Genomic DNA, 57,671 nt, shown 5'->3' on the forward strand with positions numbered 1-57,671 from the left:
AGTTTTGTAGAAACACTTTATTGTTTCTAAATCCATTTTTTACAATTATAATAATCTTGAACAAATCTATTTAAAATCTAGGAGGAAACCATGAAGCGCATATTATGTCTATTATCTGCTGTTATGATTGGATTAAGTTTTTCACCTGCTGCAACTTTTGCAATCGAATCTGATGACAAAGATTTAGAACTATTTTTACAAGATATTGGCTGGGATAAACAAGATTACATAGATTATTTAAAAAGCAAAGATTGGAATTTAGAAGAGTTTGAATCTACTGATGACCTAGGCACCCCTATTACGGAAGAATCTATTCAACCTGTCCTCGAGTAGTTCGGATTAGACCGGGAAAAGTTAAATGCTCTTCTTGTTGAAAACGGGGATTTAGAAGAGGGAGAAGATGTATTAGAAGGTACATCCATCCTTTTTAGCGAAGAACTATCTGATTATGTCGACTTTTACTTAAACGGCTCAGAAGGTACTCCGATTGATGATAACAATCTGCAAAAACTTTTAGATACGTATGGCTACAAGTCCAAAGATGAGTTAGAGAAGTTTTTACAAGAACAAAGTGATTCGATAGAAAACTATCAATTCATCGAAGACCTTGAGTATACCGTGGATTATTATCAAAATGGCGGTGGTGACATCGACGAGGAGATGTCAAATCTATTAAATGCAGTCCAATTATCAAAAGAAGAGAAAGAGGAACTATCTGCACATTTTGAAAAGCTTGTTGGAGAAGATCCAGCTTTCATAGAGAAGTTGACAGCACTTGGCGATCGAATGATGGCCTTTGAAAACTTTGATTCTGCTAATGACCTATCCGCTGAACAAATTGCCGAACTTCTAGACATATCAAACAGCATGCTTCATCTTTTACAAGTAAATACAAAATACTATCTTGTACAAGATGGGGAGAAAAAGCCAGTATCTTTTGATTCGTTAATGACCATGACCACTACAAAAGGCGCTGACTTATTAATTGAAATATACAACAACCAAGGAGATTTCCTTGCTGATGTTTTGTTGACTGCCGATATGTTTAAATCCGAACTCATAAAAGAAACAGGAAATGACATAAAGGAAGTGGAGAAAGTAGTATCACATACTCCTGCAAAGGCGAAAACACTTGTTGTTAAAACAGTCAAAGGAGGCAAACTTCCAAATACAGCTTCCGATTACCTGCAAAACACTTTAGTTGGATTAGCATTTGTTTTCATTGGCATCGTTCTATTTCGCCGTATTCTGATTAAAGGAATGTAAAAATGAGAGCAAATAAAAAGAAGATTAGAAGCAAAAAAAGAAGACGTTTTCTGCTTCTTTCTCTATCTGCAGCAATCATTTTGTTTGGAATTTGGTTTAGCGGCACAAATGCTTATACTTTTTTAAAGGGCTACTTCCTTTTTAAAACAGGGCAAGTACACGCTGATGCTGACAAAAAACAACCGAATGAAAAGGTGGAGAAAAAACAGAAAGAAGAAAAAGAACAAGCTTCCCTTTATCCTGAAAGCCCTAAAAAAGGAGAAAACGTCGGGGAGCTGATTATTCCAAAGCTTAATGCTAACCTCCCTATTTTTCATGGAACAGATGAAGAGGAGCTGGAAAAAGGCGTCGGCCATTTTGCAGGAAGTGTTTTACCAGGGGAAAAAGACAATTCTGTGCTTTCAGGCCACCGAGATACCGTCTTTCGAAAACTTGGAGAAGTTGGCAAGGGAGACCTTTTAACGGTAAAAACCTCTGCTGGTGAATTTACGTATAAAGTGAAAAAAGTACGGATTGTCGATAAGGATGATCGAACAGTCATCGTGCCAAAACCAAAAGCGACGCTGACCGTTTCAACCTGCTATCCGTTTAACTTTATCGGAGATGCACCAAGGCGCTATATCCTTGTTGCCGATTTAGTTTCTTCGGAATTGGCTGAAGAGTAGCTGAGTATTATTAAAAAACGTGTCACTTCATTCCAATATGACACGTTTTTTTTTTATCGGAATGCATTCGTTTTAACAAACATTTATTTATTATCTCTACGATAAAGATCCCGACTTTTATATCCTTTCCCTAATATCATCTTCATTTCCTCGCGCCGTTTTTCTTTTGTCGCCTCTTGTTTAGCGCTGTACACATAACGAGCCCAATCTTTACGGTAACCTGGTGTAAGGGATTGATACAATGTCAGCAGCTCGGGAATATCTTGCAAATCTTTTTCTATATGCGGTATTAACTCTATATAATCATCTACACATTGACTTGGTGTTGTTGACTTTTTATGTCGATTTTTGCTATCTTCTTTCAAACCGACAACCGTAAAAACTTCATCCAGTCCTACCATTCGCGCAAATTTTATGTTGCTTGTCCCAACATACCCATCTTCATCTGCACCTAGACCAACTAATAATTCATCACGATGAATAAACGTTGGATATACTTTATTCCCCTTTTTTGGATACGCTGCGAATAAATAGCCATTTTTATTTAGATAGTTTTTTTCAATAACCTTGTTTACAAGCTCTTTTAAAGCATCCATCTCTAGTACAAAAGCAAAAATAAGATCATACTGCTCGTTACTGTTTAACTCAACCTCATAATTCGCTAACGTATCTAAATAATCTGCACCTTCTGGTAAATTGAGGACCGCTGCTTTTTCATATTTTTGCAAATTTAGTTTTTCTACTATTGTTTTCACTTCTACCCCCCCATTCCGTATCCTATCGTTTCTAGTATAAAATTCCTTCTTTTCATTCGCAATTATAAGGGTAAATAATATTAAGATCACTTTTTTATACATAAATTACAAAATACTTTGACATATTAATAAAAATAATGTACATTACCAAATGGACGAACAATTTTATATAAACAGTTTAAAATATTCGTGTTTAGGGAGTGTAAACCATGGAAAATGTGTTTGATTATGAAGATATTCAATTAATTCCTGCAAAATGTATTGTGAATAGCCGTTCTGAATGTGATACAACTGTAACATTAGGTAGACATACATTTAAACTGCCTGTCGTACCTGCAAATATGCAAACTATTATAGACGAAAAGATCGCTATTTATTTAGCGGAAAATGGCTACTTCTATATCATGCATCGTTTTCAGCCTGAAAAGCGTATTTCTTTTATTCAAGATATGCAGTCGCGTGGATTACTCGCTTCTATTAGTGTTGGTGTGAAAGAAGAAGAGTATGGTTTCATTCAACAATTAGCAGAAGAAAATCTTATTCCTGATTACATTACAATCGATATTGCACATGGTCATTCAAATGCTGTCATAAAGATGATTCAGCATATAAAACAATACTTGCCTGAAACCTTTGTTATTGCGGGAAATGTAGGAACGCCAGAAGCAGTAAGAGAGTTAGAACATGCAGGGGCAGATGCAACCAAAGTGGGCATTGGACCAGGTAAAGTATGTATTACAAAAATTAAAACAGGATTTGGAACTGGTGGATGGCAATTAGCAGCATTACGTTGGTGTGCAAAAGCAGCAAGCAAGCCGATTATTGCGGATGGAGGCATTCGTACAAATGGTGATATCGCTAAATCCGTTCGATTTGGTGCTTCTATGGTTATGATTGGTTCGTTATTTGCTGGACATGAAGAATCTCCAGGAGAAACATTTGACACAGATGGAAAGCTTTTTAAAGAATACTTTGGTTCTGCTTCGGAATTCCAAAAAGGCGAAAGAAAAAATGTAGAAGGCAAAAAAATGTTTGTCGAGCACAAAGGTTCCCTGCAAGATACGTTGACAGAAATGGAGCAAGATCTTCAATCCTCTATTTCCTATGCTGGAGGAAATAAATTAGAAGCAATCCGCAACGTTGATTATGTAATTGTTAAAAACTCTATCTTTAATGGAGATAAAGTATATTAAAAACACAAAAGAGGCGTAAAATACTATTTTTTAGTATTTTGCGCCTCTTTCAATCTAAAAAATTCACAAAATTTTCTAAATTTATCTCTTTTATATTAGTGAGATAACATGTATAATACGGATTAACTCCTAGTAACCCTCTTATTACCTCTCACTTAGTATTTTTCCTAATTAAAAAAATTGTATAGAAAGTTGGTTGATATTTCATGAAAGATTTTTCTTATTGTTTATGCGGCAGCGGAAAAGCAAAGGAAGATTGTTGTGAACGTACCCCTCAAACAAAAATCATGCTCCATCCTATTGAAAATTCTCAAGAACGCCAAAAATTTTTAAAGAAAATTCAAATTAGTTCTCATTTTAATATGAGGTTTCGTGCTCTCTTTGAATTTTATGGGGATGATTTAATCGAGTATAAACAAGATCATTTTTCAGATGACCATCGCAATGAATTTCTCCGGATATTCTCCAGTTATATGACCGATTATTTAGAAGATAAAATTCCTTCCTCTTGGAAAAAGTGCAAAACTCCCTTTTGGGAAAAACTAATTTTCCTCTATTTTCCTCTCTCTATCAAAATTACGCCAGAAAAAAAAGAAGCAGAAGCATTTATGTCAGAATTGCAGAAATTTAGCCAATGGCTTGATCATCGTGCCAATACAGGATTCTGTAAGGTAATAGGCAAGTATACAGAAGCATTTAATGATCTTAAAGCTTGTGAACAACTGCTAAACCACCTCTTTTTAAGTACTTTTCCGAACATTCACCAAAAAGATTGGGATTATAATCGTGATTTAGAAAAATTAGAAGAAGAGTTCTCCGAGTTTAAAGATACAAAAGACAGTTTATTTGAAGTAACTAGAATCTTTAGCGACACCATTGTATTAACAGATATACATTCTAAACGCATTTATAACATAAAAGGTTTGCCCCTTGATTTAGTCATACCAGGAATGATTTTACATGGCGTAATAGGTAAAAAGGCAAATAATTTATTTTGGAAATGGCATCACACAGACGGTGTTTATCCGCAAAAAGCGAAAAGATACTTTAGTTTTGTCAGCTGACAATTTATGAGAATCCCTGCAATTATTATGTTGAAAACATTTTTGCAATAATAATTCATAACCGATTAAGGATGTATGGAGTTTAAAAGCACATTTTTAGTATGTAAAAAGAGGCCACGATAAGTTGATCATACCAACTTATCGGACAACCTCTTATTCAACACGTTCAGATGAGTTTGCCGCTACTTGATCGATTGCATCAAATACGACATGTACTTTTATCTCTGGTACTTCTTGTCTAGCATGACCGTTTAACTGAATATAAATTTGCTCAATTTCCTCTCCCGTAAGATCGCCGCGCTTCAGTAATTCTTCGGCAATTTCGTGAACAAAGTTTGACTGTTCTTTTATTAACTTTTTGACTTGATTCATTTGGTCATCTAATAACTTATTAATCTTTGGTCGCAATTGCTTTAAGGCATCGGTATGAGATCCTGTTGTTAGCCAACTGAACAGCTCATCACCCATCCCAACCATACCAATATAAGCTCCAGCTAATTGTGTAGCTTGTTGTAGATCGGAAGTGACACCGTTTAATTTCTTCCCTAGGAATTCCTCTTCAGCGGCACGTGCTGCTAAACAAACTTGAATCTCTGCTAACATTTCACTGTCACTGCGGTTATAGCGCTCTTTCGTCGGTTTTGTTGCTGCAAGCCCGAGCGCACCGCCTCTTCGGATAATCGTCACCTTCCACACTCGTTCGTGAGGCTTTAGCAAGTATTGGGCTACCGCATGGCCAGCTTCATGGTAAGCGACATTTCTTTTCTCATCCTCACTCATGGAACGGAGAGGTTGTTTAAGCCCCCACTCATACGTCTCCATAGCATTACGGAAGTCCTCATAGCTGGCGTCTTGGGCACCTCGTTGATGAGCTATTACGATCGACTCATTAACGATATGTTTGATCTGTGCTGGACTATAGCCAATCGTGTCTAAAGCTACTCGATCCGCAGTAAGGGTAGCATCTCGCTTCACCTTTTTAAGATAATATTGGAAGACATCTACCCTTCCATCATAATCTGGTGTATCGACCCAAAGTTTCCGATCGAAACGACCTGGCCGAAGCAATGCTTGGTCTAGGACATCAGGCAGATTGGTTGCTGCAATGGTCAATACCGCTGGTCGATCTGCCTTTTTACGGCGCAGCCCAACTAAACGGAGCAATTTTGCAATCCTTGAGTTATCGATATTCGGCGGGTCCATTTGTAAAAGGAGCTCATTTAGTAGACCTGTGCCGCCGCCCATGCCGAACATTCCACCAGCTGCACCGCCGCCCGACTGACGCGACATTCCAATGGCGTCGACTTCATCGATAAAAATGATGCACGCACCATACACTTTTGCTAACTTTCTAGCTTTTTTATATAGTCCCATCACTTTTAAGTTTCCGACACCAAAAAACATATTTTGAAAACTTGGAGCTGAAGCATATGCAAATGGGACTTGAGCTTCATTGGCAATAACTTGTGCAAGATAAGACTTACCCGTTCCTGGAGGTCCACAAAGCAGCAATCCACGAATCGCTTCGCCACCCATTTGCTTAAATTCCTTCACACCCTTTAAAAGCGTCACGATCCGTTTTGCATTCTCAACGATTTCAGGATTGCCCCGATAATCATCCCAGGAAGAACCAGTCTCTCCCGGTAAAATCCAATACGTTCGTCCTCGAGCCAAAAACCAAAAGAGTGCTACAAATTGAATAATAATAAACACTACAGCAAAAAGTAATTGCAGCAAAACATTGAGAATGCTTAGTGCGACATTCCAGGCTTTTGGACCTCCCGCCCATAATAATATGCCTAAAGCGGCTAAAATGATGAATCTAATAAGGAAAGTACGCCACTTGATCCAATGAAATCTCTTCATGATCTCACTCCCATTCTGAAAATTTAGTTAATTTTTATGTTAGATCATGTCGAGTGGTGACACATATCTAATATAGTTCGTACATGGACACCCCTATATTAAAAGCACCCAATTTCCTTCCCCTTTTCTTCAAAAATCCCCAATATGAAAAAACCATACCTTCAAGTCATTTTTAAGATTCAGAGATTCAATAATTTCTATATTTTAAAAATAGACTTTCTATTCAGTGAAAAAACACTTACTCTTCATACGTGAATACTTATATTCATATGTATTTCATGCGTACTTTTATGCTAATATCGTCAACCATTCTAGTTTCATAATAAAAAGAATAGCCTCCCCATCATGGTTGTAAATAATTATAGTATACCTAAATTAAAAACGTAAGCGAATTGCTTGATAATGTCAGCATTTTTGTGATAAATCGTTTAATTCATTTTTGGCTCCATCTATGTTCTAAAATGAAGTTTCAAAAGATCCTAGAAACTATTCCAAAACATGTTAAAAAATAGCCACAATTTTCCGAAAAAAATTGTCGGTTTTAGAGTTACTATAATTATAGAAAAATCAGTTTGAAAGGAGAATAGATAATGGGGAAATTTACAATCGTTGAAAAAGATACTTGTATTGCTTGCGCAGCATGTGGGGCAATCGCTCCAGAAATCTTTGATTTTGATGAAGACGGCCTAGCTGAAGTTACCCTTGATAATAATACGGGTACCGCAACAGTAGAAGAAGAAATGTATGATGATTTAATGGAAGCGCAAGATAGCTGCCCAGCACAATCCATTAAAATAGAAGATCAGCCATTTTCATAGAACATTTATGTTGTCTGTTGAAAAAAGTGGGAGCTTGAAAATATGTTTCCTAAAAACTCCCACTCATTTACAAAAATCCGAACCTTCTCTAGTCCATTTCTAAAGTAACTGCTTCTTTTTCGCTGTTCTTCTTCTCTTTTGGTGTATATTGAACATCTGCTTTTAACAATTTTTTCAATAAATCTTTTACAAGAGTTGCTGATTTTACTTTTAACTGTAAATCTTGTGAAGTATTTACTTGATAGTTTCCAGAAGCAATACAAGCCTTTAAATCAGCAACATTATTGCATTCCTGCTCAAAATCATTATATACACTGCCATATTGTAAAAATTGATGTGTATCGCTTCCGCCAACAATCGAAAGACCAACCTTCTCTGCAAACGCGGTTAATTTTTCACGATATGGGTCTAGTCCTTGAGCATATAAATCTTTTCCGTTTAGATCAAAGGCATCTAAGCGGCGGAGCTGTTCTACTTTAAGATGATAGAGCGGCGTGCTTTCTCTAAACGGGTGTGCTCCAATCTTTAATACATGATACTGTTCCGCTATATCCATTAGCATATCAAAAGGGATAAAATTGTCTGCCTTTGTGTTGTTATCTAGTAGTTTTCTAATAGATAAAACATCTTCTCTGCTTCCTATAAGCAGAATATGACCAATCTCTTTCACATCTACTTCAATACCAGGAAAAAGCTTAAATCCTTCTATATCATAATATCCATTTTTATATGTGTAATGCTGTTCAAGATAATCATAAATATCAGTAAAACGTTTTGTATTAAAATGCTCAGTCAATGCCAGCGCTGTTAAGCCACTTGCCTTTGCCTCTTTCATCATCTCTTTGAAATATTCAGGCATAAAATTCGATTTTTTCGAAAATTTTACATGACTATGAAAATCTATTCTCATTATTTTAACTCCCTATAGTTTATTAATATAATTTAGCAAAAGTAAACAAGACCACGACATACAATATAGAAATAGCTAGAAAAAGGTAATCACGAGATTGAAGAGACAGATGTGCAAGCTTGATTTTCTTCACCTCAGGTCGGCTAAACGCATAAAAACTTCCCTTTGTTTCTAACGCTTCCACTGTTGTTCTCGCTCTTTTCGCTGTGCTTAAAAGCAACGGATAAAAGGATAATACGGCAATTTTCGAAAAATAAATAATCGAGCGCCAGTACAAAATACCGTTCTTCTTTGGAGCCTTTCCACGTAATCGAAAAGACAGAAATACATGGTGATACTCTTCTAATAAGCTAGGAAGCATGCGGTATCCGTAAGCGATGCTAAAAGATACTTGCCCCGGCACCCCTATCTTAAGAAGACCATTGCTTAATTTTTCAGGATCCATGGAGCAGAACACTGTAATACTTGCTAAAGAAATAATCGAAAGCTTTAAGGTAAGAATCATAAGCGGCAGAATCGCCTGTAAATTCCCTCCAAAAAACCAAGAGGCAATCAATAGATATCCTCCTTGCCCCAACAATCCTAAGCAGAGGATGATGATAATTAATAGTGATACTCTTGACATAAACGTTGTCACAATCATAAAAACAAACAAACCTACTAAGATAGTTTGATTATGAATAAACCAAGGAGCAACTCCGAAGAATAAATACCAGATAAATAGAGTTCGAGGATCTAACTTGGCTAAAAATGTTTCACTATTTCCATATGCTGTATTTAATAGTTCAATCTTTACCTGTTCTACTGATAGTTTTTCAGACAGTTTCCGAGTATACTCCACTTTCTCTTTCCTCCCTCCTCTTAATCGATTGAACAAAATCATCGACGGTATATGCTAGTGGTGACATATTCAGCCTTCTGCTTAACTCTAATATTTGCGGAGACTTAAGCCCTGCTTTCTCTAGTAACTCAACATTGCTGAATACCGTTTCACGGTTTCCATCATGAATAACCTCACCTTCATGTAAGACGATGATTCTATTCGCCCACTCTGCAACAAGCTGCATATCATGCGTAGCAATAATAACCGCACCTACTTGTTCTTTTAACGAGTCGATTAGTTTCGTGATATGCTTGCGTGTTGCAATATCAAGGTTCGCTGTCGGTTCATCTAACAAAATAACAGACGGATTCATTGCAACTCCTATAGCCAATGAGGCTCTTCTTTGTTGGCCGCCGCTCATTAAACGACTGTCCTTGTCTTGTAATTCTGTCAGTTCAAACTGCTCCAGAACTTTATCTACTGTCTTCTCATACCCAGGAATTTTCCGTGCTTTTAAAAAGAACTCCACATCTTTTCGAACACAATCTTCAATAAACATCTCTTCAGGGTTTTGGTAAATATACGTGACAATATCAGCCAACTTCTCAGGTGAAAAGTGGCGAGTATTCATCCCATGTACCATTACATCCCCTTGTTCTGGTTTAACAAGTCCAGTAAGCAGTCGCATTAATGTTGATTTTCCTGCACCATTATTGCCTACTAGTGCGATTAAGTCCCCTCGATGAATATCCAAGCTGTTTCCCTTTAATATCTTTCTTTTAGAACGGTCGATTATTTTATACGAGAAGCTGACATTTTTTATTTCAAGGATTTTCTCTTCCTTATCCTGAACACGGGTATGTTCACTAGGGAGCTCTTCTTGATGATTATTTACAGGCGACTTAAAAACCTCTTCCGCTTCTTCTAACGTCACCGGCAATTTAACTTTTTAAAAGGTTGTAATTGGTACGCTGCTTGTGTAACCTGCGGTGGATATATTTGGCTCATCATAAGCTCCTCTACCGCTGTTAAGGCATCCTTTGTCTGCCTTTTCCAAACAACTTGACCTTTATTCATTAATACGACTTGACTACAGTAATTAGCGATAAATTCCGTGTGATGCTCAATGACAATAATTGTTTTTCCAAAATCTTGATTGAGCTTTTTTAAAATTTTATATATTTCTTCTGCATGGACAGGATCAAGCTGTGCAATAGGCTCATCAATGATCAAGATTTCAGGATCAAGAGACAGTGCACCAGCTAAGGCAAGCTGATGCTTCTGCCCACCGCTTAGCTGCCAAACGAATTCATTATCATGACCATGAAGACCAACTATTTCTAGCGCACGTTTTCCTCTTTCTTTATAATCAGCATAACCAAAATTAAGTGGTGCAAAGCTAGCATCCTCCAACACACGTGGACTAACAAGCTGATTTTCAAAATCCTGATACACATACCCAACATGATGGGAGAGATCAGCCACCTTATGCTCTGTCGTTAATAACCCATTAACGACGACCTTTCCTGAGAAGTCACCTACATAATAATGAGGAATCAGTCCGTTTAGCAATTTACATAGTGTAGACTTCCCACTGCCATTACTGCCTATAATGGCCATAAAATCGCCTTTATTAATAGTCAAAGAGATATCATTTAAAACTGGTTGATCCTCTCCTGGATATCGAAAGGTAACTTGATCTAGTTCGATTTGTACCGTCATAAAGAAATCCTCTCATTAGAACTGTTTTTCTTTTTCATCTTCCGCATGATAACTACTGAGATCACAGCAACAATTGCAGCAGCACCAATACTTACCCAAATAAACCAATCTCCAATCGCTTCAACAAAATCTGCTTCCCACTCGACATTAAAACCAGCCTCAGATAAGTATTCAAATAAAAAGGCAGAGCATGCAAGCAGAATACCGATGATAAATAATTTTGGAGATACTACATCGCTAATTGAATATTTCATCTTGTTATCTCTTGGCTTCATTCCTAGCAACGGCTCAATTTTTCCATATAAACGCGGCACCAAATATACAGTTGGCAAAAGCGCAAAGAATATTCCAGAAAACAAAACATCATTTAAGAAGGAAAAGCCTTCAATAACGACCACACTCTCTGCTAATCCAGGAACAGCCTCTAACTCTTCCACTCCAATCCAAACCTTGCCAATGTCAATCATACCGTTTATTGCCTGATGGATAATAACCCCAGTAATTGCCGCAATACCAACTTGTCTTTTATTTTTAGGATTATTAACAAGAGAACCAGCGATAAACATAGCGAGTGAGAAAACAATAAATTTCTCTAATTCCCCGAATCCGCCAAACTGACCTAGCATAATTTCACCAAAAACTATCTCTCCTAGTGAAGCACCGATTGCCGCATATAACGGGTGGAATAACATACATAATGTCAAAGGAATAAAAGCGAAATACTCAATGGAAAACTCAACTGGGCCAAGATTTACGGACGGAATTAATTCTGTAATCATATTAGATAGCCCGTATAAGGACATAGATAGAATAAATACCATCATTTTTTGGGACTGAGTTAATACATACCTATCTTTTAATTGACTCATTCATCGTTCCTCCTTTAATTGGTTGCTCTTATCGTAAAACACGTACTTTAATAAAATATGGTAGGAACGTAAAACCATTGTAAATTTATTAACTTTTTATAACATTATGTAAAAAAATTATCATTTCTCTATTGAAGAAACTTCGAATCTGCTATGCTAATGTCAAAATCAACTAGTGAGGAGATTTCATTTGCTTACTTTTAATTGGAATACTAAATCGATGTCACCTAGCCAATATAAGATTGCTGATTATATCCAAAAAAATACGCAGCAAGTGCTGCTATCGACGGAGCAAGAAATTGCTGATGCTGTAAGGGTAAGTATTGCTTCTGTTTCCCGCTTTTGGCGCTCAGTCGGCTACAAAAACTTTAAAGATTTCAAAGCGAAAATGGCCTCCCAGCTCGAGGTTTCCCCAGCAGGAAAAATGAAACATGTCATGAGAATGGTAGAAAAAGAAGCGCTTCAATACCATACACTCAATTCATCTATCAATCATCTGTATAAAACGGTGGAGCAATTTAAAGAAAGCACATTTAAACAAGCGGTTAATACGTTAATTTCAGCGCGGACCATTTATTTGCATTGCCCAGGCCCTTCCCTAGGAATAGGAGAATTAATGAAGTATCGCATGTCTAGATACGGGATGGATCTTCGCATTATCCATAAAGGCGGAAGTGAATTGCTCGAAGATTTAATGCATGTTACAAAAGAGGATGTGATTGTCTTATTTGGATTTATCCGTTTGCTTCCTGAAGCACAGGTTATCTTGGATTATGCAAAGCAAACAGGGTACAATACAATAATCATTACAGATCAGCTCGTCTCTGAATTTGCCACTCATGCAGACATCGTATTATTTGCTAGCAGGGGAGATATAAGAGAGTTTCATTCTATGATTGCCCCTACCTTTTTAGTTGAGAATTTAATTATTGCCATTGGAATGGAACATAAAGAAGAGAATGTCAATCGACTAGAACAGCTAAGCAAGCTGAGAAATCGCTATTCAGTGGAGCTGCCAAGATGAATTTAAGATCTCTAACACTTGATTTTTTTAGCAACACAAAATTCAAACAAATACATGATCAAAGCGAAGATGTTTTATTAGGATAATATAAAAAACCATTTTATCTTCATTTAGTATAAATAACACTTTCCATAAAAATGAAATTTTTCAAAAAACATGTTAGAAAACCTAACAAAAAGATTGATTTATTGATAAGCTACTAGTAACATAATTACTTAATGATAGTGATAAAGGTGAAAACAAATGGATTATTCTTTTAAGAAAAAATTAGCTACTCTTTTTAATGACACAAATAAAGAAATTTTTCATGTTGGTGTGCATGAACAAAAGATTAATATAATAGACAATAAAATTCTTATTTTAGCAAAAACACAGCGTGTTCCAGCACTAGATGCTTTAGGTGATGAACATAGCGAGTTGGTGTTAGCACTCGATTCTGCTTTATCTTCTCGATATAAAAAGTTATTAAAAGCAAATTTTGAAGCTATGTTTGATCTAAAAATATCGTCCTTGTTTAGAGATTATGATCCTAATAAAGGAATTTCTTGTACAGTTATTTGTATTGAAAATCAATAACGATATAACATTATTGTAGAGAATGCGTTCAAATCGTTTTTTCTGCAATATTTAACATATTAGTGTGTGTTCAAAAAGGAGGACAATCGGAACGAAGAGGTTCGCAAGCTTATGTTCCCGGACTTTTTGAACAACCTAATATTAAATAGTAGCGGATGCTTAACCTCTGTTTACGGATGGAAAGAGCCGCGAAGACAAAAGAAAGATGTTTTCTGTTTCTTTTGTCTTCGCGGCTCTTTTTTATAACTACAGAGAAAAAATAAATATATTTCAGAAGGGATGAATTACTATGCAAAATAACACGACAGAAACAAAAAAGAGAGATTTACCTCCATTTCCTAGAGACTGTACATTTAGTAAAGAAGATTGGACTGTTTTAAGCAAGTATTGGTACCCTGTTGCACAAAGCTCGGAAGTAACAGAAAAACCACTAGCGGTTAAGCTGCTTGATGTAAACTTAGTTGTTTATCGAACAAAGACTAAAATCGTTGTTGCACGTGATCTCTGTGTTCACCGAGGTACTCCACTTAGCATGGGATGGGTAGAAGACGAGGAAATCGTTTGTCCTTATCATGGATTCCGATTCCATACAGACGGGAAATGCACCTCTATTCCAGCACATCCTGATGCAAAAATAAATCCACGTCTATGCATGGCTGTTTTTCCTGTTGTTGAACGTTTTGGTTTAGTTTGGACCTCTTTAACAGGAGAAGGAGATAATATCCCTTCCTTCGAGGCTTGGGATAATCCAGATTTTCAACAAATTGTTTGTCCGGAATTTGAAATCAAAGGATCTGCTGGAAGACAAATGGAAGGTTTCCTTGATGTAGCTCATTTTGCTTGGGTGCATACGGAATCTTTTGCTGATCGAGAAAATCCATTTGTCCCTCGATACCAAGTTGACAATACAGATTACGGTCTCCATGTAGAATATTTAAGCACCGTTAGCAATTACCCAAAAGCATTACAGCATCGTAATCCGGAAGACTTCAAATGGCTGCGTGTCTTTGATGTTTATCCACCTTTTACAGCTACATTAAAAGTGTACTTCCCTAATGATGGAGAACTATGGATTATGAACGCTGTCTGTCCAGTTTCTGCTAGAGAAACGAAATTATTTGTTCCACTTGCAAGAAACTTTGACAAAGATTCTTCTATCGAGGATGTTTATGCCTTTAATCTGCAAATATTTACAGAAGACAGAGATATGGTAGAAAATCAAAAACCTGAAGATTTACCGCTTGACTTACAAATGGAAACGCATATCATGGCTGATAAAACATCTGTCGCTTATCGAAAAATTCTTATTCAACTAGGTCTTGGAGCAAATTATACAAGTTAATTTGTGACTTAACTTAATTCAACAATAAATTGGCTTCACTTTGGAGGTTTTCAACTTGGAAAATGATAAAAAAATATATGATATTACAATAATTGGAGGAGGACCTATAGGCCTATTTGCTTCTTTTTATGGAGGAATGCGAAATTCATCTGTAAAAATCATTGAGAGCTTGCCTCAACTTGGCGGCCAGCTCTCCACTTTGTATCCTGAAAAATATATTTACGATATAGCAGGATTTCCAAAAATTAGAGCGCAAGAATTAGTCGACAATTTAAAGGAGCAAATGGGACAATTCAATCCGACCATTTGTTTAGAACAAGTCGCTAAAGATCTTGAGATAAAAGATAACGGCACAATAAAGCTCACCACTGATAAAGAAGAACATTTATCACGAACCATTATTATTACTGCTGGAAATGGTGCTTTCCATCCTCGCAAAATCGAGCTGGAAGATGCTGAACAATACGAGAGCGAAAACCTCCATTATTTCATCAACGACTTGGAAAAATTCCGCAACAAAAAAGTGATGATCTGTGGGGGAGGAGATTCCGCTGTTGATTGGGCGCTTATGCTTGAGCCGATCGCAGAAAAAGTCATTCTCGTTCATCGCAGGGAAAAATTCCGCGCGCATGAACACAGTGTAGAACAGCTGCACGCTTCAAACGTTAACATCATGACACCTTATGTACCAGTTGAATTTATCGGCGATGATAATCGCATCACGAAAGTTGTCTTAGAAAAAGTAAAAGAAAACGTGAAAGAAGTGATTGAAGTCGATGATGTCATTGTTAACTATGGCTTTGTATCATCATTAGGCTCTATTAAAGATTGGGGATTGGAAATTGAAAAAAATTCAATTGTTGTCAATTCCCGAATGGAAACGAATATACCAGGAGTCTATGCAGCTGGTGATGTATGTACATTTGATGGAAAAGTAAAGCTAATTGCGACTGGATTTGGTGAAGCACCTACAGCAATCAATAACGCCAAAGCTTACTTAGATCCAAAATCAAGAGTACAGCCGCTTCATAGTACATCCGTTTTTGCTTAATAAAAAAAGTGCAAGCGCCTTGCTCATCCCTGGAGAAAAATGTTCTTCTACCAGGTTTTAACGGGCAGTTTTTAATCCATTCTCCCAATTTTTCAGTATTAATATACTGCCCGTTAAAACCTGGTAATGGAAATACGATGAGCAATATGGCTAATCAATTGTTGACTCACGGAAGCGAGAAGATTTGAAGTACGGCCCTGACCGGCTAATGACGCAAAAGAGGTAAATCGACTAACTACGCACGTCCTGTACGTCGGAGCTAGACAGTTATTATAAATTCTAAATAAAGAAAGGAGTCTGTTATTTGACTAAATTTACAATTGTTGATAAAGATACTTGCATTGCTTGTGGAGCTTGTGGTGCTGCTGCTCCAGAAATTTTTGATTATGATGAGGAAGGGTTAGCGGAAGTTATTCTTGATAACAATATGGGAACTGCAGAAGTAGAAGATGACTTACATGATGATTTATTGGATGCACGAGACGGTTGTCCAACGGAATCTATTAAAGTTGCTGATGAACCATTTAACGGAAATCCAGAGTAAAAAAGGATACGGAGCTGCACCTATTTTAACAGTATTGATATAAATAGGGTGCTCCGCTGACTAAAAAAGAGCGAATTTTCTTTATATTCACTTTGTTAATGTTCAATATTTAGATATGGAGGTATATAGAATGTTTAAAGATCCAGTATTAGCAAAATTTTGGCAGCCCGCTGCTTATTCTCATGAACTAACAGATAAGCCGATGCAAGTATATGTTTTAGGTGAACGTATTGTCCTATTTCGAACAAGCAAAGGTGTTCAAGCTTTTAAAGATTTGTGCATCCACCGTGGAGCTGAATTATCATTAGGAAAAGTCGTACATGATTGCATTGTTTGTCCATATCATGGCTGGGAATACAATACGGATGGTAAATGTGTAAAGATTCCACAACAGCCGCCTACTCGTGTCATTCCACCGAAGGCAAAAGCCGTTGTCTATAGCTGTACTGAAAAATATGGACTCATATGGGTAAAACTAAGCGATGATGCATCTGATGGTGAATTTCCATTCCCAGAATACGTCGAGTATGATGATCCAACATTTAAGACCGTCTGTGCCAATCCACATACGATGAATGCTGCCGCTCCAAGAGTAGTAGAGAACTTTTTAGATGTTAGTCACCTGGCATTTGTTCATGAAGGCATTCTCGGAGACTCGAATTATGCGGAAATCCCTGACTACAAAGCTCATTGGCGCGAAGATCGAATTGTTACAGATGAGATTCCTGTATATGCAGATGCAGATGGAACAGGCAATTATGCGACCATCCATTATACGTTTGAAGTATTAAGCCCGACAGTAGCTCGATTAAAGAAAGTAAATTATGAATCAAAAGAAATTTTCGCTATGTTGTTTGCTGCTCGTCCTGAACAAGAACGAAAATCTACAGTACTTGCTTTGGTTTCAAGAAACTATTCATTTGATGCATCCGATCAATATTTCGTTGATTTTCAACAAACCATCATTGAACAAGATACGGCGGTCGTTGAAAGTCAAAAACCAGAGGAGCTGCCGCTTGACTTACAAGAAGAGCTGCATTTAACACCAGACAAACTTAGTATTGCGTATAGAAGATGGCTTGCGGAATTAGGCGTTACTTTCGGCAGCGATGTTGGCCGTAAAAAGGAACGTATTAACTGAATATTCATATAAACATGTGCTTTTATACAATGTTATCAACTTGGTTTTATTAGACAAAAGATTCAAACACGGATGTTATTTAGCACATTAAGTGTAATTAAGTCTACAATATTACTTTTTCCATTCTAAATGATTAAAGGAGAATAATAGATATCATGCCGTTGAATAGAAAATTGGAGACGAAAAATGTTGAAGTAATAAAACCATCCAATCCTTACTGGTTAGATAAGCTTTTTCAATTAACGAAACGGAAAACGAATGTAAAAACGGAAATTCTTGCAGGTATTACGACATTTATGACGATGAGTTATATCATTTTTGTCAACCCAACTATTTTATCTGATGCAGGAATACCAAAAGAAGCAGCAATTGCTGCCACCATTTTTGCTAGTGTATTTGCAACTCTTCTGATGGCCTTATGGGCTAATATGCCAATTGCAGTAGCACCAGGAATGGGACTTAATGCTTTTTTTGCTTATACTGTCGTACTAGGTCAAGGTTTAACTTGGCAAACAGGATTAGGCGCCGTTTTTATTTCAGGGATGGTATTTTTTATTCTTACGATAACCGGTTTACGCAAGAAAATAATTGACGGGATTCCTCCTGTCTTAAAAAGTGCTATTGCTGTCGGGATAGGATTATTTATCGCCTTTATCGGTTTTAAACAAGCTGGCATTATTGTAAGTAATGAGGCAACTTTTGTTTCACTTGGGCAAATTACAAAACCTGCACCTTTGCTTGCTTTAATTGGTTTTATTATCGTAACCGTTTTAACTGCTCGAAATATTAAGGGAGCAGCCATTATTAGCATCTTGCTAGTATCAATTTCTGGGATGATTTTAGGAATTGTAGAAACACCAAAAAATATTAATAGCATTATGTCATTTTCACTTCCAAGTATCTCTGAAACATTTTTACAAATGGATATTAAAGCTGCTGTCCAGTACGGTCTCTTTTCTATTATTTTTTCATTCACCCTCGTGGAACTATTTGATAATTTAGGCTCTATGATTGGATTATCCAAGAAAGCTGGATTGATGAATAAAGAAGGCGAGATTGAAGGGTTGGATAAAGCGCTTATGGCAGATTCTATCGCTACGATGGCAAGCGCTGCAATGGGTACTACAGCAATGAATGCATATGTAGAAAATGCAACTGGTATTGCTGAAGGAGGAAAAACAGGGCTTAAAGCGCTGGTAGTAGCATTCCTTTTCTTGTTGAGTATTTTGTTTACACCATTAATCAGCATTATTCCAGCGTTTGCAACAGCTCCTATTTTAATCATGGTTGGAGCATTTATGCTAACAGAAATAAAGAATATCTCCTTGGATGACTTAACTGATGCTGTACCTGCTTTTCTTACCATTATTCTTATGCCATTAACCTTTAGTATCGGAGAAGGGCTAGCATTCGGTTTCTTATCCTATACTTTCATTAAATTATTGACAGGGAAAGCGAAAGAGATTCACTGGATTATGTATGTTATCAGTGCCGCTTTTATTGTGAACTTCATTTTTCATGTTTGAAAAAACTTCTTTAAGGTAGACCTGAAGCTTGTAGAAAACGTCCATTATTAGAGGGCGAATCTACAAGCTTTTTAAAAGAAAGGCTCTGTTAAATTTCAGTGTTGATTTATAATGGTCAGGAAATTCACTCGCTTTCCGCGAACGAACTGGCAAGCCTTCCTCGTTCGTACCTCACTGCGGGGTCTTTCCATCCCGTTTTTCCGCAGGTGTCTCGCAAATTTCCTTCCAAAATCAACATTATCGTTTAACAGAGACACCCATACTAATAAAAATTCGCACCATGGGGATGAAAATAAGTAGTGTTCATTCAGCATGAAGATATAAGGAGTTAGAGCTAAGAATGATATTGGTTTGGAGAAGCGTTCGCTCGACTCCTGCGGGATTAGCGAGACAGGCGAGACCCCGCAGAGGAGGCTCGGCGCTCGCCCCGCGGAAAGCGAGTGATAAGCTTCGGAAAACCCCTTTTAACAGAGCTTATTTTCAGGGTAGCCAAAAGAAACTAAAAAATGGACACTAGATGAGTTTGTTAAATTTAAATTGATTCAGAAAACATTATTTTAAAAGGTGAAAACAGATGTATTCTATCTCTAAAAAGAAAATTGCTAGTATTTACAATGAAATTAATCAAGAAATTTTTAGTTTTGGTGTGCATGATCAAAAGATCGAAATAGTCGGCAACAGCATAATTATTTTGGCAAGAACAAAGCGTGTTCCAGCATTAAATGCTTTAAGTGGAAATCATCATGATGAACTAATCTTCGCTCTAGATTCTGCATTGTCAACAAGATACAAAAAACGATTAAAAGAAACATTCGAACAAATATTTGATATAAACGTAACCGACTTATTTAGAGATTATAATCCAAGCACTGAAAGTTCCTGTACCGTTATTTGTTTTGATAAACCACTAGGTAAGTAACATTGTTTGCAACGCACATAGACGGAAACTCCCACCTGCGCTTTATTTACAGGTGGGAGTTTATTAATCATATTCACTGGAATATCAATCTATCATTTTTGTCTTCTCACCCAAAAATTAAAGATATCATTCCTTAAGTAGTCTAATGAATACATCACTTGTTGATTTTTTTCATTATAGTTAAGATTCTTAAGTAATAAAACAGTTGTATCTGGCGTACACATCAATTTTTGTACATGTTTATTTGAAGATAGCGGCACAACAATTTCTGTATCAGCATGCAAAATCGAGATTCCACATTCCTTTTGCAAAAATTGCAACAAGGAGCCTGAAAATGGAATTCTCTCAAACACGTCGCCTACAATTGCCTTTGGTAATATATTAATAGATGATGCTACTGGCTCCTGATCTGCCGTTCGAATTCGTTTTAAGATGTATACAGGATCTCCCTCTTGAATTCCTAATTTTTCAGCCCAATCTTTTCGGCAGCTTTCTAAAACAATACTCTCCTTTCGTTCTCCCTCCGTCAAACCTGCATACTTAATCAAGTTTCCTATACTTTGCAATTTTTCCATGCTGCTAGGAATACTAGTAGGCGGTTTAATAACAAAAGTTCCAACGCCATGCTTTACTAACAATTTTCTTTCTTGCTCTAATAATTTAACAGCCGATCGAAACGTATCTCTGCTGACACCGAAAAATTTAGCCATATTATATTCTGAAGGGAGCTTTTCTCCTATTTTAAGTTCCCCATCCTTTATCATCTTTTCGAGGTCTTCCTTAATATTTAGGTAACTATGCATCTCCTATATACTCCTAAAACGTATCCAACTTTATTAAATACTATTAAATTACTTTTTCCTAAATATAGTATAGCTTACTGAATTATTCCAATCAATTATTGTAAAGGTGATAAAACAAATTACTACCTCGTTAATTTCTTCATTACATCTGGGGTGTTCGTTTCTGCCATATTAATGCCCCATGATTGCATTTCCACCCACTTTTCTGGGTTGTCATTATGACCTCCACAAACTAGGAAGCCTGCTTGATGAAGTGCTTTAATATCTTCTTTTGAATGAAACATCCAAGGGGCATTAAAGAAATCGGCTTTCACTTGCTTGATAACACTAATTGGATCATATAGCTCGCCATATACAATAATGCCTGTTACAACATTGCTGTCCAAATCCTTCATTTTCTTAACAGCCTTGTGATTAAATGACATTACTTGAACTTGATCAATCGTCTGCGTCTTTTTAATGACTTCTAACACTTTCTCTTCCAAATGAGCATATTTTTCTTCCACTTGCTTTAATTCAATGCTGACTCCAATCTGGTCTTTAGACCACTGAAGCACTTCCTCTAAAGTCGGTATTTCCAACCCGGAAAATTCATTTCTAAACCTGCTTCTAGTTGTTTTAGTTCATCAATCGTATAATCTCTTATATTTCCTTTTCCGTTTGTTGTTCTCTCTAGTTTTGAATCATGCATCACGACTGGAACTTCATCTTTTGTTAAATGAACATCAAGTTCTACGTAGTCGGCTCCTAATTCTAATGCTTTTTTAAAGGAAAGCATCGTATTCTCAGGATAATAATGTGATGCCCCTCTATGTGCTCCTACTAATGGTACTTTTTTAGCAAATAGTTCTCTCATGTTCATCTACTCCCGTCATTATATGAATTAGCTGCTTGTGAATATTACCATTTGTTGCTAATACATCCCCTTTTTGCAAATCCAACACGCTTCCATCTGTTCCTGTAATCGTTCCGCCTGCTTCCGTTACGAGAAGAATTCCTGCAGCAATATCCCATGGCGATAATCCTCTTTGCCAGAATCCATCTGCTCTTCCACATGCTACATACGCCAAATCCAAGCTGGCAGATCCTGCGATTTTTATGTTGCGAGATTTTGCAAAGAATTTTGCAAATTCATAACGCAGCGGGCTGTCTGTTGTCTAGTCTGACGCCGCGTAGCCAGTATGCAATAAGCTTTCTCTGAGCGAACGGCTGGAAACCTGCACTTTCTTTCCGTTTAAATAAGCGCCTATTCCGCGTCCAGCAGAAAATAATTCATCTCGATTCGGATCATATATAACTCCTGCAATTGGTTCTCCGTTTTTCACAATTCCAATCGAAACAGAATAATAAGGTTCATCGTGAACAAAGTTAACCGTTCCATCAATCGGATCAACAATCCAACAATACTCAGCCTGACTAATAACGGAAAAATCCTTATCTATCGATTGATTTTCTTCTGATAAAATTGCATGCTCCGGGAATACTTGTTGAATATGACGAATGATTCTTGCTTCACTTTCACGATCAATATCCGTCACTACATCTAAATGGTTTTTCTTGTATTGAACTTTTTCGTAATTTCCTCGATTTTGTACAATCCATTTTCCAGCATCCATTGCAATTTGTTCTGCATTTTTCAACAAGATGTCTAACAATCAAAAGACCCCTCTCTTGCTTTGTCCAATTGAACTCATCTCAAATCCTTGCGTAGAGTCTAATAAGGAATGAGTAGATTATTTCTAGATGGAGAGCAAAAACTGATTTCAAAGAGGTAGTTCAAGTTAAAAATACGCCATTTATCAAAACGCTCTTTTCGTACAGATTGTTGTTATTTACCCCGCAGCCTGAATACACTTCGCTTTCCGCGGACGAGTGCCGAGCCTCCTCGTCGCTATGCCCCTGTGGGGTCTCGCCTTTCTCGCTTTTTCCGCAGGAGCCTACGTGTATTCAGGCTGCTCAGTGCTTCAACCTTGTTTATTATTTAATTCAAAAACAACAAACTTTTAGAAAACAGCCTATCAAAAAAATGCCCCTAATGATTTATTAGGGATAAATAGTAGGCGTATTATTTAGCATTATTTAGAAGAGATGATTAAAACAATAGCCGAAAAGTTATATAGACCAGCATTTAAAGAATCAAAAAAGAATTTTTAGAAGAGACCCGCCAATTGCACCTGTCACAACAATAACCCATGGTGTTAGTTTCCAAAAAACGAGCATGCTGAATAAGATGGCAGCAAATGCAAAATCGATTGGCGATAAAATAGAACTTGTCCAAATCGGCTGATAAAATGCTGCAATTAATATCCCAACTACGGCTGCGTTTACACCCATTAAAGCACCCTTCATTGCAGGATTTCGACGTAATGCATCCCAAAATGGCAACGTACCGAAAACGAGAAGAAATGCTGGCAAGAAAATAGCTACTGTTGCAACTAATCCGCCTAGCCAACCATTCATCACAGCCCCTAAATATGCAGCAAACGTAAACAATGGACCTGGAACTGCTTGTGCTGCACCGTATCCAGCAAGAAAAACTTCTTCATTTAACCATCCAGTTCTTACAAATTCATGTTCCAGCAAGGGCAAGACAACATGCCCTCCACCAAAAACAAGGGAACCAGCCCGATAAAAGCTGTCAAACATAGCAATCCAGAGCAAGGAAGTAGCTTCTCTCAAAATTGGAAGAAGAAGCAGCAATCCAAAAAACAATGCTAAACAAACGATGCCAAATCGGCGTGAAATGAAGAATAGAGTACGAGAATCATCCTCTTCTTGATGCTGTCTATAATAAAAATAACCAACAAAAGCAGACAATAGAATAATTCCTACCTGCGTATATGCTGTTTGCCATACTAACGTAACAACCAATGCGAATAAAGCAATCGCTTTCCGTTTTAAATCTGGTGTCAAACTCTTTGCCATCCCTAAAATAGCATGCGCAACAACCGCTACTGCCACCACTTTTAACCCATGGATCCAGCCAGCATCCCCAATTTCTAATCCTTGTAAAATGATAGCAAAAACAATAAGCGCTATAACAGAAGGCAACGTAAATCCAAGAAAGGAGACGATGCCGCCTAAGACACCAGCACGCATGACCCCAATTCCAATGCCAACTTGGCTGCTTGCAGGACCGGGTAGAAATTGACATAAAGCCACTAAATCACTATAACTTTTTTCATCCATCCATTTCCTTCTGCGTATATATTCTTCATGGAAGTATCCTAAATGTGCAATCGGTCCGCCAAATGATGTTAACCCCAACCTTGTCGAAACGAAGAATATTTCAAACAAAGACAGGACAAAAGCCCTGCGTTGTTGTTTTCTACCTGCTTTTTTATCCATCCGCTAATTTCTCCCTTCCTTTATAAAAACATCTCTAGTCCTTTTTAAATAATTCGTATGATAGCATATAAATTTAACTCTTTACCTAGTAATAAAAAAACTTTACAAACTATTTAAATTTTGTTTAGAAAAACTTACATTTTTCCCCTTTAACTGTTAGATACTAGATTGAGTATTGATATTTACCAATTAATCAGTTAAACTGATTATACGTTAAACTAATTAATTTAGGAGGTGATTTTTATTTGAATAAATTAAGCCATACTTATGGATTTTTGTTAGGAAAAGTTCTACAACAAATGGAAAATAAGTTTGCAGATACGCTAACTCCATTTAATATCGACGCACGACAATATGGAGTACTTTTATTTATTAAAGAAAATCCTTACTCGTCACAAAAACTTATTTCTGAAAAACTAAGGATAGATAGGACAACTATGGTAAGCCATGTTGATCATTTAGAAACATTAGGCTTTGTTGAAAGGACAAAGAATCCTAATGACCGAAGAGCCTATAGTCTCATAATTACAGAAAAAGGAAATAGTGTATTAGAATCATGTTGGGGGTTTTTAACAAGTATAGAATCAAGCGTTTTATCCCCTTTAAACGAAGAAGAAAAACAATTACTTAAAGATATACTTATCAAAATTTGGAGTTCACTATAAGAAATAGGAGGTTATTATATGAATGCACTTGATTATTTTCATACACGTCTAGAAGCAACCATTAGTCCAATGGATTATGTAAAGTCAGTTAAGAAGAGTCCGGAAAAATACTTTTTAATTGATGTAAGAAACGGTCCAGTGGAATTAAGGAATATAACCATTAAAGGTGCCAACGTTATACCCGAACAAGAACTGCATCATCGTTTAAACGAAATACCAAAAGAGAAAGAAATTATTGTTTATTGCTGGGATGTCTGGTGCAATACCGCCGCTAAAGTAGCAACATTTTTATTAGAAAAAGGCTATAAAGTGAAAGAATTAACCGGAGGAATTGCAGCATGGCAAAAAATGAACTTTCCTGTCTCAAAGTCATCACAAGAGGATAGCATATCAGATAATTGCGGGTGTTAAACAAATGCAAGTTAAAACAAAGTATTGGATTGGAGTTGCCTCTCGTGATCATGTATTAAAAGGAGTATGTGGTGGGTTTGCCCAACTTTGTCATGGCAAAGAAGCTCCTTTAAAAAAGATGAGTGCTGGTGATTGGATTATTTATTACTCATCAAAGGAAAGTTTAAATGAAAATACACCCTATCAAAAGTTTACTGCTATAGGAAGAGTTGTTGACGATAAAATCTATCAATTTGATATGGGAAATGGTTTCATACCTTTCCGAAGAAATATAGATTTTATTAATTGTAGCGAAACTTCTATTCATTGGTTAATTCCACATCTTGCTTTTATTAAGAGTAAGAAGCACTGGGGCTACCCCTTCCGTTTTGGGCACTTAGAGGTGAATGAACAAGATTTTAAACTTATATCAAATCAAATGATAAAGGGAGATTAAATTTTTTCTAATCTTCCTTTATCTTTATCATCCATGAACTTTCATACAAACTCTACTAAAATAACAAGCTTGTATAATTTAATTTTTTGGTGTTTTTCCTAATGCTTTATCTAATTTTTCTTCCATTCTATTTAATTGTTCTTTCTTTTTCATTAAAGAACGAACAGAAAATACAATAGCTATAATAGACAAAATAGGCATTAAAAGTACAAATAACTAAAAAATGATGTCCCCGATTTAAACATTTATCTCACCTCATTTTAGAATATTATTTTTTAAAAAAGTAATCAATTGGTTGCATTTTTTAATAAATCGTTTTCTGCCAATCTAAAAATAAGCCTTTCTTAAATCTTGTGTATTAACAATTTATGGAGTATGTTCAAAAGAAGGAAAAGGTTTTAAAACGTACAACTTAGAGCATCAACCTTGTGTAGGTTATATAACTCTGCATAATAATTTACTTGGATGATCACTGGCTGTGTTCTATTTGAAATAGCCTTTACTGTCAACCGTAAGTCATCCAAAAATTCCAAATAATAAAGTAAATGAAGGAGGAATTTGACATCCTAAACAAAGCATTAATCGTTATTGATTACACTGTTGATTTTGTAGCAGATGACGGTAAACTGACATGTGGTAAACCTGGACAAGTGATTGAGGATAATATTGTCGGACTGGTTGAAAAATTTTCAAATGATCAATCATGGATTGTGCTGGCAGTGGATAAGCATGAAGAGAATGATCCTTATCATCCCGAAACAAAATTATTTTCAGCCCATAACCTTATAGGTACTAAAGGACGTGATTTTTACGGTAAATTAGAATCATGGTATCAAGCGAACAAAGACTATTCTAAACTCTATTATATGGACAAAACGCGATATAGTTCTTTCGCCGGAACTGGTCTCGATATGTGGCTGCGTGCTCGGCGTATTGAAGAAATTCATGTATGCGGCGTATGTACGGACATTTGCGTCCTTCACACATTAGTGGATGCCTATAATCTTGGCTACAAAATAGTTGTCCATGCTGATAGTTGCGCAAGCTTCAACCAACAAGGCCACGAATGGGCACTGCAGCATTTTAAGCATTCGCTTGGAGCTGAAATTATCGGCTAAGAGTGAACTCATTTCAACTAACTGAACCCAAAATTAGTTTTGGCTGTTTTCTCAAAGTTTATTGTTTTTCACATAAAAAATTGGAGAAGCAATACTTAGCAGCCTGCATACACGTAGACTCCTGTGGGAATGCGAGAAAGACGAGACCCCACAGGAGCGTATGCGACGAGGAGGCTCGTCGCTCGCCCACGGAAAGCGAAGTGTATTTAGGCTGCGCGTTTAAAAGCAACAATCTATACGAAAACGGCCTTAGTTTTTATTCTCCTGTTAATCATACAAACCATTAGTGAGGACTTTATCCTACAGAAGAAAACCATTCCTTTCAAAAATAATTGATAAGTGGTGATCAATTATTATCAAAAGGGATGTTTTTCTTTTTTTATGCAAATAAATGCCCCAAATGATTCACCTTTTATTATATAAAAATAATAAATACCCGGTACAAAAATCCATTTTTATTTTAATTTTTGCTAGTCCAATCAAAAATTGCCTAATGTTAATATAATTTATAGACACAACTATTAAAGGGGTGAATGAATTGCAAAAATCACTAATTACAGGGGTAACGTGACAGGATAGATTCTATTTAGTTGAGTTTTTGTTATAGAAAGGTTATGTGGTACATTGAATTGTTCGTCGAAGCAATACCTTAATCACAGACAGAATTAACCATATAGGCCCTTGTTGAATTGCTTAAGAAAAGTAGGCATAAATAGCATTCTTGAAACCTATCCATTTAGACACGCACTAAAATTAGCAATCATATAAGAAAAGCGTAAGCGCCCTTGCTCATCGACGGAAAAAGCTGGACTGAATCGAGTGAGATAAAGGAAACACGAAGAGCGTGAGCGATTCGATGTTGACTTATCGTAGACGAGGTGAGGGAAGCGTTGAAGTCGATAGGGCGCTGGAGCTAGACACTAAACTAGGTTCGAAATTTTAAACTTTCTTATCTTTTAAAAAATGGTTAGTACCATTTAAATAAAATATTTAACGGAGGTGACGTGGTTACATGCATAATGAAAGATTTCTCTTAATTAAAGCTTATAGCAACAGCTTTTGGATGGATATTCACCAGTTAATGGAGCAGCTTCTGATCGCGGAGATAAGCAACCGAATTCCTGTTGTACACTGGGGGGCAAATCATCTATTAGATGGTACCAAGTATCAAAACGCTTTCGATATGTATTTCGAGCCAATTTCCCCTTACACAATTTATCATTTAATGCACCCATCCTATACTTTTTATCCATCAGTATGGGATTATAATAATCTTATGATGAATAATGATGATGATAGAAAAACACTTGCCCACCGTAATATCGGAGAAATGTTGAATAGTGATGCGAATGTAGTTGTTTGCGACACCTATTCGAACAAATTTCCTGTAACTCCCTTTATTAAACCTGAACATTCTGTATTCGGTATGACGCCTCTGCAAATACACCGATTTCTTTTCCAAAAATATTTAAAATTAAAGCCAGATATAGAAGAGGAAATTAACCAATTTTATGACGCACATTTCAAAGATGAGGGGCCAATTCTTGGAGTTCATGTTCGTGGAAAGTTTACTATAAATGAATTCAGTGATGAGTTTGATGACTTTAATGAAAAGTACCACTCCAAAATGTACAACATTACAAGAGGGGATGAACACAATAGCAACGCAATGGTTAAACTTCATGAGATTCACAGAATTTACAAAGTAAAAGATCTTGAGAAGCCAAACCATCTGTATCATCAAGAAATACGGCAATTATTAGGAAAATATAATATTAAAAAGTTATTTCTTTCAACCGACTGTATAGAAGTTGTCGAGGAATATAAACGTTTATATGGCCCTATGCTCGTCGTTACAGATTGTTCAAGACACTCAATAAATGATGAAGAAGCACCGTATATTGATACGCATATGACTAGCAGGAGCGACGGAATCGAAGTGTTAAAAGAAACCTACCTCGCGACCAAATGCGATTTCTTTATTGGAAACGGCTTATCAAATTTATCCCATGCCGTAACACAATTAAAAGATTGGTCCAGCACCAATATCAAACTCATATACTGGCTGCCAGAAAAGAAAAACCTCCACAATTATAAACAAGTCAATACAATCGTATATCCAGATAATGAATTTGTAGGATGGTTTAAGCAGCTCCTATTTAGAATCTCGAGATTGTGGCATCGAAAAGGCCAGAATTAAACTAATTGAAAGGAGATGTATCACGAATATGTCAAAGGATAAATTTCTGCTTATCAAAACATGGGGGTGGGGATTCTGGTCAGACATGGACCATCTCGTAGGTCAGCTCCTTGTTGCAGAGCTAACCAACCGGATCCCAGTCGTTTATTGGGGACCACATAGCCTATACAGTGAATATATTGACACAAACGCCTTTGAATTATACTACGAACCAGTCTCTGACTATTCCCTTCATGATGTAATCCGACCTGAACACACTTTTTTCCCACCGATTTGGAATGATAAAAACGTTCTTGTAGAAGATCTAGACAAGACAGCAAGGTTGTACCGCAGTCTTGGGGATTTAATGGGCAGCAAAGCAGACGTAGTCGTAAGCGATGTTCATTTTTACTCCCAACCTATCTTACCGTACATCAAAAAGAACCACTGGGCATACGGTATGACTGCTATTCAAATATACCGCATTTTAATAGAAAAATATTTAAAACTAAAACCTGATATTTTGGAAGAAATAGATGAGTTTCACCGAGCTCACTTTTTAGACGAGAAGCCTATACTAGGTATTCACGTCCGCGCAAGTGATAAAGTTCGTGAGGTCGAAAACTTAGCAAAGCTTAATAAGCAATATGATGCTGAGATTGAAAGGGTTCTCGAACAAAACGATATAAAAAAAATATTCCTCATTACCGACTCTGAAGATATGATCGAGAAATATGAACAGAAATATGGATCAAATGTATTCTATACAGAGTGCACGCGATCATCCAGCTATTCAAAAGACGACGCTCCCCATTTACAAAACTATATCATTAAAAGACGGAAAGGAATTGAAATCATAAAAGACACCTACCTTGCGGCAAAATGTGACTTTTTTATCGGCAACGGCTATTCAAACGTGTCCTTTTTTGTAAACCGTTTAAAAGACTGGAGAGAATACAATATCACCCTCTTTTACAGAACTTTGAAAGAAGACAAAAAGTCCACCAACAAAAGAGGCATGGCAGACTGGGCAACAAAGTATTATAGAGCAAAAGAGCATAAGGCAGAATATCCAAGTTTATATGGAGGTGAATAACAAAGATGAGTAGATTTCTTTTAATTAAGTCTTGGGGCTACAGCATTTGGGAGGATGTAGACCACGTAGTAGGCCAACTTCTCGTAGCAGAGTTGACTAATCGTATCCCGGTTGTTCATTGGGGAATGGACAGCTTGTACTCAGAATCCATTTCGAGCAACTCATTTGAGTTATTTTTTGAGCCAATATCCAATTACACTGTAAAGGATGTCATCCTTCCTAATCACACCTATTTTCCACCAGTTTGGACCTACGAAAACGTACTGGTAGAAGACGCCGATAAATTGAAATGGAAAAACCGTGATCTTAACAGTATGATGAACAGCGATGCAAACGTGTTAGTGAGTGATGTATATTACCATGTAAGCTCGATTATTCCTTGGATTAAAGAAGGTCATCCTGCCTACGGAAAAACACCTCATCAAGTATACCGCTACCTTTTTGACAAGTATATCAAATTTAATCCTGAAATCATTAAAGAAGCTAAGCAATTTATTCATACCCATCCTGATTTTCGAGATGAAAAGCCAATTCTTGGTGTTCACATTCGTTCCAATGCACTCGTGAATGAAATTGGACAAATATACAACCTCAATAATAACTATCATCCGGTGATATGGAATTTCATGCATAGCTATCAGTGCAGACACATCTTTTTAATGACAGATTCTAAAAAATATGTGACAGAATTCGGAAAGCTATATGGAAAATATGACAAACTTATCCCTAGCGACAGTAAAAAAACGTTTTTGAAAGGCCGTGTTCATCCAAACCGCTCCAACTATCCTAATAAAAGGCATAAAGGTATTGAGCTTGAAATAGATACCCGTGAAATCATAAAAGATACCTACCTTGCCTTGCAGTGTGACTATTTTATCGGCAATGGCTACTCCAGCCTTTCTAACACAGTACTTCGTATGAAAGATTGGTCAGAAAGCAATATTAAACTTTTATATTAGTCATCATAGTCCTTCCAATTACAAATAGAGAATGTAGCTATCGCAGAGATTCATCTGTGTCGGCTGCATTTTTTTATATTTATAGAAAGAAAACATAGTAATACATAAAGAAAGAAGAAAGAAGCAATAAGAATATTAAATTATTCTTTAATGCTTCTACTAAAGCTGCTATGTGTATCGTTAAATTAGTAGCAAGAGAACTGTCCCTTTGTTTCCTCAAACAATAATTGCAAATTTTCCGCTACATAATCAGGATAAATCTTTGCTTTTTCTATATCTTCCTTACTAGAAGATCCTGTTAAAACAAGGCAAGTTCGAAAATCATGTATTTTCCCTAACATAATATCCGTATCGAGACGATCGCCGATGATTAAGCATCGATTACTCTTAATCTGTAATCTCTCAAGAATTTTCTCTCCATAAAATGAGGATGGTTTCCCTACGATATAATGAATCGATTGACCTGATGCAACCTCTATTGCACGAGCAATCGCCAGTGTATCTGCAATGAATCCTCCAGGAACTGGACAAACTGGATCAGGATTGGTCAAGATAAGCTTTGATCCATTTCGCACCGCATTCGCTGCTAAATTTAATTTTTCATAAGTAAAAGAACGGTCTAATCCGACAAGGACATGCGTTGCCTTCAGAGGATTTTTCGTTGTACTTACCGAAAAGCGGCTAAACTCTTCTTCAATTGCTTTTTCGCCAACGATATAAACAAGGGCATTTGGATGTTTCTCCATAAAATAAACAGCTGATACAAAAGTTGCGGTGATTACTTCTGCTAGGTCGGCAGAAATGCCAAATTCCTTTAAGCGCTTTTGGCACTCGATTCTCGTTACTGTTGGTGAATTGGTAATAAACAGAATTTTTTTGTGATTCTTTCTTAAGAGATCCATCGTTTCCTTCACACCAGGCAAAAGCTCATTCCCAACATAGATCGTTCCATCTAAATCAAAGCAAAACGCATCAAAATCGTCTATATTTACCAATCTATTATTCACCTTTATTTAGCCAAAACTTCTGTTAAAAGAAGTTCCTTCCCCTCACGTAATTTTTCTAATGATGTGTTTGGAGCATATTCCAAAACCATCAGGCAATTGTTTGACACTTCCTTCAGGGCAGCAAAAATCCCCTTCCATTGAATGGTTCCTTTGCCAATCGGTAAATGCTCATCTTCTGCTCCTGTATTGTCATGAATATGAATCGCTAGTAGTCTATCTTTTGTATCTCTTATCAGCTTTGATATATCCCAATTGTTTAAATGAGCGTGACCAGTATCGATTAAGAATCCAGCTGTATCATCAACAGAATCTAAAAATCTTGCAAACTCATCTTGGGTGAATAAGGAACTTCCTTTATACCCCACATTTTCAATCGCAAGCTTTACGTTCAAAGGTTTGGCGATTTCGCATAATCGCTTAATATCATTCTTCGCGCGCTCTTGTGCTAATTTTTTATCAAAAACTGGCGAAAAACAAAAACCAGGATGTATCACAACATGATCTGCACCAATCATCCCTGCAAATTCAATTGCTTTTTTATATTCTATAAAAGAAACTTCTCGAATCCCTTTATTTTCACTTGTTAAATTAATATCCCATGCCGGCGGGTGAATTGTATAGCCAACAGGCAATGCTTTTAATTTTGGTGCAAAATCATCAAAAAGCAATTCCATTTCATCCCATTTATCTCCATCCATTAGCAGCTCGACTTTATCAGCACCATTTGCCATTAATTTCTCTATATTTTCGAAAATACCCTTCGTTAAAAGCGGCAAGTCAGAATAACAGATTTCTTTTTTCAAGAATAATCACCTACTATTTTTTTATAAGGCTGTTTTCTCAAAGTTTGTTGTTTTTACGTAAAAAAATAAGAGAAAAAGTACTCAGCAGACTGAATACACGTAGACTCCTGTGGGAATGCGAGAAAGTCAAGACCCCACAGGAGCGTATGCGACGAGGAGGCTCGACGCTCGCCCGCGTAAAGCGAAGTGTATTCGGGCTGCGATTTAAAAGCAACAATCTATACGAAAACAGCATTTTATAATGTACAACCGCGTAAATTTAAAGCTCTTTTGGATACCCAATAGAATTCGTTGTCTCACGATCAAAAAGATGAATATGGTTCATCATCGGCTTTAAGTACATCACTTCACCTTCAGCCCAATTTTTATCCTCGCTCATCGCAATGATTTCCTGACCTTCTAAATCAACATAAACACCGTAGCTGCTGCCTTGGTTTTCAACATATTTGACAATACCTTTTAAAGCATTCTCTTTAGCCGTTTTAAACATTTCAATATGCTCTGGGCGAATGCCAAACGCAAATTGGTCTACACCACTTTGTTCTATTTGCTTGATCCACATTTGAGATAGTTGGAATCCTTGTTTACCAATGATGACATTGCCATTTTGATACTCCACATCGACCACATTTGTCGGCGGCGAGCCGATAAATTTAGCTGTGAAGATGTTTGCCGGACGATGATAGACATTTTCCGGTGTATCAAGCATTTGTAAATTCCCTTCATTCATTAAAGCAATCCGATCTCCGACAGTCATCGCTTCTATTTGATCATGTGTTACATAAACAATCGTTTGTTTATACATTTCATGAATTTTCACTAATTGCTTTCGTGCTGAAACCCTTAGCTGTGCATCTAAATTTGATAATGGTTCATCAAGCAAGAAAAAATCTGATTTCTTTACAACCGCTCTTGCTAGCGCAACACGTTGTCTTTGACCGCCAGATAAATCTTTAGGCAATCTATTTTCATAGCCTTTTAGCTTTAGCATCTCCAATACTGCATCTAACCTAGTTTTGATTTCATCTTTCGGAACCTTTTGAACCCTTAATCCATACGTAATATTATCCACCACATTCATATGGGGATATAAAGCATAGTTTTGGAATACCATGGAAACATCTCTTTTTCCACTAGGAATATCATTTACTTTTCGGCCATTCATGTATAAATTGCCTGAAGTAATATCCTCAAGCCCCGCAATCATCCTTAAAGTCGTAGATTTGCCGCAGCCAGATGGTCCTAGAAGAATCAACCGTTCTCCATCTTTTATTGTGAGATTTAATTCTTTTACTACCTCTGTTTTTCCATATGATTTCCACACATTTTCAAATCTAATTTCTTTCATCGTAAACCCCCGTTACTTAATTCCTGATGAAGTGAATGTTCCGATAATATACTTCTGGAAGATTAAATATAAAGTTAAAGGTATGATTATGGTAATAACAGACACAGCCATTGCTACTGTGAAGTTCGTTCCACCTTCTGAACTAATGTACATTTGTAATGCTAAAGGCAATGTATAATTTTCAGACGTTTTTAAGATGAGGACGGGCCAAACATATTCATTCCATGAACTAATAAAAAACCAGATTCCCGTTGATGTCACAGCCGGCCTCACTAATGGAAGAACAATATCTTTTATAATTCGGGCATGTCCTAAATTATCTAATCGGGCCACTTCAATTAAAGATACTGGGATAGTTTTCATTGATTGTCTCATTAAAAAGATCCCTAGTGCATCTGCAAGCTGTGGTAAAATAACTCCCCATATACTGTTTGTTAAACCTATATCTGAAATAATCAGATAGTTCGGAATCATCGTGACCGTAAAGGGAATAAAGATGGTGCTAATTAACATAAAATACAAAAGATTTTTCCCTTTAAATTGAAAATAAACGAAAGCATACGCAGCTAAAAAAGATGTCACAACCTTAAAAAGTGTTACGCTAGATGCGATAATGAACGTATTCGTCATAATTTTAAAAGCCGGCAAGCTTTCAAAAAAAGTTTGATAGTTTTCTAGAGTAGAATGAATAGGAATAATATTTAATACATTGTTATATGCATCTTGTAATGATTTAAAAGAAGATCCTACTGCAAAGATAATCGGAAATAATAAAATACAAATTGTAATCATAAAAATAATGTGCCAAGGTATCGATACTGAGTTTTTAATTTTCATAGTAGATACCTCTCTCAACAAACTTAAATTCAAGAATTAAAAACACAAAGAAAATGATCATCGTTAAAATCGATATGGCTGCCGAATGACCTGTTCTATATAGAACAAACGCCTCATGGTATGCATGATAAATTGCATTTGAGCTTGCATAATTCGGACCACCTTGAGTAATAACTTTAATCGGGGTAAATACATACTGTAAGCCTTGCACCATTGTAATAATAAATACATAAATACCAGTCGCACTACTCATCGGCAAAACGATTTGAAAGAAGATTCTCCATAATGGAACATTATCCAAACGTGCAGCCTCAATTAATTCACGAGAAATACCATTGATTGATGCATAAAGGACGATAAAGTTATAGCCGAATACCTTCCAAGAAGTAATTAAGCTTAATACGAAGATAACCCAACCATCTAATTTGCTCCAAATCGGCATTTCAATCCCAAACCAGCCTAAAATAATCGCAACAGGTCCTGAGACTGGATTTAAAATCCAAGTAAATAGAATCGACCCTACCACTAAAGAAATAAATGCTGGCAAAAACAATGTGCCTTTATAAAAGCCGTTAAATTTTTTTAAAACCATATCAATCACAAAAGCGAAAATATACGGGACAATACAATTTAAAACGAGTAAAAATGCAATATAAATAAATGTATTGCCAAATATTTTATATGTTTTAGCATCAGATAACACGTCTATATAATTTTGAAAACCGACAAATTTCTTCGTAGGACTAATCATATTCCACTCAAAAAAACTCAAATAAATGGTATATATAAACGGCCAAAACATAAATAAAGCAAATATAATAATGGAAGGAAATATTAAGCAATATGCGGTCCAATTTTCTTTATTAAGTCTTTTCGTTCTTGTTGTGATAGAACTCATTTTCTATCCTCCAAACTTTCTATAATGGTGAAGGTGCTTTGGCAAGCCACCTCAGGCTGTCGACAAACATTTTCGATCAGCCTGAAGTTTCTGCTAAAATCACTTTTATCTACACGCTGAAATGACTTTCGCAAGCCACCTTCATCAATATCCTAAATTACTTTAATAGTTCGTTGATTGCTTCTTCTGTTGGTTTCAACCCTTCTTCTACTGAAGTACTGCCGCCAAGAATTTGATCACGAATATCTAATAATTGTTGTTCCGCTTGTAAGCCTGCATCACCTGGGAATGATGTCCAAGGTACAACAGCATCCATCTGATTTACAGCTGCTTGCATCATTTCATTTTCAGCCAAGAAAGTTTTCAAACCATTTTCTGCTTCTGCAACGTCTTTACGCGGCGGAACATATCCTGTTCCTTCCGTCCATTTTGCCATTGATTCCACACTATAAAGAAATTTCATAAACTCCCATGCTGCTTTTTGTTGATCTTCATCTTTTCCCGTAATAGCCAGCATAGATCCACCTGCTGGAAGTTTCGGTTCTTTTCCTTCCCATACTGGAGATTTAATAGCCGTTACATCAAACTTTGCATTTGTTTGAATATTGGAACGCTGCGCAATCGTTGTATAAACCATTGCTACGTTTTTATCAATAAAACTTTGCACCCCTTGATCCCAAGGTAAATGAGCCGCTGATTTATCTTTCACAATCATATCAGCCCATAATTGGTAGGCTTCCTTTCCTTCTTCTGAAGCAAATGTTGCCTTTCCGTCTGTAATCATTTTTGCCCCATTACTTTCAAGCAAAGCTTGTGTAGCCCAGTTATCAGCTGGTTCTTGTATATATAATCCGAATTTCCCTGTTTTTTCTTTAATTGTTTTCGCAAATTCCTTCACTTCTTCCCATGTTTGCGGACCATTTTCATCTAATCCCGCTTCTTTTAACATGTCCTTATTAATGTAAAGAACAGGTGTACTTAAAGAATAAGGAATTCCTACTTGTTCTTTTTTTGAATTTACAGCTAAACCTAAAACATTTGGCAAAAAATGATCCTGTAAAAATGTTTTATCTTCTGAGAAATGTTGATCAATTACCGTTTGTGGTGATGTGTATTGAAAATTATTAGAAAAATAATCTAAAAAAGCCCATCCAACTTGTACGACAGCTGGTGCTTTGCCTGCAGCTGCTTCCGCTTGTAAGTTTTGCATTAATCCTTTGTACATATCTGGGTTAAATTTCGCAACAACTTCTGTTGTCTCACTTTGTGCATTAAATTCTTTCACTAATTCTTCGACAGTTTTTCCACCTTGTGTTTCAGCATTAACATGCCAGTACTCAATAACCGTTTTACCATCCTTTTTTGCTGAAGAATCACTTGCTGCTTGATCATTTGCACATGCAGTCAAAAGAAATATGATTGATAATAAACTAAATAATTTAAATAATGCCTTCATTTTTTTCTCTCCTTTATACTTCTAAAATTGTTACGAGAAAACTCGGTTCATTAATAACTCAAACACTCCATCATAATCCACTTCGAGCGCAACTTGAACATTTCCATTTTCACTTAATTCAGCAATGGTAAGTCCAAACATATCCCGATGATCATATTCAACATGTACATTCATTTGTTTCGTTTGGACAAGAGAACGATTTACTAATACACTAATGGCCAGCGGGTCACACATATAAGAAAAATCTCTGTTCATAAAATGCATATAGTCTTCAATCATCTTCGTTAATGTGTTCGCTAGTGGTGTACCAGAGGCGGCAAATTCCTCGTTTTTCTCTTTTGAAAAGATCAACTGCCTCGTCACATCAAGACCGATCATGACAATCGGAGCACCAGATGAAAAGACAACAGAAGCGGCTTCTGGATCACACTTGACGTTATGCTCCATTGTTTCAAGCTTCGTCCCATTTTTCCCTAGACGAGTTACGCCCCCCATTAGAATAATTTCTTTTACATAACTTGCAATTTTCGGCTCACGAATAAGGGCTGTCGCAATGTTTGTCAAAGGTCCAATCGGCACTAAGGTAATTCCTTCAGGATTGTTCATAATCGTTTCGATGATGAAATCAACTGCATGTTTCTCTGATTTACAAAAATCATCCTTTAATTCTGCTCCGTCATGTTCAAGGCCTGTCCAATAAATTTTTCTTTTTTGCAACAACGGCTTTTCAATCCCTAGGTATATTGGTATTTGCGACTCGCCACCCAATTGAATAATCTGATGGGCAACCTGAGCCCGCGCTAGGACATCCCCATATACTGTCGTTACCCCTACTACCTCGATTTCTGGAGATTTAAGAGCTAAGGATAATGCAACCGCATCATCAGCATTCGTACCTATATCTGTATCTAAAATAATTTTAGACATCTAAATGCTCCCTCTCTCTTTAGAGAATTAATCCCGTTATTTGTTTCAAAAATGAAACGTATCACCTCACTAAGGCACAAAATGAAAGAGACCTCAAATAAAATGTATATATTCTATACATTCGATTTGAGGTCTCTCTGCTCGCACCATTAATCTATTCACTTCATGTTCAATATAATCCACTATTATTAATTTAATATAAAATAGACGTAAAGTATTATAAATTCACATGAAGAAATTCTTTAAATCAATCTTCCACATTTCTACATTCGATGTCGTGACGGCCATTGCACCACGATTAAGTGCTTCTTTTGCATGTTCAGGTGCATTTAATAGTCCACCTGTAATAACAGGTACTGGCGATACCTTTTTTAATTTCTCTAAAAAATCTGGCGCTCTGCATGGCATTATTTCAATCATATCGGAAACAATTTGATTTTTGCTAGCATCCTTTACTAAATTCGTAAAAACATCCGTATCGATTAAAAAGACACGCTGAATAACATATAATCCGCTTGATTTTGCCTTTTTTATAATCCCTGTTTTTGTTGTTACAATAGCAGCTGGTTTTACATTTCTTTTAATAAATTCAATTCCATCGCGATCCATCTCTAAGCCACCTATTTTATCAACATGAAGTATTACTGGAAGTCCCTGCGACTGAAGGAAATCAACATATCTTTTTACCGTTAAAATCGTTCCTGTCATTAGCAATACAGCACTTAAATTGTCTTTATATTCTATCGCCCGCTCCATATATTTTGGGTCCTTCACCGCTGCCACCATTTTATATTTTTCTAATCTATTTCGTAAGACTTTCCCATCATTCTTCATTTTCATTTCCTCCCTTTTAAAGCAAGGGGACGGGCTCTTGCTTTCCAATTCTTGCATCTTGGGGTTAGTGTTTTCTAAATGAGCTTTCTTAAGTACATTCTATAGAAAATAATACTTTCCTTCTATTAAAATAAAGAAGAGATACCCTATTATTTGTAACCGTCAAGACGAATTTTACACTTTCTGCTAAGTTCCCTTTTACACTTTAGATTGCACATAGCCCACTTGACATGGAGCCTCTACAGGTATGATAAACAGCCTTGAAGCCTTGGTAATAAAAGAACCATGGCTGTTGCTACAAGGCTATCATACCTGCTTCTCCAAATAAAGTGGGCGACAAATGTGGCTAAAAGTGTAAAGTTCATATTAGCGAAAACTGTAAAATTTATTCTGGCGTTCACATTATTAGGATAAATAGTTCAGATACTGTGGAGAAAATGTAAAAACGTAGACTAAATATCATAAGGAATAGTAAGCCAAAAAACAGCTTAATAAACACACAAAAACGCTTGGATTAAAAATATAATCCAAGCGTTTTAAATTAACGGTCTTATTGAATTAAAGCCCACATTCGCTTCAGTACAATTCTTCACAAACTCTCTTTCAAGGGTAACCGGATTGGGCTTTCTAAATTAATTGGAATTCATCTGTATTGGAAACTTTTTATAAAGGGCTTCCCTTTCTTTATCAGAATTTACCACCTCTACTATAAGCTCTTTTTCCCAAAGCTGTTTATCATTCTTATACTTATTAAAAAAACCAGGCAAACCCTTTTCAAGTGTATCCCTTTGAAAAGTTACAGAATAATATTTCTCAGAATCCAACTCCAATGTAATTTCCTCCGCATTTTCAATAAGAATAAACATTGCTATAACATTATAAAGAAAGTTCTTCTTTAAAGTCTCGTCATTTAACCAATAGTCTGAGAGATCCTTATCGGTTATAGAGGATTTATCTTTTAATCCATAAATAACTTTTATTGAATTGCCGTCTTCCAATTCAAATTCACGATACGTTTCCCCTCCTGGAAGAGAATTAATTATTGAACTAACTGCAGAGTTATTTCCAAGATTAGTTTCTTTATATTGCATTAAACTTTCTAACTTAACATTGTCAATGGACTTAATTTCGGTTTTACTATTACATCCAGTTATTAATAAGATGACTAACGAAATTAAAATAGATATCTTTTTCATTTAATTACAACCCTTTCTCTTATAAATATAAATGCATCTAATGAATTACTAAATCTATATTGGGAGATACGTTTTCTTCTATTATTTGCTTCACGTTACCGTCTTCTATTTTATAAACACCTTTGTTTGAGAAAATATACTTTTTATGAATAAAACCATTTATATTATCTGCCTTTAATTTTATTACTTCCTTTTTAGTATTGCTTAAATTTTTTTTATCATATTGTTCTAAATAAGAGGAGTTAGGTGTTCCAGAAATAATATAGATTTGGTTATTATCAAGCTGCATAAATTTTGGTTGATATTCCGTATTAATCTTATTTATGAATTCCTGTTTCTCTATATCATATTGAAGAATAATTTTACTCTCTTTGTTTTTATTCTTCGATTTATCATTCTGATTTTCCAATGTTTCTCTTAGCAATAACCATAATTGACCATTGTCTATTGTCGCATTAAGGTCAAATGCTCTATTTAATAACTTTACATTTTGTAAATTATCAATTTTATAATCTAAGGAATATAAAAGGGTATTGTTGTTAACTGTTAGTATATAGATTTTATTTAATTTTTGATCAATAAGCATTCTTTCAGGATTTCCCTCTATACTCCAAGTCTTTATTGGTTTCTCTAAGTCTGTAATTTTATATTTCTTTAAATTTACACCCTTTATTGAATTAGGAGAATATACCAATGCATAGAGGTAATTATCAGCAAAAACTACCTCATGAACAGCTTCTTTAATATTCCCAATTTTTTTAATTTCGTCTTGAGTTTGAACGAATACCTGATATCCATAAGGTTCTAATTGTTGCGTAATTACTACAGTTTTCTTTTCTGTACCGCTATAAAATGTCGAAGAATAAAGGTCCTGTTCTTTTTTAATTTTATATTTTTTAGTGAGCTTCTCTTGATTAAAATTAAAGACTTTAAGAACCGGTACCTTATCTTCCTCCGACAGGTAACTAATTGAGCTACCTTCATTATTTTTAATTTTCGTATTATAGTCGATATCTGATTTAAATAAATATACTAATACTATTGAAATTAAAATGAACAGTATTGTTAAAAATATAAAATTCTTTTTCATGATGCATTACCTCGTATAATTTCAGTAATATCTGTAGACGAGGCTTTTATAATAGGTCTAAAACTTGCTAAGAAACTAACTATAATGATTAATACGAAGCTAACAATCACTTGCATTCCCGTCATATTAATAGAAAATATATATTTAATCCCACTAGTTTTATTTAAATACGATTCTAATCCCTGTATGATAATAAAGCTTAATGTAATCGAAGCGAAAAAAGATATAAGTGAAATATATAAAACTTCCACAGAGAAAAGTTTAATCAGATGGGAGCGCTCATATCCAACAGCCCTCATAATCCCTATTTCTTTATACCTTCCACGTAATGATTGACCCATTATAGATGCTATACTAATCCCTGAAAATAATAGTAATATGACTAATACAACGCCCCCAACAGTAATAATAATTTTGGCCACCATTGGAATAGATTGGGAAGATTTTAAAGCATAGCTCGTATCGTATCCAAGGCTTTCAATTTGTTCGGCTACATGTGAAATGTTTTCAACATCATCAACAATAACTGTTCCAAATTCGTAAACTAAATTTTTTCTATAATCAGCTAGAGAAAGACCCAAAAATTCTGCATTTAACTGTTCAACATAATCTAAGGTAGCTAAAGACAGGTCTTCAGGGTAATTAGCCAAATAAAATTGATTAAAGAATGAAAGGATCTTGCCCTTTTTTATTTTCCGAATGCCTTCCCCTTCTTTTACTTTTACTGTATAACTTATATTGACCGAATCACCAGGCTTTAGAGTATCCACAATATTTGAATTTAATATAATTTCATTGTTTTTAATAGATTCATCTTTTCCTGATGTGAAATATCGAACTGCTTTATTATTAACACCAACTAAGTTTGTTGACACTCTATTTACACCATATTCTAAACCAACAAATGCTTGAACTTTCGGGTAAGAAGTAATTACACCATTAATTTTATTCATTTCGTGAAAATCGTCCATTGTCAATTCTTTTTCTGGAGTAGGTACGACCTCTATAAATTTCAAACTGTCATTGTCAATAACAGTTGTGTTCATACTAGTTGTTATACTTGAAAAAAAACCAGTCACTACATTAAAAACAATTATGCCGATTGTAATAATAATAATAGGAGATAATGTTTTAAAGCCATTTCTTAAAAAATTATTCCCACCTAACTTAAAATAATCACTTAGCCTCATTATTGTCCTTAACCTCCTCAAGTGTTCCTGATCGCATCTTGTAAAAACGATCTGCATATGCTTTATAGATAGGATTATGAGTAACAACGATTAAACCAACACCTGACAATGACAGTTTTTGGAATAATTCAATAATATTAATTTCATTTTCTTCATCAACATTACCTGTAGGTTCATCAGCTAAAAGGAGTTTCGGGTTAGTTGCAAGAGATCGTGCGATAGAAACCCTTTGTTTCTCTCCGCCTGATAAAGATTTGGGCATATGGTTTATTCTATGAGAAAGACCTACTATATCAAGTAGTTCTCTTGCTCTGTCTTCTCGCTCTTTTTTACTAATATTTTTATGAATAAGTAATGGTAAAGTTACATTTTCTAAAGTATTTAAATTAGGAAACAAATTAAAATCCTGGAAAACAAACCCTATGGTTTCAGCTCGTAACTTGGATCTCTCTTTTTCAATTAAGTTGTTTGTTTGACAAGAATTTAAGTAAATTTCTCCATCTGTGGGCTTATCAAGTAGACCAATTAGATTTAATAATGTACTTTTACCTGATCCAGAGGGTCCCATTATAATATTCATTTCACCTTGCTTTACCGTAATGTTAATATTTTTTAAGATTTGAAGAGTCTCATTTTTCATTTGAAAACTTTTCCCAACATTAACTAATCGTAATAAGTTCTCATTGCTCATTGTACATCCTCCATAAGTAGCTTGTTGGTATTCATCATAAAGTAGGTAGAATAGATATCAGGAAAACTCTCTTTATTATTTAATGCATATCCATGATTTTTGAAAAGATTTTTTACATGATTTGCTATTTTATTTTTATCATAGGGTAAATCTAATTCTTCAAGTAAAGAGGTTTTATAATAAATTAGGTAAGCTGCAATATCAGAATTGATATCAATATTCACTTTATTTATAAAGGGTTCAGTTTTTTTTATTTTATTTAGATACACCCCTGTTCTTGCTAAGGTATCTAAAAATACTAAAGTTGAAATATTATCATTACTCTCAAAATAACTTTTTTGAGAAATAACGATTTGATTTAATATATCTTCTGTGTTTTTTGGTAGCATGTCTTTAGAAATATCACCTTCTAATATTTGTAGAGATCTCGTATAAAAACTCCAGCTCATGATATTAGAACGAACGATTGGTTCTTTTACTTTTTTAAGCAAAGCTTTTTTTAATTCTTCTTTTTTATTTTCCTCTATTTCTTCCCCATCTATTAATTTTAAAAGTGAAACAAAGCTAAATACTTCAAGCGAGTCTAGTTTAATTAATTCAGATATATCAACCTGTTTAATATGTTTAAAAATAGTTTTATCGTATTTAGTAGTTTTATATTTAGAATATTCAACTGAATCTCTTCCAATAAAGGTAGGGCTAAAAGGATTATTAAATGAACTAATAGTTGGAAACATTCCATCTTTGTATACATATGCAGAAAAATCTCTTAATAAAAGTTGTTTTTCCTGTTTCTTAATAGATTTATTTAAGTTTGATAAAATGTTTAATTTATAATATTCGCTTTGAATATCAGATAATCCAAAATGATAATTATCAAGCTTGTTTAAGATAATTGATATTGTCTTGTTTTCAAGTTTAAAATTATTTTGAAACTTATTAATATTTGTAAGACTATTTAGTTCCAAAAGATCATTAAAATTATAACTCTTAAGGTTTACTAACTGATAAACTTTATTATTATCAATTTCAAATTCTGTTTCATAACCCAACATTTTATTTATTTTTATTACAGTATCTATTCTATAAAAATCCTCTAGGATGATTGTATCAATCCAGTATTTTATTTTCTTTGTGTCTATATCTTCTAAAAAACCATAGTTAGATGCTAAATATAACATCATGTAAGTTTGTTGTATCTTTACATCCATATATTCAGGCTTATTTTTAAATTTTTTAAATTCTTCTGAAAGAAAAAATCCTTGTTCATTATATGTGGTATTAAGTAAATATTTTATGTGCTTCCTTAGTAATAGAGCTGCGTTCTCTTGACATAGTTCCATAGATTTCTGTGCTCTGAAAACTCTCTCAATTCCTGAAAATATTAAATTTTCTTGTTCTTTAGGAAACGAATCTTTATGAAGCATTTGAAGGAGAGTTTGACAATAATTTTTATTAGGAGAATGACCTAAAAGTGATGCGGTTTGGTAAACGTAATAAGTAACATACTCATCCTTAGATCCATCTATAGCGTTTATAGGTCTAAATAACGTTTCATTTCCCCAACTTCTTTCTAACATAGTTGCACTAGCCTTTTGTTGCATTTCCAATTTCGAGAATAAATCATCAGTCAATGGAATACTCTCTTCCTTTTTAGGCATTTTATATAATGTAAAGTATAATGATAAAATTAATATTATAATAAAAAGAATTATAATTTTAGGTATTTTATATCTCATTATTATCTCCATTTAATTGTATAATATAATTTAGAAAGTGAATACTAAGTATATTCACTTTCTATGTATGTGGTTACAACATGTTTAATTTAATTTTAATACCAGCGGAAAATTGAAGCGGATGCTGAACGTTTTACACCACGAGCAAGGAAGGATGCAGTGTTATCAGCACCACCACTGATTGGCACTCCAGAAATAGAATAAGATCCTGAATAATCAGAGATCCAAGTATTGTAGTTCGTCCAAGTTCCGGTTAGAGTGTTATCATTGGCAGTACCACCACTAACACCGCCAATAGAAACACCTAATCCGTTTGCCTTAATAGTCCATGCGGTTTTAACCCAATCCGCATTAGGTGGATTATAACCTAAGAACTTTGCACTTACTTGATAACTTTGCTTTTGATAAAAAGCAGTATTACTCATCCAAGCATTAGATTGTATAGAGTTACCTGATAGTTCAGGAATAGGCACAGTTGTCTGATCAGAATATGCACTTGCACTATCCACTATTCCGAATGATAAAGCTCCAACTAATGCCAACGTTCCTAAAAATGTACTTACTTTCTTTCTTGTTTTCAAGATATAACCCCCCTAAAATAATTTTTGTAACCACAAAAAAACCATAACACAGTTTTAAAAAAAAACAGGATTTTCAAGATTTTTCTTAATTTTCAGCAAATAGCATTTTTTGTCGAAATTCTAGTGTGTTCTTTGTAAACGTTGTCGCTTTTTGTCTTTTCAAAGGGAAAATGATCGAAAAGTTTTTTGTAATAATTGAAACATTACTTATAAAAAAACGGGTTGATTTGAAATAAAGTTTGATTTAATTAAGGCTAATATTGATATAAGTGCAAATAAAAAAACATGTTTTGAAAAAAAGATTGATCAAAACATGCTTTTAATTAATGTGATGAATAAGCTTCTTTATGAAAAAGATTGATCATTTTTGAAATCCTTGTTGCACTAAAGCACCCGTTGAATAAGAAAAAACTGGGCTTAAGGACAGCCCTGGACAATAATTCATTGGATAAATTGCACTAAGACCTAATGAATTCATAAAAGACAATCAAGGCTTATATTGATGTTTATAAAGAAAGTGTAAAGCGCCAATATCAATGTTTAATGCTTGATATTTTTGAGAATGAGAAAAAACTTGTCGTTATTATTCTAGATGAAGCTCATCACTTTTCCGCAGGAACTGCGCTTCATTCTAAATTTTAAAGAAGACTCCATGTCTCCTATTTCCCTTGTTGTAGTAGGACAACCTAGCCTACGCAACCTATTAAAAGTGAAAGAGCTAGAGGCGATTGACCAGCGTATTCAAATGCGATATCAAATGAGTAGTTTAACAGAGAAGGAAACGAATGATTATATACGCCACCCGTTAAAGATGGTCGAAACACCTCATGAAATCTTTTCAAAAGAAGCCGTTCAAGTCATTTATAACTTCAGTCAAGGAGAGCCAAGAAAAATCAATACGCTCTGTAGTCAAAGTCTGATAGATGCCTTTATTCAAGGAAATAAAATTGTGGGGGCATCCCATATTCATCGAGTAATGAATGAACAGTAAGAAAGTGAATGCCCAGTATTAAGCCCAATTAGAAGATAGAATTGTCGAAATGGAAGGAACTAATAAAGGATTTTCTAATAGATTTTCTCGACAGTTAAACAGACGTCTTTAAATGCCCGTGGCAATGAGGGTGACCGTTAATCAGTTGCCACTGGCTAGATAACCGACATCGAAGGTGGCTGCGGGCAGTTAACCAACAGTCCTTAATTTTACTGGATTGAGATTAACTCAATTGTATCTATTTTGTGAATGTATCGGACATCCATTCATAAAATTTTTCCTTCTCTTCAAATTGTGGATAATGGGCTGATTGCTCAAAAGAAATAAATTCTTTTTGTTTGGCTTCAATCATATCAAAATATTTTTTTGCTGCATTAGAGGAAGTCATGTAGTCATATTTACCCATTACAAAATAGCATGGTAATTTAAGTTTTGTTACTATATTAGGTAATGGATTTTTTAATACTTCATTTAACAAAATCTGTTGAGAATAGGCTAACCCATAGTTATAACGGATTACATCCAATAAATTATACTCGCTACTGAATAAAATACCTATGTTATCACCATCTGGGTTATCAATAAGTCTTGAAGCCCCACCATATTTCATAACATAATTTCGTGGGGTAAACGTATCACCATTTTTGATTTTTTCAGTTAAACCTTGTAAATACAATACATCATCCTTATTGCCAGCCTTTTGAGCCTGATTAATAGAATAGTTCAAACTGTCAGTTTCGCTTTCTACTGTATCACTCATCTGTCCAATACCAATATATGCTTCATATTTTTCAGGGGCTTTATAGGCAGCTTGAGTTGCAATATATGTACCATAAGAATGACCAATTAGTATTACCTTTTCTTTTCCAAAACGTTTTGATATATAATCCGTCATAGCCAATAAGTCATTCACCAGTAAATCTGATGTAAGATTAGAATAGTCTTCAAAAAAATGATATGATTTCCCACTAGCTCTTTGATCATAATTAACAACCGTAAAATTAGTTTCTAATAAGTTTTGGTATTTATCAGCATATGGTATTTCCGGACATCCAGGTCCTCCATGTACAAAAATAATAACTGGATTATCCTTATCTTTGCCGCGTATCATAATTTCATGACTACTTCCATTTATCTCTACTTGTTCTAATGCACTTATACTGTTATCACCTTTTATATGTGGAGTCCATGTAGGGAAAAAAAGTGCTATGATTAGTAATATTATAATAATTACTCCGATACATTTTATTATTTTCTTTATTTTTTTCATCTAATTCCCTTAAATCCTTTCTGCTTAATGCAATTCAAATATATAATTGATTAAAACATGCTCTTATTTAATGTGATGGATATTGATTATTTTTGAAATCCTTTTTGCACTAAAGTACCCATTTCTTGAAAAAGAAAATTAGAATATTATTTATTTTTTAATTCCATATGTTCTTCATTTTCTCCCCATTTTACAGTAAGTTTAATTGTTGTATCTTTATTTAATAATGTTCCACCTTCGCTACTACCATTTCCTTTTAATGTATCTTTTTTTACGTCTTCTCCAACTTTATCAAAAATAAACACTGCATTATTTACTTTAAGACAGGTACAGTTTACAAGTTGCAATAGATTTGAGCATGTATTTTTTTACTTCCTTTCTAAATTTCATTTCATATTTCATACTTCTACTCTACAAATAAAAGGTAATATACTGTAGTGCCGTAAGTCATTAATAAGTCATAACTATAAAAAAAACGACAAATTATGACCATTGGCTAAATATATTACTTCTTTTAAAATAAGTGGCTATTGAAAACTTATTGATGCCTTCTTTTATAGCGAAAATCTAAAAAACGATCCACCGTGAAATTTTGTGAATAATGGACCTTATGAATTGCCATGGAGTAAACAAGTTCAAAACGTTCCAGTTCGTTGCAATAAAAAAAGATTGTAGACAAAGTCGATTTAACTTTATCTACAATCCCTTACTTTAATGTTTCTTATCTTCTTATAAGACTCTCTTCCATTGCTTTAATAATAGCAGAAGATCTGTTTTTTACATTTAATTTCGAATAAATGCTAGAAATATAATTTTTCACGGTTCCCACTGAAAGAAACATCTTTTCTGAAATGTCTTTATTGGATAATCCTTGAGTTAAACAGTTTAAAACTTTTAATTCTTGATTATTTAAATCATATGGATGATTCATAGAGTTATGGTCAAGTTGTTCCGAGTGTTCGTTATTATTTGATTGCATCTGACCAAACACCTCTTTTGCTAATTGTTGAGGAATGAGGGAACCTCCGTGATACACCATTTTAATTCCCTGAACTAAAAATTCAGGATCAACAGCCTTTAATATATAACCCTCTGCACCAGCATTTAAGGCATTCAAAACATGTGTAACATCTTGAAAAGTAGTAAGTATTATAACTTTTATATTGGGCCAACGTTTTTTAATTTCACCTGTCGCCTTTACACCATCCATCACCGGCATTTGAATATCCATTAAAAGAATATCAAGGTTTTCCCTTTCGCATAAAGCAATTGCCTTTTCTCCATTTTCCGCAGTTCCAACAATCTCAATATCAGAAATACTTTCAATCACAATTTTTAAGCTTTTTCTTAAAATCTCTTGATCTTCAACTATTGCCGCTTTAATCATTATACTTACACTTCCTTTGCCATAGAGGTATGTTACACGTTATCCTCATACCATTATTCAATTTAGAATAAAAGTTAACTGTACCCGCTAATGCCGATATTCGATCTTTCATTGAGCGTAAACCAAACCCTAAATTTAATTCATTACACCCATTTCCATTATCTTCAATAAGAACAATCAATTCTTCTTGTTTAAATGAAATATTTACTTTAATAAAAGTTGCCTTACCATGTCTTTTCGCATTTGTAAGTCCTTCTTGTATACAACGAATAATGGCAAACTTTATCCTTTCACCGACTTTGGTCGCTTCCCCTTCGACATTCAGTTTTATATCTGTTGATGTATGTTTCATAAAATCAACAATCAATTCTTTCACCGATTCAACAAGCGTTTGATCATTCGTTGGCGACATCTGGTGAATTGTTTTTCTCACATCGTTCAATCCATTTCGTGCTAAATCTGAAATCTCTTTTATACTTTTTTCTGCTTCTTTTTTATCTGCCTGATATAGAAAAGGAAGGGCATCTAAACTTGTTATGACCGATGTGAAAATATGGCCAACTGTATCATGCAAATCTTGTGAAACTCTATTTCGTTCTTCCTTAATTGTCAGTTCCTCAATCTTTTTTGAGTAATATTCCAAATCCCTGTTTTTTTCCTCAATAGAGGCAATTAACTCTTTATTAGCGTTATTGACAATGGTCATCCTTCCTAAACATAACCCAATACCATAAAAAATAGTTGTGTCAACAATGGGTGCAAAGATATCCTTATCAGTAAAGAAATTGCCGACCCATGTACCAGCTAAAAAAATTGAGATGTATAAGAAAGGTCCTAACCAAATTAACGGCTTAACTTGACAAGCATAAGCAATAGTAAGGATAGGTACGAATAAAAAATCGTAAGTCTCTGATATTTCATATTGACTCGATAAGTAAATAAACAAAGAACCCGTTAACAACACCTCGGCAATTAAATAATATTGGAATTTTATAAGCCCAGGCCGATAAAATAGTTGGGGTATTATATAAGAACAACTAGCCCATAAAAGTAAAAACCACTTTTCCGAACCTGTCGTACTAACGAATATCGAGTAGCCATTAAAAGTAATCCATATCGTACGAATGAGGAATAGAAAATAGTCCAACCAATGCCATTTCCTTTGATCTATTACTGCTTCCATATTTTTATCCCCCCCATCTCCGGCGTCTATACCATCGTTCCTAAAACTACTTCGCCATTTTCGAATCATGCCTGGAGAAGATAAATAAAACTGCACTGCAGTTTCTAAAGGAGACAGCCCATTCTTGTTCATATAATTGATTATGTTTAGTTTATCTTCAAGCGAGAAACTTGAATAGCTTTTCTTTAAGGCTTCCAGCCCATAATAATGATATATTTTCACAAACACTTCATTTATTTTAACATAAAATTACAATTACCATTTGTACGCATAAGAATTAACATAGTAAATAGCACACCTTTTAACATCATAATTCTCGCATTGACAACAGCTATTGTCATTATGTGAATTTTATTGGGATTTGCCCTGCGATTTCTAATGTTAAAATCTAATAATCGTTGAGATAAAAGGTGAAAAAAAGACCAAATCAACTATGTGATTTGGTCTGCTAATTGGTATGTTATTTCATACATTTCTCCAAGATAACTGAACTACTTATTATTAGAAGTAACCCCTCTTTAAAAGTATATTCGATCATTCTTTATTTTTAACGCATCTGTCTACTATTAGCTGGTGACAACACCCGCTCTAACCATCCCATTAATAAGTCAGCAACAACTGCCATTAAAGCTGTAGGAATTGCTCCTGCAAGGATGATTCCTGCACCATCAGAAGCATTTGTTCCACGGACAATAATAGACCCTTGACCGCCTGCTCCGATAAATGTTCCAATCGTAGCGATGCCAATTACAATGACTAAAGCTGTGCGCAGCCCTGCCATGATAACGGAAAGGGACAATGGCAGCTCGACCATTCGAAGGATCTGCATACGCGTCATTCCCATCGCATGTCCTGCCTCTAAAAGCGTATGGTCAACGCCCATAATTCCAGTATAAGTGTTTTTTATAATAGGAAGTAAAGAGTGTAAAAATAAAGATACGACGACAGTGTTTGTTCCCAGCCCCATAACAAGCATAAGAACAGCTAGCATCGCTAACGCCGGTATTGTTTGAATGACGTTTACTAGAGAAATAATCCACGGGCTGAGCTTGTAATATTGTTCCTTATCCCAATCCATATATTGTATCTTTATATCATCAAAGAAGGTATATAGCAAAGCGATCCCGCTATAATCAAGCCATTGTACTGAATTTCTCTTGCTCGTTACTTTACGTAATAAAATACAATGGTTAATAGGAAGTGGGAGTCATAGAAGGTACAAATAAGCCTTATTTGATCGGCGAACTGGCCACAACTGGCGTAACTGTACGAACACTTCTGCACTACGATAAGATTGGGCTATTACCGACATCCGGCCGTACTGATGGCAACGTTATTATACTGAAGAAGTTATGCTTTGTTGCATCACAAACCTATATTAAACAATCAGTGAAACACTATCTAGCGTCCCAATCGATTTCGAATTTGAACATTTCACTCTGAGAGGAGTTGTTTATAATTGATCTTAAAGAAACAAGGAACTCGAGAAATATTTGATGAGAGATCAAAAAGAGTTGTTTGGGCTGGATACGCATCATTTATTTGGGTGACCGTATTTATTTTATTCCATATTTATTGGTACTATGGCGGGCGCTTTGGCTTAGGTGATGCATCTGATTCGATTCCTCCACCACCTACGACTCTTTCACAATGGATTTATTTTTATATTGTTATTATCATGTTTATTGCAGGTACCATTGTTCCCCTTGCAACGATTCAGTTCTGGGGAAGGTTTATCCCGCGCAAAATTATACTTATAGCCTGTTGGCTTGGATGTGTGATTTTGGTTCTGAGAGGACTAGCTGGGATGGTTGATGATCTGTCTCGATCATTAGGTTTGCTGCCAACTGGTCTCACCGGATTAACTTATGAGCAAACTACTGGAGATGAACATATAACAACATACACGCTTTGGTCAAGCCGGGCAATAGATGATATTTCTTTTTGGGCGGGATTTTATACGGTTTAGCGGCTAGGTTTTTTCAGCATAAAGTACGTAAGAAATGAACACTTATTGTTACTTATGTATAAGAAATACGACTATTTTAATTGTAGGCCAAGGCTGTTTTCGTATAGATTGTTGCTTTTAAACGCGCAGCCTGAATACACTTTGCTTTCCGCGGACGAGTGCCGAGCCTCCTCGTCGCTATGCTTCTGTGGGGTCTCGCTTTTCCCGCAGGAGTCTACGTGTATTCAGACTGCTCAGTGCTTCAGCGATGTTTACTATTTTATTCAAAAACAACAAACTTATAGAAAACAGCCTACCAAAAAGAATAGTATGAAATCTATAAATAACTACTTTCTACTTTTATGGAACTGATTTGTTCAAATCCAATCAGTTCTTTCTTTTCCTGTTCAGAAGGACCTTCGTCAATTTAATCCAGAATCTGCATCAATTATTTTATCCATTGGATGCCCGCTATCTGTTAACGTTTTAATCTCGGATCCTAAATACAAATCTGTCTGAAAGTACCCGTTTGGTAGATTCACATCTACTGTATATGTACCTGGTCCATATACTTTTGTAACATTGTCGTATGGAGTCTGCACCTCATATGGTTTGCTGTAGTCTTGAGGTCCTGTTCCTTCCGGATAAGAATAGCTTGTAAAACTAATCTCAACCGGCTTCATCCCTTCAGGTACGGTAAAAGTTGCTTCTCCACCATTTACGCTGGATTGAAAGAACTGGTCTAACGGACGCTGTGGTTCAATCTGCTCATTTGATTTTGAAATTTCATTAACTTTTATGGATTCACTCCACAATACTCCTGTTCCTGGATGATCTAGACGCTGGTAGGCTTTAAACATATAATTTCCTTCTGCCATCTTATCAGAGTGATAGGTTAAAACTTGAGTTTCACCAGGTGCTAACGCTTTAACCTCTCCTGACGCAATAACTGTTCCATCTTTAGGATTTCCATCTTCCGACCAGTAAACCTCATACACAACTTCTCCCTGCATTGCTCTTGAATCCTGACCATTTTTAATGGTAGCAGAAATACCATTCGACGTTGTACCTGTTGTTATAAAAGACAATGAACTTTTATCCCATGCTGATTGAACGTTTTTTCCCTTTTGTTGATTATCTATTTTTGTTTGTACATGTTTTGCTGCAGCCAATGTGGCCTGTCCAGGTTGTACACATGGAAGAGCCAGCAATGATAAAGCTAGTATGCCTGCCGTTATTTTATGTATCTTTTTCAATATTCTCCCTCATTTCATTGGATTTGGAAATCAAAAGTTTGTTCGTCCATTTCACCGTTTAAATTAAAGAAGGAACTAACATGTTGGTTAGTCCCTTCTTCATTTTCTTCCATCCAGTAAGAAGTCCTTAAAAATTACTTTAAAATAATGGTCGATGAGGCTGGGAGGGTGATTTGAATATTCCCGTCAACACGCTTCACCTTAGTTTTTCCACCGTTAGAAAATAATCGTTTGTTGCCTTTGACTGTTGGATCAGTTATGGTTACTGTGACTGTTTCCTTCGACAGATTGTGCAAAACGAGCACGGAATCTTCCTGATAATTTCTGGTATAACTTATCACCCTGCTGTCGCCGGTTTTTACTTCGTTAAGATCCCCTTTCGTTAAAGCTAGAGAGGATTCACGAACATGAATCAAATCTCGATAATGATTAAGTAAAGAATCCTTGTCTTTATCTTCTGATTCAACAGAAACAGCAGTGGTTCCCACGTTATAACGCGGTGCTTCCCAAGTTGTTTGGCCTTCGCCATCCCCTTGATACCAGCGGAACGGTTCACGTTTATATTCATCCGGCCCCTCACCAAGCATACCGATTTCTTCCCCATAGTAAATGTACGGATTACCTGGCATTGTCAGGAGTATTGATGCTGCCATTTTCGCTTTATCCATGTCTCCGTTCAGCACCGACATGGTCCGTGCTTGGTCATGGTTGGTTAAAAACGGTGCATCAATCACTGATGTACTAAAACTTTGATAGAGATCAAGGGTGTTCGCTTCAAAGGAAACTAGTCCATTATCTACACCGGATTTCACGGAATCTACAATTTTTCCCGCAAGGTCAAAATTGAAATTGGAGTCCAGTGCCTGATAGTATGGTGCGATATTATTTGGACGATCCCAAACTTCTCCGACCAAATAAGCATCCGGTTTCACTTGTTTTAACCCTTGACTGAACTCTTTTAATAAGGCAACGTTTTTATCCGTCTCGCCTGTATAAATATGCATGGCCGCATCCAGTCGGAATCCATCAGCACCTTGTTTCAGCCAAAACTGTCCAATATTGATGGCTTCTTCACGCACTTTTGGATTATCGTAGTTCAGGTCTGGCATTGCTTTATCAAATACGGCATAATAATAGTCTCCTGAACCGGGATAACTTTCCTGCCAAACCTGTTGACCCCAAGGTCCTTTTTCGTTTATATCCGTATCTTTGTCCGCCCAAATATAATAATTTCTATATGGGCTGTTCTTGTCTTTCATTGCTTCCTGGAACCAAGGATGCTTGCTGCTCGAATGATTCAGCGCAAGATCCAGGATGATTTTAAGTCCACGCTTATGTGCTTCATCGGCCATATGACGGAAGTCTTCAAGCGTTCCATATTGCGGATCGACATTATAGAAATCTGTCGCATCATACTTATGGTAAGTTGGCGATGGGTAGATCGGCATTAGCCAAACAGCGTCAACACCTAAATCTTTTTTCGTATGACTATTTCCGTCGTTTAAATAATCCAGCTTATGAGTTACCCCATTAAGGTCGCCATGACCATCTTCATTTGAATCATAGAAAGAGTTGACAAATAGTTCATAATAGACACCAAGATTATCGTTTGCACCAGCAGATGGCTGATCTTTTGCCAGCACTGCAGGCGCAGCGCTGAATAATAAACTCGCTGTCAATATTAGAGAGAGCGGTTTTTTCATGTTCACATTCCTCTAATCTTATTGAATTTGTAGTTTTCCTGACAAGTCAGCTGGTATTTTTACATAAAGTACTGAAGCGTCATGATCGAAATAGTAGCTGTTTTCTTTTAATGAATCCAGACTGTCTGCTTTCGTATAGTCTTGATTTTTAGCTTTGATTTTCTTTGGTTCTTCTGCTTGATTTAATTTCAATGTATACGATTGAAGTGCTGAATCGTAATTTTGAACCTTTTTGTTTTGTTTAAATTCAATGTGATTTCCTTTTTTAGCTACATAGAAGTCAGTCACATTAAACTCGCCGTTATTTTCGTCAAGCGTTTTACCATCATCTTCATAGAAACTATAAGTTGCTTCATTATCTAAATAAGTATCAAGCGTAAGATTTGTTAACTCGTTCTCACCAGTGTGCTGCTGTATTTCACGAGTCGGAATAATCGAGTCCTTTTTCACAAAAATCGGCATATAGTCTAAAGGAGCATTGATATTGATTGTTTGTCCGCCCTGATATTCTTTGTGATCCCAGAAGTTCACCCAAGTTTCACCTTGAGGCAGGTATACATCGCGGGATGTTTTACCCTCAGCGACAACTGGAGCAATCATCATTGAATCGCCAAACATAAACTGATCATCGATATTATACGTGCCTTTATCCTTTTGGAACTGATAAACAAGTGGCTGTTGAACAGGTTTCCCAGTTTTTGCAGCGTCATTAAAGGCATTGTACAGGTAAGGTAGCAACTGATAGCGCATTTCAATATATTTTTTGCTGATCTTTTCAACATCTTCACCGAATGACCAAGGTTCCTGATGATAGCTTCGATCACTCCATTGATCGTAGTGAACACGAGCAAATGGCAAGAATGAACCGAGCTCAATCCAGCGTGCAAATAGTTCAGGATTTGCCTTGCCGCCAAATCCGCCGATATCATTTCCGACAAATGCTGCTCCTGATAGACCAAGATTCATATTCATCGGTACAGACATTTGCAAATGTTCCCACGTGCTTAAACTATCCCCTGTCCATACAGCAGCATAGCGCTGAGTACCAGCAAACATATCGCGAGTAAGGATAAACGGTCTTTCATTTGGCTTGCTAAGCTTCCATGCGTTATATGTCGCTTCGTTTTCCAAGTGTCCGTATAAATTATGGAATTCTGTATGAAGCACTTTATTCCCTTGATCATCTTCCCCATAAGAATCGAGCGGCAATGTATGGAAGAATCCATCCCCATCATTAAATACGGCAGGTTCATTCATGTCGTTCCAAATCCCATCGACACCTTTGTCGAGAAGAGAGGATGCAGTATGTCCAGCCCACCAGTTGCGTACATCGCTTTTTAGAAAATTAGGAAATGCTGAATTTCCTGGCCAAACAGGACCGATATAAGGTGTTCCATCTGCTTTTTTCACCCAGAAATCTTTTGCTGTTCCTTCATTGTAAATGGAATATTGATCATCTTGTTTCACTCCCGGATCATTGATAGCTACGGTGTGAAAACCTCCCATATTTTCAATTTGATCAAAAGCATTTTTGAACGGGTCGTTCCACGTAAAGACTCTATAGCCATTCATATAATCAATATCAAAGTTCAGTGTATCGAGCGGAATTTTTTTATCACGATACGTTTTAGCAATGCTGGTAAGCTGTTCAGGTGTATAAGCCCATGCACTTTGTTGAAGACCTAACGCCCATTCCGGAGGCAGATTGATTTTACCTGTTAACTCTGTGTATTGATCCAACACGTGAGAAATATCAGGACCGTTCATAAAGTAGTACGTTAATGGACCGCCATTTGCGTAAAAATAGTAGTAATCATCTGATTCGCTCGCCATTTCGTAGTAAGAACGATAAGAGTTATCGAACAAAATACCATATGCTTTTCCATCTTTTAGACCCATAAAGAAAGGGATGGAAGTATAAACATATTTTGTACTATTGTTATATCCATATGAGTCCGAGTTCCACATTCCTAAACTCTTTCCGCGTTTATTGAATGTGCTGCCTGTTTGTTCGCCGAATCCATAAAAATTCTCATCTTTGGATGTTTTTTTGAAAACGTACGGCTTTCCGTTCTCGTAACCGGCTGTTGCCTCATTATTTAAGTAGTCTTCATTGATAACTTGTCCCTTTTTATCTAGGACCTTAATGCCAAAAGACTGTTCGTTTACAACCACTGTGATTTCGCTTGACTTCAGTGTGTACTTCCCGTCCTTTTCTGCAGCTGTAAACTTAGGAGTCTTCCAATC

Annotated in this window: 55 protein-coding genes and 2 pseudogenes (1 of these 57 running past the window's edge); 24 read left to right on the forward strand and 33 right to left on the reverse strand. The window is 35.7% G+C overall.

Going from position 1 to position 57,671, the window contains the following annotated elements; translation table 11 throughout:
- The first annotated feature begins 90 nt into the window (after positions 1–90).
- The 3 genes from ACTXGU_RS16690 to ACTXGU_RS16700 all read left to right on the forward strand — a co-directional run bounded on the left by ACTXGU_RS16690 (position 91) and on the right by ACTXGU_RS16700 (position 1,931).
- Positions 91–333 (forward strand): processed acidic surface protein, encoded by a 243-nt coding sequence (locus tag ACTXGU_RS16690; protein ID WP_443482667.1) that lies wholly within the window; start codon positions 91–93, stop codon positions 331–333.
- Between the two features lie 153 nt (positions 334–486).
- Positions 487–1,266: a processed acidic surface protein gene (locus tag ACTXGU_RS16695; protein ID WP_443482755.1), complete on the forward strand. Its 780-nt coding sequence runs from the start codon at positions 487–489 to the stop codon at positions 1,264–1,266.
- A 2-nt stretch (positions 1,267–1,268) separates the two neighbouring features.
- On the forward strand, positions 1,269–1,931 hold the full coding sequence (locus ACTXGU_RS16700) for a class D sortase (RefSeq protein WP_443482668.1): 663 nt from the start codon (positions 1,269–1,271) through the stop codon (positions 1,929–1,931).
- Positions 1,932–2,014: 83 nt separating this feature from the next.
- Here the strand turns inward: ACTXGU_RS16700 and ACTXGU_RS16705 are convergent, their stop codons facing one another.
- Positions 2,015–2,686 (reverse strand): YdeI/OmpD-associated family protein, encoded by a 672-nt coding sequence (locus ACTXGU_RS16705; protein WP_443482669.1) that lies wholly within the window; start codon positions 2,684–2,686, stop codon positions 2,015–2,017.
- 209 nt (positions 2,687–2,895) lie between these two features.
- Between ACTXGU_RS16705 and guaC the strand changes: the two genes are divergently transcribed.
- On the forward strand, positions 2,896–3,879 hold the full coding sequence (gene guaC, locus ACTXGU_RS16710) for a GMP reductase (RefSeq protein WP_443482670.1): 984 nt from the start codon (positions 2,896–2,898) through the stop codon (positions 3,877–3,879).
- A 206-nt stretch (positions 3,880–4,085) separates the two neighbouring features.
- Positions 4,086–4,943, forward strand: coding sequence for a hypothetical protein (locus ACTXGU_RS16715; protein ID WP_443482671.1), 858 nt, complete (start codon positions 4,086–4,088; stop codon positions 4,941–4,943).
- Between the two features lie 153 nt (positions 4,944–5,096).
- Here the strand turns inward: ACTXGU_RS16715 and ACTXGU_RS16720 are convergent, their stop codons facing one another.
- On the reverse strand, positions 5,097–6,680 hold the full coding sequence (locus ACTXGU_RS16720; protein WP_443482672.1) for an AAA family ATPase: 1,584 nt from the start codon (positions 6,678–6,680) through the stop codon (positions 5,097–5,099).
- 719 nt (positions 6,681–7,399) lie between these two features.
- Here ACTXGU_RS16720 and ACTXGU_RS16725 point away from each other — a divergent pair.
- Positions 7,400–7,627 carry a ferredoxin gene (locus tag ACTXGU_RS16725; RefSeq protein WP_443482673.1) on the forward strand — a complete coding sequence of 76 codons (228 nt, stop codon included), beginning with the start codon at positions 7,400–7,402 and terminating at the stop codon, positions 7,625–7,627.
- A gap of 88 nt (positions 7,628–7,715) precedes the next feature.
- Here the strand turns inward: ACTXGU_RS16725 and ACTXGU_RS16730 are convergent, their stop codons facing one another.
- Genes ACTXGU_RS16730 through ACTXGU_RS16750 form a run of 5 tightly spaced genes read right to left on the reverse strand, consistent with a single transcriptional unit; the run spans position 7,716 to position 11,951 of the window.
- Positions 7,716–8,537 carry a PHP domain-containing protein gene (locus ACTXGU_RS16730; protein ID WP_443482674.1) on the reverse strand — a complete coding sequence of 274 codons (822 nt, stop codon included), beginning with the start codon at positions 8,535–8,537 and terminating at the stop codon, positions 7,716–7,718.
- Between the two features lie 22 nt (positions 8,538–8,559).
- Entirely contained in the window at positions 8,560–9,378 is an 819-nt protein-coding gene (locus ACTXGU_RS16735; protein ID WP_443482675.1) for an energy-coupling factor transporter transmembrane component T family protein, read from the reverse strand.
- Positions 9,353–10,294, reverse strand: a complete 942-nt coding sequence (locus ACTXGU_RS16740) for an energy-coupling factor ABC transporter ATP-binding protein (RefSeq protein ID WP_443482676.1) — start codon at positions 10,292–10,294, stop codon at positions 9,353–9,355. The genes ACTXGU_RS16735 and ACTXGU_RS16740 overlap by 26 nt, the downstream gene beginning before the upstream one ends.
- Positions 10,291–11,082: an energy-coupling factor ABC transporter ATP-binding protein gene (locus ACTXGU_RS16745; protein ID WP_443482677.1), complete on the reverse strand. Its 792-nt coding sequence runs from the start codon at positions 11,080–11,082 to the stop codon at positions 10,291–10,293. Before ACTXGU_RS16745 ends, ACTXGU_RS16740 begins: the two co-directional genes overlap by 4 nt.
- The gene (locus ACTXGU_RS16750; protein WP_443482678.1) at positions 11,079–11,951 is read right to left on the reverse strand and encodes a cell division protein FtsQ; all 873 of its coding nucleotides are present in this window, start codon (positions 11,949–11,951) and stop codon (positions 11,079–11,081) included. Before ACTXGU_RS16750 ends, ACTXGU_RS16745 begins: the two co-directional genes overlap by 4 nt.
- Before the next feature lie 190 nt (positions 11,952–12,141).
- Here ACTXGU_RS16750 and ACTXGU_RS16755 point away from each other — a divergent pair, with 190 nt between their 5' ends.
- The 8 genes from ACTXGU_RS16755 (at position 12,142) to ACTXGU_RS16790 (ending at position 20,074) form a co-directional block, all read left to right on the forward strand.
- Positions 12,142–12,975 (forward strand): MurR/RpiR family transcriptional regulator, encoded by an 834-nt coding sequence (locus tag ACTXGU_RS16755; protein WP_443482679.1) that lies wholly within the window; start codon positions 12,142–12,144, stop codon positions 12,973–12,975.
- Between the two features lie 243 nt (positions 12,976–13,218).
- Positions 13,219–13,551: a Na-translocating system protein MpsC family protein gene (locus ACTXGU_RS16760; protein ID WP_443482680.1), complete on the forward strand. Its 333-nt coding sequence runs from the start codon at positions 13,219–13,221 to the stop codon at positions 13,549–13,551.
- Positions 13,552–13,840: 289 nt separating this feature from the next.
- Positions 13,841–14,893 carry a Rieske 2Fe-2S domain-containing protein gene (locus ACTXGU_RS16765; protein ID WP_443482681.1) on the forward strand — a complete coding sequence of 351 codons (1,053 nt, stop codon included), beginning with the start codon at positions 13,841–13,843 and terminating at the stop codon, positions 14,891–14,893.
- Between the two features lie 55 nt (positions 14,894–14,948).
- Complete coding sequence (locus ACTXGU_RS16770; RefSeq protein ID WP_443482682.1) at positions 14,949–15,944, forward strand: NAD(P)/FAD-dependent oxidoreductase; 996 nt, start codon at positions 14,949–14,951, stop codon at positions 15,942–15,944.
- Positions 15,945–16,248: 304 nt separating this feature from the next.
- A complete protein-coding gene (locus tag ACTXGU_RS16775) occupies positions 16,249–16,488 on the forward strand; it encodes a ferredoxin (protein ID WP_443482683.1) in 240 nt (79 codons plus the stop codon).
- A 130-nt stretch (positions 16,489–16,618) separates the two neighbouring features.
- Entirely contained in the window at positions 16,619–17,629 is a 1,011-nt protein-coding gene (locus tag ACTXGU_RS16780) for an aromatic ring-hydroxylating dioxygenase subunit alpha (RefSeq protein WP_443482684.1), read from the forward strand.
- Between the two features lie 155 nt (positions 17,630–17,784).
- Positions 17,785–19,155 carry an NCS2 family permease gene (locus tag ACTXGU_RS16785; RefSeq protein ID WP_443482685.1) on the forward strand — a complete coding sequence of 457 codons (1,371 nt, stop codon included), beginning with the start codon at positions 17,785–17,787 and terminating at the stop codon, positions 19,153–19,155.
- A gap of 574 nt (positions 19,156–19,729) precedes the next feature.
- On the forward strand, positions 19,730–20,074 hold the full coding sequence (locus ACTXGU_RS16790) for a Na-translocating system protein MpsC family protein (protein ID WP_443482686.1): 345 nt from the start codon (positions 19,730–19,732) through the stop codon (positions 20,072–20,074).
- A gap of 92 nt (positions 20,075–20,166) precedes the next feature.
- Here the strand turns inward: ACTXGU_RS16790 and ACTXGU_RS16795 are convergent, their stop codons facing one another.
- From ACTXGU_RS16795 to ACTXGU_RS16810, 4 genes and pseudogenes are all read right to left on the reverse strand, one after another.
- Positions 20,167–20,877, reverse strand: coding sequence for a GntR family transcriptional regulator (locus tag ACTXGU_RS16795; protein ID WP_443482687.1), 711 nt, complete (start codon positions 20,875–20,877; stop codon positions 20,167–20,169).
- A gap of 122 nt (positions 20,878–20,999) precedes the next feature.
- Positions 21,000–21,739 (reverse strand): annotated as a pseudogene (locus ACTXGU_RS16800) (glycerophosphodiester phosphodiesterase).
- Positions 21,714–22,532: pseudogene (locus ACTXGU_RS16805) on the reverse strand (inositol monophosphatase family protein). Before ACTXGU_RS16805 ends, ACTXGU_RS16800 begins: the two co-directional pseudogenes overlap by 26 nt.
- Before the next feature lie 481 nt (positions 22,533–23,013).
- Positions 23,014–24,225, reverse strand: a complete 1,212-nt coding sequence (locus tag ACTXGU_RS16810; protein ID WP_443482688.1) for a chromate transporter — start codon at positions 24,223–24,225, stop codon at positions 23,014–23,016.
- A gap of 245 nt (positions 24,226–24,470) precedes the next feature.
- Here ACTXGU_RS16810 and ACTXGU_RS16815 point away from each other — a divergent pair, with 245 nt between their 5' ends.
- From ACTXGU_RS16815 to ACTXGU_RS16845, 7 genes are all read left to right on the forward strand, one after another.
- Positions 24,471–24,890 carry a MarR family winged helix-turn-helix transcriptional regulator gene (locus ACTXGU_RS16815; protein WP_443482689.1) on the forward strand — a complete coding sequence of 140 codons (420 nt, stop codon included), beginning with the start codon at positions 24,471–24,473 and terminating at the stop codon, positions 24,888–24,890.
- 18 nt (positions 24,891–24,908) lie between these two features.
- Positions 24,909–25,301: a rhodanese-like domain-containing protein gene (locus ACTXGU_RS16820; protein WP_443482690.1), complete on the forward strand. Its 393-nt coding sequence runs from the start codon at positions 24,909–24,911 to the stop codon at positions 25,299–25,301.
- 4 nt (positions 25,302–25,305) lie between these two features.
- Positions 25,306–25,737 carry an EVE domain-containing protein gene (locus ACTXGU_RS16825; RefSeq protein WP_443482691.1) on the forward strand — a complete coding sequence of 144 codons (432 nt, stop codon included), beginning with the start codon at positions 25,306–25,308 and terminating at the stop codon, positions 25,735–25,737.
- 545 nt (positions 25,738–26,282) lie between these two features.
- The gene (locus ACTXGU_RS16830; RefSeq protein ID WP_443482692.1) at positions 26,283–26,855 is read left to right on the forward strand and encodes a cysteine hydrolase family protein; all 573 of its coding nucleotides are present in this window, start codon (positions 26,283–26,285) and stop codon (positions 26,853–26,855) included.
- Positions 26,856–27,867: 1,012 nt separating this feature from the next.
- The gene (locus tag ACTXGU_RS16835) at positions 27,868–29,055 is read left to right on the forward strand and encodes an O-fucosyltransferase family protein (protein WP_443482693.1); all 1,188 of its coding nucleotides are present in this window, start codon (positions 27,868–27,870) and stop codon (positions 29,053–29,055) included.
- A gap of 28 nt (positions 29,056–29,083) precedes the next feature.
- A complete protein-coding gene (locus tag ACTXGU_RS16840; protein WP_443482694.1) occupies positions 29,084–30,130 on the forward strand; it encodes an O-fucosyltransferase family protein in 1,047 nt (348 codons plus the stop codon).
- Between the two features lie 5 nt (positions 30,131–30,135).
- The gene (locus ACTXGU_RS16845; RefSeq protein WP_443482695.1) at positions 30,136–31,089 is read left to right on the forward strand and encodes an O-fucosyltransferase family protein; all 954 of its coding nucleotides are present in this window, start codon (positions 30,136–30,138) and stop codon (positions 31,087–31,089) included.
- Between the two features lie 185 nt (positions 31,090–31,274).
- Here the strand turns inward: ACTXGU_RS16845 and ACTXGU_RS16850 are convergent, their stop codons facing one another.
- From ACTXGU_RS16850 to ACTXGU_RS16915, 14 genes are all read right to left on the reverse strand, one after another.
- Positions 31,275–32,084, reverse strand: a complete 810-nt coding sequence (locus tag ACTXGU_RS16850; protein WP_443482696.1) for an HAD-IIA family hydrolase — start codon at positions 32,082–32,084, stop codon at positions 31,275–31,277.
- A gap of 14 nt (positions 32,085–32,098) precedes the next feature.
- Entirely contained in the window at positions 32,099–32,899 is an 801-nt protein-coding gene (locus tag ACTXGU_RS16855; RefSeq protein ID WP_443482697.1) for a sugar phosphate isomerase/epimerase family protein, read from the reverse strand.
- A gap of 259 nt (positions 32,900–33,158) precedes the next feature.
- Entirely contained in the window at positions 33,159–34,247 is a 1,089-nt protein-coding gene (locus ACTXGU_RS16860; RefSeq protein ID WP_443482698.1) for an ABC transporter ATP-binding protein, read from the reverse strand.
- A gap of 12 nt (positions 34,248–34,259) precedes the next feature.
- A complete protein-coding gene (locus tag ACTXGU_RS16865; RefSeq protein ID WP_443482699.1) occupies positions 34,260–35,084 on the reverse strand; it encodes a carbohydrate ABC transporter permease in 825 nt (274 codons plus the stop codon).
- A complete protein-coding gene (locus tag ACTXGU_RS16870) occupies positions 35,074–35,982 on the reverse strand; it encodes a carbohydrate ABC transporter permease (RefSeq protein ID WP_443482700.1) in 909 nt (302 codons plus the stop codon). The genes ACTXGU_RS16865 and ACTXGU_RS16870 overlap by 11 nt, the downstream gene beginning before the upstream one ends.
- 157 nt (positions 35,983–36,139) lie before the next feature.
- Positions 36,140–37,438: an ABC transporter substrate-binding protein gene (locus ACTXGU_RS16875; RefSeq protein WP_443482701.1), complete on the reverse strand. Its 1,299-nt coding sequence runs from the start codon at positions 37,436–37,438 to the stop codon at positions 36,140–36,142.
- A gap of 30 nt (positions 37,439–37,468) precedes the next feature.
- The gene (locus tag ACTXGU_RS16880) at positions 37,469–38,365 is read right to left on the reverse strand and encodes a nucleoside hydrolase (protein WP_443482702.1); all 897 of its coding nucleotides are present in this window, start codon (positions 38,363–38,365) and stop codon (positions 37,469–37,471) included.
- A gap of 225 nt (positions 38,366–38,590) precedes the next feature.
- Positions 38,591–39,199: a glycerol-3-phosphate responsive antiterminator gene (locus tag ACTXGU_RS16885; RefSeq protein WP_443482703.1), complete on the reverse strand. Its 609-nt coding sequence runs from the start codon at positions 39,197–39,199 to the stop codon at positions 38,591–38,593.
- A 632-nt stretch (positions 39,200–39,831) separates the two neighbouring features.
- On the reverse strand, positions 39,832–40,395 hold the full coding sequence (locus ACTXGU_RS16890) for a DUF4825 domain-containing protein (RefSeq protein WP_443482704.1): 564 nt from the start codon (positions 40,393–40,395) through the stop codon (positions 39,832–39,834).
- Between the two features lie 37 nt (positions 40,396–40,432).
- A complete protein-coding gene (locus tag ACTXGU_RS16895; protein ID WP_443482705.1) occupies positions 40,433–41,485 on the reverse strand; it encodes a hypothetical protein in 1,053 nt (350 codons plus the stop codon).
- Positions 41,482–42,675: an ABC transporter permease gene (locus tag ACTXGU_RS16900; protein ID WP_443482706.1), complete on the reverse strand. Its 1,194-nt coding sequence runs from the start codon at positions 42,673–42,675 to the stop codon at positions 41,482–41,484. Before ACTXGU_RS16900 ends, ACTXGU_RS16895 begins: the two co-directional genes overlap by 4 nt.
- On the reverse strand, positions 42,662–43,366 hold the full coding sequence (locus ACTXGU_RS16905; protein WP_443482707.1) for an ABC transporter ATP-binding protein: 705 nt from the start codon (positions 43,364–43,366) through the stop codon (positions 42,662–42,664). The genes ACTXGU_RS16900 and ACTXGU_RS16905 overlap by 14 nt, the downstream gene beginning before the upstream one ends.
- Positions 43,363–45,105, reverse strand: a complete 1,743-nt coding sequence (locus tag ACTXGU_RS16910) for a hypothetical protein (protein ID WP_443482708.1) — start codon at positions 45,103–45,105, stop codon at positions 43,363–43,365. The genes ACTXGU_RS16905 and ACTXGU_RS16910 overlap by 4 nt, the downstream gene beginning before the upstream one ends.
- A 95-nt stretch (positions 45,106–45,200) precedes the next feature.
- A complete protein-coding gene (locus ACTXGU_RS16915; protein ID WP_443482709.1) occupies positions 45,201–45,686 on the reverse strand; it encodes a hypothetical protein in 486 nt (161 codons plus the stop codon).
- A gap of 652 nt (positions 45,687–46,338) precedes the next feature.
- On the opposite strand from ACTXGU_RS16915, the gene ACTXGU_RS16920 reads away from it, so the two are divergent.
- Complete coding sequence (locus ACTXGU_RS16920; RefSeq protein ID WP_443482710.1) at positions 46,339–46,677, forward strand: AAA family ATPase; 339 nt, start codon at positions 46,339–46,341, stop codon at positions 46,675–46,677.
- A gap of 238 nt (positions 46,678–46,915) precedes the next feature.
- On the opposite strand, the gene ACTXGU_RS16925 is transcribed toward ACTXGU_RS16920, so the two are convergent.
- The 5 genes from ACTXGU_RS16925 to ACTXGU_RS16945 all read right to left on the reverse strand — a co-directional run bounded on the left by ACTXGU_RS16925 (position 46,916) and on the right by ACTXGU_RS16945 (position 51,595).
- On the reverse strand, positions 46,916–47,947 hold the full coding sequence (locus ACTXGU_RS16925; RefSeq protein ID WP_443482711.1) for an alpha/beta hydrolase: 1,032 nt from the start codon (positions 47,945–47,947) through the stop codon (positions 46,916–46,918).
- Between the two features lie 146 nt (positions 47,948–48,093).
- A complete protein-coding gene (locus ACTXGU_RS16930; protein WP_443482712.1) occupies positions 48,094–48,252 on the reverse strand; it encodes a hypothetical protein in 159 nt (52 codons plus the stop codon).
- Positions 48,253–48,668: 416 nt separating this feature from the next.
- Positions 48,669–49,334, reverse strand: coding sequence for a response regulator transcription factor (locus tag ACTXGU_RS16935; RefSeq protein ID WP_443482713.1), 666 nt, complete (start codon positions 49,332–49,334; stop codon positions 48,669–48,671).
- Positions 49,327–50,517: a sensor histidine kinase gene (locus tag ACTXGU_RS16940; RefSeq protein ID WP_443482714.1), complete on the reverse strand. Its 1,191-nt coding sequence runs from the start codon at positions 50,515–50,517 to the stop codon at positions 49,327–49,329. The genes ACTXGU_RS16935 and ACTXGU_RS16940 overlap by 8 nt, the downstream gene beginning before the upstream one ends.
- A 547-nt stretch (positions 50,518–51,064) precedes the next feature.
- Positions 51,065–51,595 carry an ABC transporter permease gene (locus ACTXGU_RS16945; RefSeq protein WP_443482756.1) on the reverse strand — a complete coding sequence of 177 codons (531 nt, stop codon included), beginning with the start codon at positions 51,593–51,595 and terminating at the stop codon, positions 51,065–51,067.
- A gap of 122 nt (positions 51,596–51,717) precedes the next feature.
- Here ACTXGU_RS16945 and ACTXGU_RS16950 point away from each other — a divergent pair, with 122 nt between their 5' ends.
- Positions 51,718–51,960, forward strand: coding sequence for a MerR family DNA-binding transcriptional regulator (locus tag ACTXGU_RS16950; protein ID WP_443482715.1), 243 nt, complete (start codon positions 51,718–51,720; stop codon positions 51,958–51,960).
- A gap of 16 nt (positions 51,961–51,976) precedes the next feature.
- Complete coding sequence (locus ACTXGU_RS16955; protein WP_443482716.1) at positions 51,977–52,486, forward strand: DUF3995 domain-containing protein; 510 nt, start codon at positions 51,977–51,979, stop codon at positions 52,484–52,486.
- Between the two features lie 401 nt (positions 52,487–52,887).
- Here the strand turns inward: ACTXGU_RS16955 and ACTXGU_RS16960 are convergent, their stop codons facing one another.
- The 3 genes from ACTXGU_RS16960 to ACTXGU_RS16970 all read right to left on the reverse strand — a co-directional run.
- Positions 52,888–53,721 (reverse strand): hypothetical protein, encoded by an 834-nt coding sequence (locus ACTXGU_RS16960; RefSeq protein WP_443482717.1) that lies wholly within the window; start codon positions 53,719–53,721, stop codon positions 52,888–52,890.
- A 134-nt stretch (positions 53,722–53,855) separates the two neighbouring features.
- The gene (locus ACTXGU_RS16965; protein WP_443482718.1) at positions 53,856–55,424 is read right to left on the reverse strand and encodes an alpha-amylase family glycosyl hydrolase; all 1,569 of its coding nucleotides are present in this window, start codon (positions 55,422–55,424) and stop codon (positions 53,856–53,858) included.
- An 18-nt stretch (positions 55,425–55,442) separates the two neighbouring features.
- On the reverse strand, positions 55,443–57,671 hold the 3' portion of the coding sequence (locus tag ACTXGU_RS16970; protein ID WP_443482719.1) for a glycoside hydrolase family 31 protein. Its footprint extends 297 nt past the window's final position; only the last 2,229 of its 2,526 coding nucleotides appear in the window; its start codon lies off the right edge, out of view; its stop codon occupies positions 55,443–55,445.

Origin of the sequence: Niallia sp. 01092 (genome assembly GCF_052318935.1) — a bacterium.
Lineage (GTDB): Bacteria > Bacillota > Bacilli > Bacillales > Cytobacillaceae > Niallia.

Bases quoted from the DNA above. Each gene is read 5' to 3' on its own strand.
- ACTXGU_RS16690 (WP_443482667.1), top strand. From the start codon at position 91: ATGAAGCGCATATTATGTCTATTATCTGCTGTTATGATTGGATTAAGT.
- ACTXGU_RS16700 (WP_443482668.1), top strand. From the start codon at position 1,269: ATGAGAGCAAATAAAAAGAAGATTAGAAGCAAAAAAAGAAGACGTTTT.
- guaC (WP_443482670.1), top strand. From the start codon at position 2,896: ATGGAAAATGTGTTTGATTATGAAGATATTCAATTAATTCCTGCAAAA.
- ACTXGU_RS16715 (WP_443482671.1), top strand. From the start codon at position 4,086: ATGAAAGATTTTTCTTATTGTTTATGCGGCAGCGGAAAAGCAAAGGAA.
- ACTXGU_RS16725 (WP_443482673.1), top strand. From the start codon at position 7,400: ATGGGGAAATTTACAATCGTTGAAAAAGATACTTGTATTGCTTGCGCA.
- ACTXGU_RS16730 (WP_443482674.1), bottom strand. From the start codon at position 8,537: ATGAGAATAGATTTTCATAGTCATGTAAAATTTTCGAAAAAATCGAAT.
- ACTXGU_RS16745 (WP_443482677.1), bottom strand. From the start codon at position 11,082: ATGACGGTACAAATCGAACTAGATCAAGTTACCTTTCGATATCCAGGA.
- ACTXGU_RS16750 (WP_443482678.1), bottom strand. From the start codon at position 11,951: ATGAGTCAATTAAAAGATAGGTATGTATTAACTCAGTCCCAAAAAATG.
- ACTXGU_RS16760 (WP_443482680.1), top strand. From the start codon at position 13,219: ATGGATTATTCTTTTAAGAAAAAATTAGCTACTCTTTTTAATGACACA.
- ACTXGU_RS16765 (WP_443482681.1), top strand. From the start codon at position 13,841: ATGCAAAATAACACGACAGAAACAAAAAAGAGAGATTTACCTCCATTT.
- ACTXGU_RS16780 (WP_443482684.1), top strand. From the start codon at position 16,619: ATGTTTAAAGATCCAGTATTAGCAAAATTTTGGCAGCCCGCTGCTTAT.
- ACTXGU_RS16785 (WP_443482685.1), top strand. From the start codon at position 17,785: ATGCCGTTGAATAGAAAATTGGAGACGAAAAATGTTGAAGTAATAAAA.
- ACTXGU_RS16790 (WP_443482686.1), top strand. From the start codon at position 19,730: ATGTATTCTATCTCTAAAAAGAAAATTGCTAGTATTTACAATGAAATT.
- ACTXGU_RS16795 (WP_443482687.1), bottom strand. From the start codon at position 20,877: ATGCATAGTTACCTAAATATTAAGGAAGACCTCGAAAAGATGATAAAG.
- ACTXGU_RS16810 (WP_443482688.1), bottom strand. From the start codon at position 24,225: ATGGATAAAAAAGCAGGTAGAAAACAACAACGCAGGGCTTTTGTCCTG.
- ACTXGU_RS16820 (WP_443482690.1), top strand. From the start codon at position 24,909: ATGAATGCACTTGATTATTTTCATACACGTCTAGAAGCAACCATTAGT.
- ACTXGU_RS16825 (WP_443482691.1), top strand. From the start codon at position 25,306: ATGCAAGTTAAAACAAAGTATTGGATTGGAGTTGCCTCTCGTGATCAT.
- ACTXGU_RS16830 (WP_443482692.1), top strand. From the start codon at position 26,283: ATGAAGGAGGAATTTGACATCCTAAACAAAGCATTAATCGTTATTGAT.
- ACTXGU_RS16835 (WP_443482693.1), top strand. From the start codon at position 27,868: ATGCATAATGAAAGATTTCTCTTAATTAAAGCTTATAGCAACAGCTTT.
- ACTXGU_RS16840 (WP_443482694.1), top strand. From the start codon at position 29,084: ATGTCAAAGGATAAATTTCTGCTTATCAAAACATGGGGGTGGGGATTC.
- ACTXGU_RS16845 (WP_443482695.1), top strand. From the start codon at position 30,136: ATGAGTAGATTTCTTTTAATTAAGTCTTGGGGCTACAGCATTTGGGAG.
- ACTXGU_RS16860 (WP_443482698.1), bottom strand. From the start codon at position 34,247: ATGAAAGAAATTAGATTTGAAAATGTGTGGAAATCATATGGAAAAACA.
- ACTXGU_RS16865 (WP_443482699.1), bottom strand. From the start codon at position 35,084: ATGAAAATTAAAAACTCAGTATCGATACCTTGGCACATTATTTTTATG.
- ACTXGU_RS16870 (WP_443482700.1), bottom strand. From the start codon at position 35,982: ATGAGTTCTATCACAACAAGAACGAAAAGACTTAATAAAGAAAATTGG.
- ACTXGU_RS16875 (WP_443482701.1), bottom strand. From the start codon at position 37,438: ATGAAGGCATTATTTAAATTATTTAGTTTATTATCAATCATATTTCTT.
- ACTXGU_RS16880 (WP_443482702.1), bottom strand. From the start codon at position 38,365: ATGTCTAAAATTATTTTAGATACAGATATAGGTACGAATGCTGATGAT.
- ACTXGU_RS16885 (WP_443482703.1), bottom strand. From the start codon at position 39,199: ATGAAGAATGATGGGAAAGTCTTACGAAATAGATTAGAAAAATATAAA.
- ACTXGU_RS16890 (WP_443482704.1), bottom strand. From the start codon at position 40,395: ATGAAAAAGATATCTATTTTAATTTCGTTAGTCATCTTATTAATAACT.
- ACTXGU_RS16895 (WP_443482705.1), bottom strand. From the start codon at position 41,485: ATGAAAAAGAATTTTATATTTTTAACAATACTGTTCATTTTAATTTCA.
- ACTXGU_RS16900 (WP_443482706.1), bottom strand. From the start codon at position 42,675: ATGAGGCTAAGTGATTATTTTAAGTTAGGTGGGAATAATTTTTTAAGA.
- ACTXGU_RS16905 (WP_443482707.1), bottom strand. From the start codon at position 43,366: ATGAGCAATGAGAACTTATTACGATTAGTTAATGTTGGGAAAAGTTTT.
- ACTXGU_RS16910 (WP_443482708.1), bottom strand. From the start codon at position 45,105: ATGAGATATAAAATACCTAAAATTATAATTCTTTTTATTATAATATTA.
- ACTXGU_RS16920 (WP_443482710.1), top strand. From the start codon at position 46,339: ATGTCTCCTATTTCCCTTGTTGTAGTAGGACAACCTAGCCTACGCAAC.
- ACTXGU_RS16925 (WP_443482711.1), bottom strand. From the start codon at position 47,947: ATGAAAAAAATAAAGAAAATAATAAAATGTATCGGAGTAATTATTATA.
- ACTXGU_RS16935 (WP_443482713.1), bottom strand. From the start codon at position 49,334: ATGATTAAAGCGGCAATAGTTGAAGATCAAGAGATTTTAAGAAAAAGC.
- ACTXGU_RS16940 (WP_443482714.1), bottom strand. From the start codon at position 50,517: ATGGAAGCAGTAATAGATCAAAGGAAATGGCATTGGTTGGACTATTTT.
- ACTXGU_RS16945 (WP_443482756.1), bottom strand. From the start codon at position 51,595: ATGGATTGGGATAAGGAACAATATTACAAGCTCAGCCCGTGGATTATT.
- ACTXGU_RS16965 (WP_443482718.1), bottom strand. From the start codon at position 55,424: ATGAAAAAACCGCTCTCTCTAATATTGACAGCGAGTTTATTATTCAGC.